The organism is Oligella urethralis DSM 7531, from assembly GCF_000372065.1.
Classification (GTDB): Bacteria; Pseudomonadota; Gammaproteobacteria; order Burkholderiales; family Burkholderiaceae_B; genus Oligella; species Oligella urethralis.
The window spans coordinates 1-47,118 of the sequence record NZ_AQVB01000016.1 but is presented as its reverse complement, the minus strand read 5'-3'; the positions used below and the strand labels follow the sequence as shown (position 1 = coordinate 47,118).

At 47.2% G+C, this 47,118-nt stretch carries 37 protein-coding genes; 14 read left to right on the top strand and 23 right to left on the bottom strand.

Annotated elements, in window-relative coordinates:
• Nucleotides 1-186 (top strand): integrase core domain-containing protein (locus tag A3GA_RS12480; protein ID WP_155966280.1); only part of this gene is annotated, 186 nt, incomplete at its 5' end.
• Nucleotides 187-333: 147 nt separating this feature from the next.
• Here the strand turns inward: A3GA_RS12480 and A3GA_RS0109155 are convergent.
• From A3GA_RS0109155 to A3GA_RS0109130, 6 genes are all read right to left on the bottom strand, one after another.
• Entirely contained in the window at nt 334-1,203 is an 870-nt protein-coding gene (locus A3GA_RS0109155) for an alpha/beta fold hydrolase (protein ID WP_018027104.1), read from the bottom strand.
• 23 nt (nt 1,204-1,226) lie between these two features.
• Entirely contained in the window at nt 1,227-2,444 is a 1,218-nt protein-coding gene (locus A3GA_RS0109150) for an acetate/propionate family kinase (protein WP_018027103.1), read from the bottom strand.
• A gap of 22 nt (nt 2,445-2,466) precedes the next feature.
• The gene (locus tag A3GA_RS0109145; protein ID WP_018027102.1) at nt 2,467-3,849 is read right to left on the bottom strand and encodes a bifunctional enoyl-CoA hydratase/phosphate acetyltransferase; all 1,383 of its coding nucleotides are present in this window, start codon (nt 3,847-3,849) and stop codon (nt 2,467-2,469) included.
• A 171-nt stretch (nt 3,850-4,020) separates the two neighbouring features.
• On the bottom strand, nt 4,021-4,809 hold the full coding sequence (locus A3GA_RS0109140; protein WP_018027101.1) for a MetQ/NlpA family ABC transporter substrate-binding protein: 789 nt from the start codon (nt 4,807-4,809) through the stop codon (nt 4,021-4,023).
• A 110-nt stretch (nt 4,810-4,919) separates the two neighbouring features.
• Nucleotides 4,920-5,579: a methionine ABC transporter permease gene (locus A3GA_RS0109135; RefSeq protein WP_018027100.1), complete on the bottom strand. Its 660-nt coding sequence runs from the start codon at nt 5,577-5,579 to the stop codon at nt 4,920-4,922.
• A complete protein-coding gene (locus A3GA_RS0109130; RefSeq protein WP_018027099.1) occupies nt 5,576-6,592 on the bottom strand; it encodes a methionine ABC transporter ATP-binding protein in 1,017 nt (338 codons plus the stop codon). The genes A3GA_RS0109135 and A3GA_RS0109130 overlap by 4 nt, the downstream gene beginning before the upstream one ends.
• Nucleotides 6,593-7,060: 468 nt before the next feature.
• Here A3GA_RS0109130 and A3GA_RS0109125 point away from each other — a divergent pair, with 468 nt between their 5' ends.
• The 3 genes from A3GA_RS0109125 to A3GA_RS0109115 all read left to right on the top strand — a co-directional run bounded on the left by A3GA_RS0109125 (nt 7,061) and on the right by A3GA_RS0109115 (nt 10,357).
• Nucleotides 7,061-8,068, top strand: a complete 1,008-nt coding sequence (locus tag A3GA_RS0109125; protein WP_018027098.1) for an ABC transporter substrate-binding protein — start codon at nt 7,061-7,063, stop codon at nt 8,066-8,068.
• 175 nt (nt 8,069-8,243) lie between these two features.
• Entirely contained in the window at nt 8,244-9,101 is an 858-nt protein-coding gene (locus A3GA_RS0109120; protein ID WP_018027097.1) for an ABC transporter permease, read from the top strand.
• Nucleotides 9,098-10,357, top strand: a complete 1,260-nt coding sequence (locus tag A3GA_RS0109115) for a quaternary amine ABC transporter ATP-binding protein (RefSeq protein WP_018027096.1) — start codon at nt 9,098-9,100, stop codon at nt 10,355-10,357. The genes A3GA_RS0109120 and A3GA_RS0109115 overlap by 4 nt, the downstream gene beginning before the upstream one ends.
• Before the next feature lie 90 nt (nt 10,358-10,447).
• On the opposite strand, the gene A3GA_RS0109110 is transcribed toward A3GA_RS0109115, so the two are convergent.
• Nucleotides 10,448-10,984, bottom strand: a complete 537-nt coding sequence (locus tag A3GA_RS0109110; RefSeq protein WP_018027095.1) for an SET domain-containing protein — start codon at nt 10,982-10,984, stop codon at nt 10,448-10,450.
• A complete protein-coding gene (gene panB / locus A3GA_RS0109105; RefSeq protein ID WP_018027094.1) occupies nt 10,984-11,805 on the bottom strand; it encodes a 3-methyl-2-oxobutanoate hydroxymethyltransferase in 822 nt (273 codons plus the stop codon). Before panB ends, A3GA_RS0109110 begins: the two co-directional genes overlap by 1 nt.
• 184 nt (nt 11,806-11,989) lie before the next feature.
• On the opposite strand from panB, the gene ilvB reads away from it, so the two are divergent.
• Nucleotides 11,990-13,744, top strand: a complete 1,755-nt coding sequence (gene ilvB / locus A3GA_RS0109100) for a biosynthetic-type acetolactate synthase large subunit (protein ID WP_018027093.1) — start codon at nt 11,990-11,992, stop codon at nt 13,742-13,744.
• Between the two features lie 94 nt (nt 13,745-13,838).
• Here ilvB and yiaY read toward each other — a convergent pair whose 3' ends face one another.
• The gene (yiaY, locus tag A3GA_RS0109095) at nt 13,839-14,975 is read right to left on the bottom strand and encodes an L-threonine dehydrogenase (protein WP_018027092.1); all 1,137 of its coding nucleotides are present in this window, start codon (nt 14,973-14,975) and stop codon (nt 13,839-13,841) included.
• A gap of 239 nt (nt 14,976-15,214) precedes the next feature.
• On the opposite strand from yiaY, the gene sstT reads away from it, so the two are divergent.
• On the top strand, nt 15,215-16,432 hold the full coding sequence (gene sstT / locus A3GA_RS0109090) for a serine/threonine transporter SstT (RefSeq protein ID WP_018027091.1): 1,218 nt from the start codon (nt 15,215-15,217) through the stop codon (nt 16,430-16,432).
• Between the two features lie 162 nt (nt 16,433-16,594).
• Here the strand turns inward: sstT and A3GA_RS11855 are convergent, their stop codons facing one another.
• From A3GA_RS11855 to nadA, 4 genes are all read right to left on the bottom strand, one after another.
• Nucleotides 16,595-19,831, bottom strand: a complete 3,237-nt coding sequence (locus tag A3GA_RS11855; RefSeq protein ID WP_162138013.1) for a YadA family autotransporter adhesin — start codon at nt 19,829-19,831, stop codon at nt 16,595-16,597.
• A gap of 1,054 nt (nt 19,832-20,885) precedes the next feature.
• Nucleotides 20,886-21,533, bottom strand: a complete 648-nt coding sequence (locus tag A3GA_RS0109080) for a hypothetical protein (protein ID WP_018027089.1) — start codon at nt 21,531-21,533, stop codon at nt 20,886-20,888.
• A gap of 236 nt (nt 21,534-21,769) precedes the next feature.
• On the bottom strand, nt 21,770-23,911 hold the full coding sequence (locus A3GA_RS0109075) for a PhoX family protein (RefSeq protein WP_018027088.1): 2,142 nt from the start codon (nt 23,909-23,911) through the stop codon (nt 21,770-21,772).
• A 117-nt stretch (nt 23,912-24,028) separates the two neighbouring features.
• Nucleotides 24,029-25,198 carry a quinolinate synthase NadA gene (gene nadA, locus A3GA_RS0109070; RefSeq protein ID WP_018027087.1) on the bottom strand — a complete coding sequence of 390 codons (1,170 nt, stop codon included), beginning with the start codon at nt 25,196-25,198 and terminating at the stop codon, nt 24,029-24,031.
• Nucleotides 25,199-25,350: 152 nt separating this feature from the next.
• Between nadA and A3GA_RS0109065 the strand changes: the two genes are divergently transcribed.
• Entirely contained in the window at nt 25,351-26,298 is a 948-nt protein-coding gene (locus tag A3GA_RS0109065) for an NUDIX hydrolase (protein WP_018027086.1), read from the top strand.
• Nucleotides 26,299-26,307: 9 nt separating this feature from the next.
• On the opposite strand, the gene A3GA_RS0109060 is transcribed toward A3GA_RS0109065, so the two are convergent.
• The 3 genes from A3GA_RS0109060 to A3GA_RS0109050 form a co-directional block, all read right to left on the bottom strand.
• Nucleotides 26,308-26,994: an ABC transporter ATP-binding protein gene (locus tag A3GA_RS0109060; protein WP_018027085.1), complete on the bottom strand. Its 687-nt coding sequence runs from the start codon at nt 26,992-26,994 to the stop codon at nt 26,308-26,310.
• A complete protein-coding gene (locus A3GA_RS0109055) occupies nt 26,995-29,709 on the bottom strand; it encodes a branched-chain amino acid ABC transporter permease/ATP-binding protein (protein ID WP_018027084.1) in 2,715 nt (904 codons plus the stop codon).
• A gap of 65 nt (nt 29,710-29,774) precedes the next feature.
• Nucleotides 29,775-30,986 carry an ABC transporter substrate-binding protein gene (locus A3GA_RS0109050; RefSeq protein WP_018027083.1) on the bottom strand — a complete coding sequence of 404 codons (1,212 nt, stop codon included), beginning with the start codon at nt 30,984-30,986 and terminating at the stop codon, nt 29,775-29,777.
• Between the two features lie 166 nt (nt 30,987-31,152).
• Here A3GA_RS0109050 and A3GA_RS0109045 point away from each other — a divergent pair, with 166 nt between their 5' ends.
• Together A3GA_RS0109045 and A3GA_RS0109040 are read left to right on the top strand one after the other, a co-directional pair.
• A complete protein-coding gene (locus tag A3GA_RS0109045) occupies nt 31,153-31,926 on the top strand; it encodes a ferredoxin--NADP reductase (protein WP_018027082.1) in 774 nt (257 codons plus the stop codon).
• 118 nt (nt 31,927-32,044) lie between these two features.
• Nucleotides 32,045-32,707 carry a hypothetical protein gene (locus A3GA_RS0109040; RefSeq protein WP_018027081.1) on the top strand — a complete coding sequence of 221 codons (663 nt, stop codon included), beginning with the start codon at nt 32,045-32,047 and terminating at the stop codon, nt 32,705-32,707.
• A gap of 24 nt (nt 32,708-32,731) precedes the next feature.
• Here the strand turns inward: A3GA_RS0109040 and A3GA_RS0109035 are convergent, their stop codons facing one another.
• From A3GA_RS0109035 to A3GA_RS11555, 4 genes are read right to left on the bottom strand one after another with little or no spacing between them, the layout of a single operon-like run.
• Entirely contained in the window at nt 32,732-34,591 is a 1,860-nt protein-coding gene (locus A3GA_RS0109035; protein WP_018027080.1) for a UvrD-helicase domain-containing protein, read from the bottom strand.
• Nucleotides 34,584-35,519, bottom strand: a complete 936-nt coding sequence (locus tag A3GA_RS0109030; protein ID WP_018027079.1) for a pseudouridine synthase — start codon at nt 35,517-35,519, stop codon at nt 34,584-34,586. The genes A3GA_RS0109035 and A3GA_RS0109030 overlap by 8 nt, the downstream gene beginning before the upstream one ends.
• Before the next feature lie 20 nt (nt 35,520-35,539).
• The gene (locus tag A3GA_RS0109025) at nt 35,540-35,746 is read right to left on the bottom strand and encodes a heavy-metal-associated domain-containing protein (protein ID WP_018027078.1); all 207 of its coding nucleotides are present in this window, start codon (nt 35,744-35,746) and stop codon (nt 35,540-35,542) included.
• A gap of 43 nt (nt 35,747-35,789) precedes the next feature.
• Nucleotides 35,790-36,521: a metallophosphoesterase family protein gene (locus tag A3GA_RS11555; RefSeq protein ID WP_018027077.1), complete on the bottom strand. Its 732-nt coding sequence runs from the start codon at nt 36,519-36,521 to the stop codon at nt 35,790-35,792.
• Nucleotides 36,522-36,705: 184 nt separating this feature from the next.
• On the opposite strand from A3GA_RS11555, the gene ggt reads away from it, so the two are divergent.
• Complete coding sequence (gene ggt / locus A3GA_RS0109015) at nt 36,706-38,505, top strand: gamma-glutamyltransferase (protein ID WP_018027076.1); 1,800 nt, start codon at nt 36,706-36,708, stop codon at nt 38,503-38,505.
• Between the two features lie 68 nt (nt 38,506-38,573).
• Here ggt and gyrB read toward each other — a convergent pair whose 3' ends face one another.
• The 3 genes from gyrB to dnaA are packed head-to-tail and all read right to left on the bottom strand — an operon-like array spanning nt 38,574 to nt 43,863.
• On the bottom strand, nt 38,574-41,024 hold the full coding sequence (gene gyrB, locus A3GA_RS0109010; RefSeq protein ID WP_018027075.1) for a DNA topoisomerase (ATP-hydrolyzing) subunit B: 2,451 nt from the start codon (nt 41,022-41,024) through the stop codon (nt 38,574-38,576).
• A gap of 15 nt (nt 41,025-41,039) precedes the next feature.
• Nucleotides 41,040-42,194 carry a DNA polymerase III subunit beta gene (gene dnaN, locus A3GA_RS0109005; RefSeq protein ID WP_018027074.1) on the bottom strand — a complete coding sequence of 385 codons (1,155 nt, stop codon included), beginning with the start codon at nt 42,192-42,194 and terminating at the stop codon, nt 41,040-41,042.
• Nucleotides 42,195-42,210: 16 nt separating this feature from the next.
• Complete coding sequence (dnaA, locus tag A3GA_RS0109000; protein WP_018027073.1) at nt 42,211-43,863, bottom strand: chromosomal replication initiator protein DnaA; 1,653 nt, start codon at nt 43,861-43,863, stop codon at nt 42,211-42,213.
• A 323-nt stretch (nt 43,864-44,186) separates the two neighbouring features.
• Here dnaA and rpmH point away from each other — a divergent pair, with 323 nt between their 5' ends.
• From rpmH to yidC, 4 genes are all read left to right on the top strand, one after another.
• Complete coding sequence (gene rpmH, locus A3GA_RS0108995; protein WP_018027072.1) at nt 44,187-44,321, top strand: 50S ribosomal protein L34; 135 nt, start codon at nt 44,187-44,189, stop codon at nt 44,319-44,321.
• A gap of 101 nt (nt 44,322-44,422) precedes the next feature.
• Complete coding sequence (gene rnpA / locus A3GA_RS0108990; protein ID WP_018027071.1) at nt 44,423-44,785, top strand: ribonuclease P protein component; 363 nt, start codon at nt 44,423-44,425, stop codon at nt 44,783-44,785.
• Nucleotides 44,786-44,797: 12 nt separating this feature from the next.
• A complete protein-coding gene (yidD, locus tag A3GA_RS0108985; protein WP_018027070.1) occupies nt 44,798-45,028 on the top strand; it encodes a membrane protein insertion efficiency factor YidD in 231 nt (76 codons plus the stop codon).
• Nucleotides 45,029-45,143: 115 nt separating this feature from the next.
• Nucleotides 45,144-46,805 (top strand): membrane protein insertase YidC, encoded by a 1,662-nt coding sequence (gene yidC / locus A3GA_RS0108980; RefSeq protein ID WP_026156916.1) that lies wholly within the window; start codon nt 45,144-45,146, stop codon nt 46,803-46,805.
• Nucleotides 46,806-47,118 lie beyond the last annotated feature (313 nt).

Genomic DNA, 47,118 nt, shown 5'->3' with positions numbered 1-47,118 from the left:
CGATTTAATCGAACCTATCGCGAAGAAGTGTTGAATATGCACCTCTTCAGTACACTAGAGCAGGTTCGTTGGTATACCGAAGAGTGGATAACCATTTATAATACCGAAAGACCTCATGAGTCGTTGGAACGCTTAAGTCCTGTTAACTACAGGTTAAGAGCACATTCTACTTTCGGGCTGTGTTAAGAATGGGGTAGGTTCAGAACGATTGCCGACACAGAAAGCGAAGGACATTACTGAGCTTCTGCCTCATCGTTGGCAAGCGCCAAACGACACCAAGAATTAACACAATGCCCCGACAAAATCGGGGCATTGAACGTTTAAAAACGGAAGTCAATCGGAGTTCACCGGACGCTTACGCTGACACTGCGCCAACCACGCTTCAATCGTCTGCAATGCCTCAGGCTCATCTAAAAAGGGCACATGCCCACGGTCCTTGAGCGTACACGCCAACATATCAGCTCGTCTTTGCTGCATCGCCAACACCGTCTCAGCACAGAGAATATCTGAGTTTTCACCACGAATCACAGCCACTGGTTTATCCGCGAGTAAATCAAAGAAGTCCCACAGCACTGGATTTTGCTCAATATTGCTTTCTACAAAGCTCTGACGCAAGGCTGGGTCATAAAAAAGCTTCACCCCGTCCTCAGCTTGTAAATACTGGTGTTGCGCCTCCTCTAACCAACGCGAATCAGGTACCTGATGAAAGCCGACACGCGCCGCTTTTAAGTGCGCCGCCATCTCTTCTAAAGTCCTAGCCGTGGGTGCAATGCCTAGATAATCGCCGATATTAAGCAAACCCGCCATTTCAATCACCGGACCAATATCATTAAAAAGCACACCCACAATACGCTCTGGTGCAGCATAAGCCAGCCCCATCGCAATCAAACCACCACGTGAGGTACCGATAAAGGCGGCACGCTCAATCCCTAACTGCTCCATCACCTCAAGCACATCCGCCGTTTCTTGAGGCACCGTGTAACTCGAGGCCTCACGCCAGTCAGAATAACCACGACCGCGGCTATCAATGCGCAATAAGCGTATCTTAGGATCGAAATGAGCAGCTAAATACTCAAAATCCAGGCTATTCCGCGTTAAGCCCGCCAAAGCAATCACCGTCAGCCCCTGATAGCCCTCGGGATGGCTATCACGATAAAAAATCTGGGTCCCGTCTTTTAGTGTAAGCTTCTTTCCACTGCGCATAGACACCTCCTTGATAGACTGACTTAACAGACTTCGGCAACAGCCTTTTCAGCAAGTAAGGCACGCGCTGCACGGACAATAATCACCTCCTCATCGGTCGGGATCACCATCACTTTAAACTTGGAATCTTTAGCACTAATGAGTCGTGTACCTTTACCCTGCGTATTACTGATGTCGTCTAAGCTCACACCCATCCAAGCCAAACCCTCGCAGACCTTACGTCGCACCAAGGATGAATGCTCACCAATACCGGCAGTAAAGACTAATAAATCAATGCCCTGCATAGCAGCAGCCATCGATGCCACGCCGGCACATACCTTGTGGGTAAAATAATCAATCGCCCGCTTCGCTGCCTCTGTGCCAGCCTCAGTCAAGACCCGCATATCATTGGATAAACCGCCAGACAAACCTAGTAAACCCGATTCCTTATAGAGGATACGGTTTAGGTCCTTGATACTCATCCCCTCGGTCTCTAAGAAGTGCAATATCACACCGGGGTCTAATTGACCGCAGCGAGTACCCATCGGCAAACCATCAATCGCAGTAAAGCCCATGGTGGATGCCTTGCTCCGGCCTGCCTCAATAGCACATAAGGAGGCGCCATTACCCAAGTGCGCTACCACCACCTTGCCCTGATGCAATTCCGGTGCGAGACGCGCTACCTCCGCATTAATATATTCATAACTTAAACCGTGGAAACCATAACGCAAAATCCCCTCTTCATAATAATGATAAGGAATGGCAAAGGCGTTATCCACAAAGCTCTGGCTACGATGAAATGCCGTATCAAAGCAAGCAATCTGCGGCACTCCAGGGAAAGCCTCCATGGCCGCATGAATACCCGCAATATTGTGTGGTTCATGTAGCGGCGCAAGTTTAACCAAACGCTCAAGATTTTCTAGCACCTCTGGGCTAATAAAAATGGGTCCATCGAAACTTCTGCCACCATGTACCACGCGATGACCAACCGCTTGCACCTCAATATCAGGAAAAAAGTAAGCCATCGCATCTAACACCACCTGCATGGCGGCCTCATGCGTGTCCAATGAATACGTCTTAGGTAGCACCAAAGGCTGCCCCTCAATATCCTTAATGCGAACATTACCACCCGTACCGATCTGTTCGCAACGACCTACCATACTCTCTTTTTCTTGTTCATCAAGGTAGAGGGCGAACTTTAAAGAAGATGAACCAGAATTCAGTGCTAAAAAACCTTTGGCTTTTACCTTCTTAACAGTCATGAACGCTCCTTTAAACAATCATTTATTTACTTTGTTGATTTGCATACTGTAAACACACCACGGCGCAAGAGGCTAAGCGCGACATCTCGCTATCCGCACGTGAGTTTAAAATCACCGGTACCTTGGAGCCCAGTACTAAACCAGCGCCTTCAGCATGCGCAACATAGGTCATTTGCTTAATAAACATATTACCGGCGTCTAAATCCGGCATCACTAGGATGTTTGCTCGACCGGCCACCTCACTGACAATGCCCTTGGTGCGAGCGGCATTTTCGTCAATGGCATTATCCATGGCCAAAGGTCCTTCCACCAAACCACCGGTAATCTGACCACGATCAGCCATTTTGGATAATAGGGCCGCATCCACCGACGACTGAATGGCTGGATTCACCATTTCCACTGCCGATAACACCGCCACCCGTGCCTCTGTTCCTAGTGAATTCGCAAGATCAATGGCATTTTGAGCAATATCGACCTTCGTGTTTAAATCTGGGTAAATATTAATCGCCGCATCACTGATATACAGTAACTCTGGGCGACTCGGCGCATCCATAATAAAGACGTGAGTAAAGCGACGACCCACCCGTAAGCCATGCTCCTTATTCAGCATGCCGCGCAATAAATCATCGGTATGTAAATGCCCCTTCATAATTGAGGCGGCACGACCCTCGTGCACTAATTTACACGCTTCAATCACGACCTCCTGATCGCTGCCGGGCACCGTAATAATCTCAAATTGGGAAATATCCTCGCCCATCTTTTGGGCAGTTTCGCGAATCTTATTTTCATCCCCTAACAGAATCGGGATAATAATGCCCTCTTTGGCTGCCAGTAGCGCACCGCCTAAGGAGTTTTTATTGTGGGGACACACCACCGCCACAGGAATCGGGTCGCATTGCTTAGCGCGCGCTAAGAGCTCCTCAAAATGACGATGACGCTGTACCAATAGACCCGGTACGTCCATATTGTCCCGTTCAAATTTAACCGTCGGTGCGATCACATCAGTGTGACCATCCAGAATTAATTGATTATCTGAAACACGAGTCACGGACAATTTGAGGGTCACCACATGATTGTCCTTTTTGTCCGTTACCTCGACCTTGATTAACATCTCATCACCAGGATGAGCACGCTCATGCGCTTCAAAACTGTAATTTTTAAAAGCCGCACCAGGGCCGGGTAGGATATTGCCAACTACCGCGGAGACGATGGAGGCCACAAACATGGTAGGTGCCATATTTTCCGGCTCGCCATCGCCGTCAACATCGTAATTAGGTAAACTACTCGGATTGTAATTACCCGAAGCTGAAGCAAATACATACAAATCATCGACTGTAATGAGGCGACGTAATTCAGCTTTTTCACCTACTTGCAACTCATCAAAGGTGCGGTTGACTAAACGCATAATGTAAATTCCTTTATTAATAAATGACAGTCTACTGACCATATATATAATTTTAACAGCTGCAAATGACTACACCATGACATCAAGCTAATATAAAAATAAAGCCTCACCTAGCTTGTTGGCTAAGTGAGGCTATCAGCTGAGCAGTGTCAACTAGAATAATGGCAGCGATTAGAAGGCTGGCACAACGGCACCTTTATACTTATCTGCGATGAATTTCTTCACATCCTCGCTCTGTAAGGCCTTCAGTAGCTTTTCTACGCGCCCATCCTTTTCATTACCCGCTTTCACTGCGACTAAATTCGCATAAGGTGACTCAGAACCCTCGATAATTAAGGCATCCTCTAAGGGGTTTAAACCAGCTTCAATGGCATAGTTAGTATTAATCAAGGCTAAATCCACATCATCTAACACACGCGCTAAGGTTGCTGCTTCTAATTCCGTAAACTTTAACTGCTTAGGATTTTCAGACACATCACGTGAAGTGGCTAATAAATTTTCTGGATCTTTTAACTTGATAAGACCGTTTTTTTCTAATAGCAATAAGCCACGAGCTCCATTGGATGGGTCATTAGGAATGGCCACGCGAGCACCCTCTTTCAGATTCTCGATGTTATCGATTTTCTTAGAATAGGCACCGAAAGGCTCAACGTGAACTAAGCCCACGCTCACTAAATCCGTACCGCGCTCCTTATTAAAGCTATCTAAGTAGGGCTTATGCTGGAAAAAATTCGCATCAATCTGACCATCCGCCACTTGCTGATTAGGCTGCACATAATCAGTAAATACCTTAATATCTAAGTCCACGCCCGCCTCCTTAAGGGCTGGCTTAATATGCTCTAGAATCTCGGCGTGCGGTACCGGCGTGGCCGCAATGCTTAATTTGTCCGCTGCTAGGGCTGGCTGTAAAGCCACAGCGGCAGTTAGGGCCAGCGCTGAAAAAATAGATGTTAACTTCATATAAAACTCCAATGTTTGAAAAATCCCTTTAATAATATACAAAGCCCAAGAAAAAAGCTATAAAAACAAGGCGCTATATAACCTGAAGCTATATAGATAGCTAGCTCTGATTATTTACGATTCATTTTAGCAACCAGCCGATCGCCAAACATCTGAATCACTTGCACCAGCACCACCAAAATGACCACGGTAATCAACATCACTTCAACCTGATAGCGTTGATAACCATAGCGGATGGCAATATCACCGAGACCGCCACCGCCGACCACCCCACTCATGGCAGTATAACCAATGAGGGTAATGGCGGTGACCACCACCGCACTGATAATACCGGTGGTTGCTTCAGGTAATAAGGCATAAAACACCGTTTGTCGAGGTGTCGCCCCCATGGCTTTACAGGCCTCTGAAATACCTGGATCTAGCTCCCGCAAGACATTTTCCACTAAACGCGCAAAAAACGGCGCAGCCCCCACCACCAACGGTGGAATTGAACCTGGCACGCCTAACGCCGTACCCATTACAAAGCGGGTAAATGGAATTAAAATAATTAATAAAATTAAAAAAGGTACTGAACGTAGGACATTCACCACCAAGGATAGCAATTGATAGACGGGCTTATTCGCCAATAACTGTCGCTCACTGCATAAAAACAAATAAATACCTAAAGGCAAGCCGATAATCACTGTAAATAGCAAGGACCAGCCGGTCATGATCAAGGTATCTAGGGTCGCCTCAAGAATCAGGCTCCAATCAACTCGTTGAAAATTCACGCCTCTAATACCTCATACGTCACATGATTTGCTGCTAAAAATTGCGTCACTTGTGCTTGTTGTGCAGCATCACCATCAATTGACACCACCAGCTGTCCATAGGCCGTGTCTTTTAACTGGCCAACCGTACCCTGCAGAATACTGACTTGCACCCCCAACTCCCGAGATAAATGACTGATAATGGGTTGTGAAGTACTTTCACCACGATAGCTGAGGCGTAATACCTGAACTCCACTGTCCTTAACCAGGCGCTTCCACGCTTGCGCATCCACCCCACTACTCTCCTGCAATAATGACTGCGTGGTTTGATGCTGCGGATGCAGAAAGACATCAATCACCTCACCCTCTTCGACTAAATGCCCCTGATCTAAGACTGCCACACGATCACACACACTGCGAATCACATCCATACTATGGGTAATCAACACAATGGTAATACCAAGGCGCTGATTAATATCCTTAAGTAGGGCAAGAATGGCCTGCGTGGTTTCGGGGTCCAAAGCGCTGGTCGCCTCATCACACAGTAACAGCTCTGGGTTATTAGCCAATGCGCGCGCAATCCCCACGCGCTGCTTTTGCCCACCGGATAGTTGGGCCGGGTACTTATGCCTATGCTCGGTTAAACCAACAATCTCCAACAGCTCCAGCGCGCGCGCCTCTCTGTCCTGTTTAGACACACCCAGTAAGCGTAAGGGTAAGCAGACATTATCTAAGACCGTACGTGAACTTAATAAATTAAAGTGCTGAAACACCATGCCGATACGATGACGCAACTGACGTAATTGGGCGCCCCTGAAGGCACTAATATCCTCATCGTTAAAGTAGACTTTGCCGCTACTCGGTCTTTCCAGTAGGTTTAAGAGACGAATTAAAGTAGATTTACCAGCACCCGAACGGCCGATAATGCCGTAAATAGCGCCACGCTCAATGCCTAAATTTACATCACTTAGCGCCGTATGTACCGGTCTACCCCGAGTCTCAAAACGTTTATAAATATGTTCTAGACGTATCAAGGTTATTCCAAAAAATAATAGCAATTATTAAATATTGTAAACAATTTATGCCATCAATTGAACCTTGTCAGCGCTTTAGACAAGAGCTCAAGCCTATAACTTACGCGACGTGAGACGAAAATGGCTGGGAGCCCTTGGGTGCTATCGCCCTCAACAGCGAATTTGCAATCTAACATGATCTGGGTTATGGTTATATATTATTTAAAATTTCTTCTGTGTACTTGTAGTTAGTTCAAATTTCTTTAAGAATAAACTTTTAAGTGGGTTTTTCATCGCTGTACATGCTACTTAGGTGAGTTAAAGGGATTTAAATTTTCTACTACGGTATCTGTCAATCTGGGGATCATCATCCCTACCTTGTATTGACGAGCAACTCGTTTTGTTCGTTTTCCGCAAAACTCTTGGCGTACGTAGTTGGCTACAAATATTTTTGTATGAACAATGTAATACTTAAGGAGCTTTTCACGCATGAAAATCAAGCATAAAAATCTATTATGCAGCGCACTCACCGCTGCAACGCTCAGCTTCGCTGCGTTTAATACAGCAGTCGCAGCGCCGACCTGCGAAGTTGATCGCACCATCAATTTCGGCGGCATGAGCTGGGAGTCCAATCTAGTACTAACGGATGTACAGCGCTTAATTCTAGAGCACGGCTACGGCTGCAAAACCGAGGTTTTACCAACGGAGACTTTACCGGCCTTAGCTGCCTTAGAACGCGGTGACTTGGATGTTAATACTGAAATCTGGTTAAACTCCATGGGCACCATTTGGGATGAGGCCTTAGCGCGTGGTCGCGTGGTTCGTTCCGGTGATTTATTTTTAGGTGGTGAGGCGTGGTTTATTCCTAAATACGTACAAGAGCGTTTCCCTGAACTAAAGTCAGCCGCTGATCTGGTGAAATTCAAAGAGGAGTTCAAAGATCCAGAGAATCCGAGCAAAGGTCGTTTCTATGGTTGTCCTGCTGGTTGGGCGTGTGAGGTCGTCAGCACCAACCTCTTTAATGCCTTGGAACTCGGCGATGATTTCACCTACTATCAACCCGGCACCGGGGCTGCCCAAAAAGCTGCCTTAATGTCCGACTATCGTCGCAAAAACAATATCGCCTTCTACTACTGGTATCCAACCCCGCTTGTGGGCTCATTAGACTTGGTCGAATTAGAATTACCAGAATATGATGAAGCCAAGCATAAGTGCTTAACCGATGTGGATTGTCAAAACCCCGAGCCGAATGCCTATCCTAGTAACCCGGTCTTTGTTGCTTTAAATAAAAAGTTTTCAGAAGAAGCGCCGCAATTAAAAGCCTTCTTCGATAAAAATGAAGTGCCTTTAGAGGTGATCAATGCCACCCTGGCTGAAATGGAGGAATCCGGTGATGAATCCATGGATGTCGCCAAATGGTTCCTCGCCGAATACCCTGAGGTATGGACTAAGTGGGTACCAGCAGAGGTAGCCGAACGTGTTCAAAAGTCACTCTAAGTCGCTGAGCTTAGTCGCTTAGGCTCTAATGAGCGCTGCCTTGCTAGTGAGCGCTAGCGAGGCAGCTAGTTTGATGCAAAAAGCAATCCTACACAGGATGAGTCATCGTTGTTTGCATTGATCGCCCCCCTGACAAATCGACACCTATACAATCTTATTAAAATAATTTCAATCTATGTTTCCAGAAATATTCTCCGCTCGTGAGGCAAGACGAGCAATTGACGGCTTTGTCGATGATTTAGTCGTCAATTATGCCGATACCCTCACCGCCATGTCACAACCTTTTCTAAAAATATTGGTTTGGATCGAACAGCTTCTTCGCGGCGCACCGTGGTGGAGCATCATCTTAGCGGTAGTGATACTCGCCTATTTAGCCAGTCGCCGCGTCTTCTTTTCACTCAGCATGGGCTTGTTGCTCTTTCTGATGGGCTCTATCGGCCTCTGGGATGCGGGTATGGAAACCCTGGCGCTGATGATTATGGCCACTGTGCTCTCCGTCTTGGTCGGCATCCCCTTGGGGATTATCACCGGCAAATCCAAAATCGTCCGCTCGGTGATGTTGCCCTTGTTAGACGTGATGCAGACGTTGCCAAGCTTTGTGTATTTAATTCCTGTCGTGATGCTATTTGGCTTGGGCAAAATCCCCGCCATTATTGCAACGGTTATTTATGCTGTACCGCCACTGATTCGTCTGACTGATTTAGGTATTCGACTAGTGGATAAAGAGGTACTCGAAGCATCACGCTCTTTTGGCGCTAATTCCTTACAGCAATTATTTGGCGTGCAATTACCCTTAGCTTTACCCAATATCATGGCCGGTCTTAATCAGACGACCATGATGGCACTCTCCATGGTCGTCATTTCATCCATGATTGGCGCCAGAGGTTTGGGCTATGAGGTACTTCTCGGCATTAACCGCCTAGAAGTCGGTCGCGGCTTATTAGCAGGTATTGGCATTGTGATTTTAGCCATACTCTTTGACCGCATCTCACAGTCTTATGGTAAACGCATTCAAAATCGAGAGTCCAAATGAGTAAAATCGAAGTAAAAAATATTTATAAAATTTTCGGTAAGGAACCGAAAAAATGGCTTGAGCCGGTTAAAAACGGCATGAGCAAGCAAGAACTTTTAGAAAAAAGCGGTCATACCTTGGGACTTAAAGACATTAGTTTAAGTATTGAGGAAGGGAGTATTTATGTGATTATGGGTTTATCAGGCTCTGGTAAATCCACCCTCATTCGCCATTTTAATCGACTGATTGATCCGACGGACGGTCAAATTTTGGTTGATGGCGTGGATGTGATGAGTCTAAATAAGCGAGAATTACAAGCATTCCGTCGCAAAACCATGAGCATGGTTTTTCAGCGCTTTGGGCTATTGCCACACAAAACCGTGTTAGACAATGCCGCTTACGGGCTCATCACCCAAAAAGTACCTAAAAAAGAGGCCCATGAAAAAGCTCGCTATTGGCTAGAGCAAGTGGGATTGCGAGGCTTTGAAGAGCAATACCCCAATCAATTATCTGGCGGCATGCAGCAGCGTGTAGGCTTAGCGCGTGCCCTAGCCACGGATACCGACATTATCCTGATGGACGAGGCCTTTTCAGCGCTTGATCCGCTGATTAAGCGAGAAATGCAAAATCAATTGATTGAACTGCAGGATCGTTTAAATAAAACCATTGTCTTTATTACCCATGACTTGGATGAAGCGCTACGTTTGGGTAACCGCATTGCGATTTTAAAGGATGGTGCCTTAGTGCAAGAGGGCACGCCGGAAGATATTTTATTATCACCGCAAAGTAGCTATATTGAGAACTTCCTCCAAGACGTGAATCGCGGTAAAGCGCTAAATACAGCGCATGCGATTAATACACCACCGCTAAAGCTCACCATGCGTGCTCGCCCAGCCCATGCCTATGAGCGCATGAAAGCCTTGCAGCTGAGCTTTGCCCCCGTCCTAGATGGCCAAATTTTTGCCGGCATTATCAAGCTCGCCGCCGCCGAAGAAGCCATGCAGCGTGGCCTCAGAGATATCTCCAGCGTAGTTGTTGAAGCCGCCACGGTGTCTGCTGATGTCAATTTGGAAGAGGTGCTACCACATATGATCCAAACCGATAGTGATGAACCCGTGGTCGTCACCACGGACAACGATGAGCTGGTCGGTGTGCTATCACGTAGTAAAGTCGCGGAGTTGGTAAGCAGCACCAATACTGATGAAACACTCAGTAGCGTGGCGACCAGTGAGAATGGCAATGCGGCAATAACTGAAGCAAGCACGCAAGTCGAGTAGCCTTAACCCACCGCCTCAAGGCAAATGCAAAAGCGACGTCTCTCAATCAACATGCGAGGAACGTCGCTTTGCTTAAGGCTAAGGCTAAACTTATTCTGCGTCCTCAGCACCCTCTTCAAATGAGGCAAGATTCAGCATAGTACCGCGGCATTGCTTACTACCACAACAACAACGATAATGACTTTTAAGCGTTTCCGTGAGCTCATCATCGATGATTAAACCGTAGTCAAAGGACAACTCCTCGCCCTGTTTAATATCACGTAAGCTATAGATATACACCCGATAACCGTTTTTACCCTCACGTGCTTCGCAGTTCGGCTCGCAGCTATGATTGATCCACTTAGCCGCATTACCTTTGGTACCCCCATCAATGGTTTCCCCACTACTTAAGGAAAAGAAAAAGGTATGATAGGGATCGTCTGGATCCACTGGCCACATGGCATCCGCCTCTTCGGCACTAATCCGACGACCGGTATACTCAATGATCAGGGTATCTTTAGGTATATCACGAATGGCAAACACCCCTCGCCCATGGACCTGCGACTGGCGCACCTCAACCCATGGCGCACCGGGTATTTTGCGAGCTTTTCGATAGCGCTTTTTAGGCTTGGTTGAGGTCTTGGACATTATTTTTTAACGCCAAAACAGTGATCCAAGCTCGGGAAACTACCCTCTCTAACACCCGTTGCGTAGGCTGTCACACCCTCACGAATCACAGCCGCCACATCACTAAATTGCTGCGCAAACTTAGGAATGCGCCCGTGGGTAAGATTAAAAATATCCTCCGCCACCAACACCTGACCATCACAGGCCGGGGAGGCACCAATACCGATGGTGGGAATGCTCACCGCCTCACTGATACGACGTGCTAAAGGCTCTGCCGTACCCTCAATCACAATACCCCAAGCGCCGGCCGCCTCTTGTGCCAAGGCGTCTTGATAAATACGCTCGGCTGCCTCATCGCTCAGACCCTGCGCTTTAAAACCACCCATGGTATGGAAGTATTGAGGCATCAAACCGATATGGGCTAACACAGGAATACCGCGCTCAACTAAAAATCGCGTAGTCTCCGCCAAATACTCCCCGCCCTCAATTTTGACCGAGTCAGCGCCACTCACACGCAGTAGCTTAGCAGCGTGGCGAAATGCCATTTCAGGGGACTCCTGAAAACTACCGAAAGGCATATCCACCACCACCGCACAACGTTGAGTCGCACTCACCACCGCTTTAGCGTGTTGTGCCATCATATCCACCGTAATGGATAAGGTGTCCGGCATATCATAGCCAACCATTGCGGTAGAATCACCAACCAGAATAAAATCCACCACCTCGTCCAAAATTCGTGCAAAGGGCGCCGTATAAGAAGTCAGTGAAACAATTTTTTGCTCGCCCTTCATGGCTTGCAATTGGGGGATGGTAAGACGCTTAATCTGCGTATGAACGCTCATAACAATCCTCAATTTGATAATAGCGTGCCAGTTTACCCGCTCTAGTCAATGGGAAACCGCTAAAGATTATATTAGTTTAAGCATAGCACTTGTGCATTGCAAGTTTCTTACTGACTTAGGGTTAAAATCAAGCTACTCATTTTTTAACTAATCAAACTAGAATAAAACAAGCGAGGGTTTTTATATGGATACACAGCAAAGCCTCCAACAAAAACTGTGTTTTAATGGCGCTCAAGCCTTACTGGAGACCTTAATTGAGCTGGGTGTTGATACCATTTTCGGCTATCCCGGCGGTGCGGTTTTACCGCTTTATGATGCCATTTATGCTGAACCGCGTATTCGCCATATTTTGGTACGCCACGAGCAGGGTGCGGTCCATGCCGCCGAAGGCTATGCGCGCAGCACGGGTAAACCAGGCGTGGTCTTAGTGACCTCTGGTCCCGGCATAGCTAATACCACCTCCGGTTTATTGGATGCGATGTGTGATTCGATACCTGTGCTCTGTATCAGCGGTCAAGTAGCCACGAGTGCCATTGGTACCGATGCCTTCCAAGAGTGTGATGCGATCGGTATTTCACGCCCCGTCACTAAGTGGAATGCGCAGATCAAGCGCTCCGAGGATGTGGTGCCGCTTGTTTCCAAAGCCTATCAAATGACCACCGAGGGGCGTCCAGGACCGGTGTTAATTGATTTCCCCAAAGACATTCAAATTCAAGCCATTGATAAATCGACCTTCACCATTGAAAAGCGGGCTGAAAGTACGCCGGAAGTGCCTGCACCTGCGATGTTAGCCAATATCAAACGTGCAGCCGATTTAATTGTCAATGCTCGTCGCCCGGTGTTTTACGGCGGTGGCGGTTTAATTAACTCCGGTAAAGCGGCGGCTGAGGTATTTAGCAACTTAGTACGTTATACCGGTGCGCCATGCACCCTGACTCTGATGGGTCTGGGCGCCTACCCCGCCAATGACGAGCAGTTTGTCGGCATGCTGGGCATGCACGGCACCCTCGAAGCCAATTTAGCGATGCACCATGCTGATCTGATTATCTGTATCGGCGCGCGCTTTGATGACCGCATCACGGGTCGTCTCTCTGATTTCTGTCCACACGCCCTTAAAATTCATCTAGACATTGACCCTGCCTCCATTGATAAGGTGGTGCGCGCTGACGTGCCCCTGGTAGGTGATTGCCACACTCTCTTAACGCGCCTCTTTAATGAGGTGAAGGCGCTCCCCATGGAACGCTCACGTCTGGATGATTGGTGGCAAACAATTGAAAAATGGCGTAGCAAGAATTGTTTAGGCTTTACGCCCTCAACCACGGAAATCCTACCGCAAGACTTACTGACTCGCATCAATCAAAAGATTGAGAACAAGGATGCCATTGTGAGTACTGACGTCGGTCAGCATCAAATGTGGGCTGCCCAATACTTAACATTTAATCAACCGAATCGTTGGTTAACTTCCGGCGGTGCTGGCACCATGGGTTATGGTATGCCCGCTGCAATTGGCGCACAAATCGGCAATCCCGACAAACTGGTGATTTGTGTTAGCGGGGATGCCTCGATTCTGATGAATATCCAAGAGCTGGCTACCGCAGTACAGCACCGTGCCCCAATTAAAGTGGTGCTCTGTAATAACCGCTATATGGGCATGGTACGTCAATGGCAAGAGCTCATTCACGAGGGTCGCTACAGTCACAGTTATAACGATTGCATGCCAGATTTTGTGAGCGTGGCCCAAGCCTTTGGCTGGCAAGCCGCTAGCGTCAGCGATCCTAGAGACTTAGATGCGGCACTTGAGGCATGCTTTAATTCGGAGGGACCTTATTTCTTGGATGTGCGTGTACAGGCACAGGAAAACTGCTTCCCTATGATGCCTGCAGGCTATGGTCATCAGCAAGTGATGCTATCCGAAGATACTTGGTATGTTGAGGACTAAAGATAGTGTAGTCGCTTGATAAGAAAACCCGCCACTTGAGCAATATCACGCTTCAGTGGCGGGTTTATTTAATTAAAACTTAAACGAGTTAAGCTTAATATGCTGCTTTAAAGATAGCAATTACTTCATCAAGTGTAGGCTGAACCGGGTTAGTTAAACCACACACGTCCTTCATCGCATTTTCAGCGAGGACCTTAAAGTCTTCTTCTTTGACACCTAGCTCACGTAGTGATTTTGGAATACCTACGATGCCTGCCAACTTTTTAATGGCATCAATCACGCCTAAACCCTCAAGCTCCTGGTTGTTAGCGGATAGAATCGCGCCCACTTCATCTAAACGCGCTTTAGCCGCACGCATATTGAACTCCTCAACATGAGGTAGTAATAGCGCATTACAAACGCCGTGTGGTAAATCGTAAAAACCACCTAACTGATGTGCCATCGCATGCACATAACCGAGCGAGGCGTTATTAAATGCCATACCGGCCAAGAACTGCGCATAAGCCATCTGCTCACGCGCCTCCGCATTTTTAGGCTCTTTAACGGCGGTTGGTAAATAGCTCGCAATTAACTCAATGGCCTTAACCGCACAGGCATCCGTGAGCGGATTGGCTGCCGTTGATACATAGGCCTCAACCGCATGGGTTAGCGCATCCATACCCGTCGCGGCCGTTAATGAAGCAGGCATATTTTCCATCAACTTCGGATCATTAACCGATAAGATTGGCGTCACGTGCTTATCGACAATCGCCATTTTCACATGACGGCTTTCATCGGTGATGATGGTAAAGCGCGTCATTTCAGACGCAGTACCAGCCGTGGTATTGATAGAAATTAGCGGTAATTGCGGCTTAGCGGATTTATCTAAACCCTCATAGTCCTCGATTTTGCCGCCATTACTGGCTACGAGGGCGATACCCTTAGCACAGTCATGCGGTGAACCACCACCCAGTGACACCACACAGTCTGCGCCAGCGGCCTTCAGCTTAGCCAAACCGTCGTTAACATTTTTTACCGTAGGATTAGGCTGAACCTCATCAAAAATATCGCTCTCAACGCCTTTAGCCTTTAAACGATCCGCTACCTGAGCCGCAAAACCCAAATCGCTTAAGGGCTTATCGGTAACGATTAAGGCCTTTTTGAAACCTAAAGAGGCGATAATATCCACCGCTGAATCAAGTGCACCCGCACCGATCACATTATTGCTAGGCATAAAAAATTGTGCTGCCATACTATCTTCCTTTGTATAAAACGTTGTGACAAATGAACTTACTTATTTATACACTATGTGTATTACTACCTTATTAAATTATAACTAACTCATGCATAAATTAATAAGGGCTTCTACTAACATTAAGTCGATTTGGATCAAAGCAATGCGATCAAATCGCCTAGTCCTCATTGGCTGCTAGACCTTAATTTTCATATACAGTTACAATACGAAGAATTTAATCAGAGAGGAAAAAAATAATGAAGGTAAATGCATTTGCCGCTGCATTTTTGCGCGGCAGCCTAGTTAAGCAAGTCGTTATCGGTTTGATATTAGGGGCGATTATCGGCGTGGCGCTACCGGCCTTGGCTTTAAAAATGTCGTTGCTCGGCACACTGTTTGTGGGCGCCTTAAAATCGGTAGCACCGATTTTGGTATTTATTTTGGTGATGTCTGCCCTAGCCTCACAAACGATTGATACTAGCTCCAATATGCGACCGATTGTTGTCTTATATCTTATCGGTACTTTAGCCGCCTCCCTTGTGGGCGTGGCTGCAAGCTTTTTATTCCCGACCACCTTAACGCTACCAAACCCCGAGAGTGGCGTCAGTGATGCACCGACCGGCATTACCGAGGTCTTACATACCCTGTTGTTAAAGGTGGTTGACAATCCGGTCAATGCCTTGTTGTCTGCTAACTATATCGGCATTTTAACTTGGGCTATTTTATTTGGCTTCGCCCTGCGGATGGTCGCACCTGGAACCAAAGCAGTGATATCGGATCTGGCGCTTGCGATGACCAAAATCGTGCAGTGGATTATTCGTTTAGCGCCTTTCGGCGTCTTCGGTATCGTTGCGTCCACAGTAGCTGCGACTGGTTTAAGTAGTTTATTAAGCTATGCCAAATTAGTGGTGGTGTTAGTTGGTGCGATGGCTTTTGTGGCCTTAGTTGTCAACCCACTCATCGTATGGTTCAAAATCCGCCAAAACCCCTATCCATTGGTGATGCAGTGTTTAGCTGAAAGTGGTTTAATGGCATTCTTCTCACGCAGCTCCGCAGCCAATATCCCGGTCAATATGGATTTAGCTAAAAAGCTCGGCTTACGTGAGGAAACCTATTCTGTATCCATCCCCTTAGGTGCCACCATTAATATGGCTGGTGCAGCAATTACCATCGCCGTCTTAACCTTAGCCGCTGTGCATACCCTAGGTATTGAGGTAGATATTGCGACCGCCTTTTTACTGAGTTTACTGGCTACGGTTGCTGCTTGTGGTGCCTCCGGCGTTCCTGGTGGCTCATTACTGCTGATTCCAATGGCGTGTAGCTTATTCGGTGTCAGTAATGAAATCGCAGCACAGGTGATTGCTATTGGTGTCACCATCAGTGTGATTCAAGACTCGGTTGAAACGGGCTTAAACTCTTCAACCGACGTACTTTTCACCGCTGCTGCCGATATTGCTGAGCGTCGCAAGGCTTAGACATTGTGCCTAGCTAATTGCTACGCTCGATATAAAGCGATTGCTTCTTGTAAGAATTAAGGCACCGACTCGTCGGTGCCTTACTATTTAAGCTTTGATACCACCGCATGGGCGGACGATTGAGCAGTTTGAAGTCAGCTTATTCAGGTCCTCAATGGCAAGTTACCACTGATAACCCACGCCGGCGCCGTAAGTTACATCACCACGTGTATTACCAGAGACAGAGCTCTTAATAATCCACTTACCGTTATCGGAGATGGTGGATAACCCTGCGGCGTAACCATGCTCACCACGATGACCAGCACCGGCAATCGCAAACATGCTCTTACCAGGTAGATAGGCTTGCGGTAAGTTAGCCATTGCTGCTGCAGAGGCGGTACCAGCGCGAGCTTCACGATCGACGCGGTGAATTTCATTACCTAGGTGGTTCACTACATTATTAAAACCACCGACAGCCGCTTTTAACTGGCTAACATTTACTGCGTCGGTATCTGCCTTTCCAGCCGCCACGTTCGTGATCTGCTTGCCACCCGCATTAATGCCTTCCGTGCTTAAGCTAACATCACCTACTGTAATGCCGGTATTCGTCACTTTTACATCACCAACACTGACGCTATCAAAACTAACATCCTTGGCTAAAGCAAAAGTAAACTGCGTGCCTTCTTGCTTCAAGGTCAAGTTATCACCTGCCTCGAAGGTCACGGTATTACCTGCTTTCACCAGCTGATTGCTAAACTCAGCACCTGAATCGGCTTTATTACCGGCACCAATCACGTTAAAGCCTGCGTTATTAATCGCTGACTGAACGGTATCCGCCGTCACTAAGGCACCGGGCGTAACCGGTGTACCCACGGTACCATCTGTCGTGGTATTAAAGGTCGTGGTGTTCGCTGCGATGGCACCGTTATCATTGATCTGGATGGTTGTGCCATCCGTCTTGGCTGATATGGTGTACTGGCTGCTACCATCTCCTTGCTTGCCACCGTCTACAGTCACACCATCACCAGCAACTAGCTTGGTGGACGATGCCTTCACTTGAGCCTCAATTTCTTTTAGCTGAGCATAATTCACCGCATCGGTATCTGCCTTTCCAGCCGCAACATTCGTGATCTGCTTGCCGCCCGCATTAATGCCTTCGGTGGTTAGACTAACATCACCGGCGGTAATGCCTGTGTTGCTCACTTTTACCTTATCACCGACGCTTAGACCATCGTTATTTAGTAACGTCTCACCGGCTTTGACACTATCAATGTCAAGATCTTTCGCTAAGGCAATACTAATATTAGTGTTACCCTCAGCATCCTGACTAATCTCCGTCTGAATATTCTGATCTTTACCTTTAATCGCCACGGTAGAACCTAGCTTAGAGGTTTTAGAACCACCCTTATCGGCATTAAAGTTAAGACCTTTGTCTACATTTGCCTCAACAGTTTTAAGCTGACCAACATTCACCGCATCGGTATCTGCCTCGCCAGCCGCCACGTTCGTGATCTTCGTATTACCCGCATTAATGCCAGTGCTATCCACGGTTACACCACCAACCTTCACGCGATTAAAGCTTACGTCTTTTTTCGTCGCAAAGGTAAACTGCGTGCCATCTTGCTTCAAGGTTAAGTTATCACCCGCCTCGAAGGTCACGGTATTACCTGCTTTCACCAGCTGTTTACCAAAGTCACCACTTTGATCCGCTGCTTTATTACCGGCACCAATCACGTTAAAGCCTGCGCTATTAATCGCTGACTGAACGGTATCCGCCGTCACTAAAGCACCNGAAGCAANCGGTGNNCCCACGGTACCATCTGTCGTNGTGTTAAAGGTCGTGGTNTTCGCTGCGATGGCACCACCAACTGTCGTCATGGTTGTACCATCCGTCTTGGCTGAAACCGTATACTCCGTGCTTTTATCCGCTAACTGTTTAGACTCAACAGTCACACCATCACCAGCAACCAGCTTCGTAGCCGCCGCCTTGGCTTGATCCGCAACCGCTGTTAACTGACCAACATTCACCGCATCGGTATCTGCCTCGCCAGCCGCCACGTTCGTGATCTTCGTATTACCCGCATTAATGCCCTTGCTATCCACGGTTACATCACCAACCGTCACGCGATCAAAGCTTACGTCTTTTTTCGTCGCAAAGGTAAATTGTGCGCCATCTTGCTTCAAGGTTAAGTTATCACCCGCCTCGAAGGTCACGGTATTACCTGCTTTCACCAACTGTTTACCAAAGTCACCACTTTGATCCGCTGCTTTATTACCGGCACCAATCACGTTAAAGCCTGCGCTATTAATCGCTGACTGAACGGTATCCGCCGTCACTAAAGCACCCGAAGCAACCGGTGTACCCACGGTACCATCTGTCGTCGTGTTAAAGGTCGTGGTCTTCGCTGCGATGGCACCACCAACTGTCGAAATGGTTGTACCGTCCGTCTTGGCTGAAGCCGTGTACTCCGTGCTTTTATCCGCTAACTGTTTAGACTCAACAGTCACACCATCACCAGCAACCAGCTTCGTCGCCGCCGCCTTGGCTTGATCCGCAACCGCTGTTAGCTGACCAAAATTCACCGCATCGGATTTATCCTCGCCAGCCGCCACGTTCGTGATCTTCGTATTACCCGCATTAATGCCTTCGGTGGTTAGACTAACAGCACCGGCGGTAATGCCTGTGTTGCTCACTTTTACCTTATCACCGACGCTTAGACCATTGTTATTCAGTAACGTCTCACCGGCTTTGACACTATCAATGTCAAGATCTTTCGCTAAGGCAATGCGAACGACACTATCCTCACCCTGCTTCTCAATAGAAGTCATGAGGTTCTGACCCGCATCGAACTTAGACGCATCTGTATTCGCATCAGCACCTTTAATCGTCACGGTAGAACCTAACTTAGACGTCTGAACACCACCCGTGTTGGCATCAAAGTTAAGACCTTTGTAGACTTCACTTGCAACTGCAAATAATTGGCTGCCGTTAATAGCGTCTGTGGAAGTAGCCGAAATCTCACCGGCAGCTAGGTTTTGGAGTCGACGCTCACCGCCACTATAACCAACACTCACTGCCCCAGAAGCTTTCGCTCCAGCAAAAGTGAATGGTTGCTCTTTCTCTTCACCATTTACTGTAAATATAGCTTTGTCTACTTTGCCTTCGTTACCGGCTGTTGTGGTATCTCCCTCTACACCATCTGCTGTCCAATTCGGTGCTCCTATTGCATCGCCATCCCCAACTACGGACTGATGACCCAAATAAACGGAGTTCTCAACGTCAGCTACAACCTCACTACCAAGCACAAAGGTGTTAGTAACACCTTGAAGAACTTTGTTTTCATTACCAATAGACGCCGAATTATTGCCCCTCACTTCTGAGTCATTACCGATAGCAATAGCTCCTTCGATTTTTTGCATACCACGTGGTCTTTTGTCGAAAGAATTAGTGTTATTACCAATGACAATATTTTTAGTGCCTGGAACATTATATCCAGCTTTATTTCCTAGAGAAATATTATCGCTGCCTTCTGACCGTGACCCTGATAGCCTACCAAGGGAAATATTATTGCTACCTTTTAATTTTTGTGCTGAACCTTCTCCGCTCGAAATATTACCGTCACCATCTAATTCATTGCCCGAGCTGTATCCGAAGGAAATATTATTATTACCTTTTAGGTCACGTGCTGCGTTTGTACCACTTGAGATATTATGGTCTCCCTTCAGACCTAGTCCAGAAGCCACCCCGCTCGACACATTAGCCTCACCCTTTAACTTGTTCCCTGAGGCATAGCCGACGGATACGTTATAGTTTTTTTCTAACTCCACTCCTGAGGCGTATCCTAGCGAAATATTGTAATCACCTTTTGAGTTTTGCCCCGCGATTGTACCGCTAGAAAGGTTATGACTACCAACTAGAGCTTTCCCCGAGAAATGCCCAAGGGAAATATTATTATTACCTTCTAATTCTCTCCCTGATTCTGTACCGCTAGAAAGGTTATGACTACCAACTAAAGCTTTCCCCGAGAAAGGTCCTAGGGAAATATTATTATTTCCTTTTAATTCTCTCCCCGATTCTGTACCGCCCGATAGATTATAATCACCAGTCAATTCTTGCCCCGACTGACGCCCAAGGACAATATTCTCATTACCTTTTAATTGCCAGGCTGCATGCTTACCAACACCTGTATTATTGTCACCTACCAGATTAGTAGCGCTAAATGCACCTAACATGGTATTTGAATAACCAAAAAGCTTTGTACCCGAGCCTGCCCCAACTAATACACTCTCTGTGCCGAACGCATTTATCCCCGCCTCTTTACCTAAAAAGACATTACCTTCGAGAGCGGCACGAGCAACAGCATAATTACCTTCTTTGGTTTTGAGCCATTCTTTCCTTTTCTTTTCATCAAATGGGTCGTCTTTTTTTTCCTTCCCAACTTTTTTATACTCTTCGGCCCGTTCGTTGAACTTGCTAAAGGTTATCTTCGATTCGTCCAGCCTTTTCCCCTATCACCACAGACCCCCCAGCACTGGGCAGTTCACTGCCATCAGCTAGGGTCAGTTTCATATCCTGGGCTCTGTGCCCAATGACCACATTATCCGGTTTATTTGTTCTAGCGTCAGAACCGATGGCTATTGCCCCAGACCCGGCCTGACCTTCTTTATAGACGGAATCTGCATAAGCACCCACACCGATAGCAATATCCCCAGCACCTTTGGCGCCTTTATTATCATCATTACCATCGCCAGCGCCCGCCGAAGGACTCTTGATACTAATATAATGCTGCTCATTAGTTGCAAGCACTTGATTTTCAGGCACGGAGCGATCAGGGTCGTTCATAAAAACATAAGTACCGTCTGCTTTTTTTATCACTTCACGCAGTTGATACGTAGATTGGCCCATCTTATATAAAGCATAGTACCTAACAACAGGATTTGTACCATCTGGTACGTTATTAGCCTGCGCACTTAGTGTCAACCCTCCCCCGATTAGCAGGGCAGTACCCACTACAACGCCTTGCAAATTCTTCTTATTCTTATCTAAAGAGTGACGCTCATGGTTAGCACCCTTTTTTGCAATTAGCACCCTTTTTTGCAAGCTTTTCATATTGTCTTTCATTGAACTGTACCTAGTGATGATAAATCCAAACTTGATTTTACCACTAAAACCAGCACTACCTAAAGGGGGGGGGGTAAAACGTAGGTAATTAGCAACAGCCGGAGCTAATAGGAATAAGCATCACAGCGATCCAGCCATCGATACTTACAGACGATTGATGGCAAGTAGCACCAAACAAAATGACTGATAGCGCATCAGCAACTATCAGTCATTTTTTTAGCTTACCCTTTAAAAACTTAGGCTGGGAAACTACCTACAACATTACCGTCTTCGCGCCAAATCACGACCGTGGCAGGACGAGGGCGGGTTGCTTGGTCGCCATCAGGCCAAGTAGAGGAACCGGTTGGGTTATTCTGCGCTTCTTCAACCGTTGGTGCCTTGGTGCTATTTTGCGCCTCTTTAAGCATCGGCCCTTCACCTGGGTGCTGGATATTAACAAAGATATACTTCATATCAGGCGTCCAAGTAATGCCGGTGACCTCACAGCCGCGTGGACCCACCATAAAGCGACGTAGCACTTTACTTTCGGGATCCGCTACCAACATGCTGTTATTACCCTGACCTTCATACTCTCCCTGATTAGAGTAATTACCATCGGTCAAAATCCATAATAAACCACGCGGATCCACCGCTAAGCCGTCCGGACTATTAAAGGTATTGCGCTTATCGATATTGCTCGAACCCGCTTTATCATCCTGATGAATATTTGGGTTACCGGCTAGGACAAACACATCCCACTCAAAGCTATCAGCCGTGGCATCATTCGCTGCTTCACGCCAGCGTACAATCTGACCATAGCTATTTTTATTGCGTGGATTAGGACCATACACACCAGGGTGCTTAGGACCACCTGGATAACGTGCTTTATCACTACCACGGTTTGAGTTATTCGTTAAGGTCACAAATACCTCTTTGCTATGTGGATGCACGGCCACCCACTCCGGGCGATCCATCGGTGTGGCGCCGACCGCATCGGCCGCTTGACGTGTATGCACCAATAACTCACCCATATCCGCAAATAAATCAGCCAAACGACCACCGTCAACGGTCGCCGTCTCCAATACTAACGGCACCCATTTACCGGTACCCATATAGCCCTCACTGGCTTCATTATCACTAAATACGGCGACGTACAGCGTACCCTCATGCAATAGCTCACGGTTAGCTTTGTCGTTATTCGGATCAAACTTGCCGCTAGAGATAAATTTATAAATATACTCACTACGCTGGTCATCACCCATGTAAACAACCACACGATTATCCGGTGCTAGCGTAATGGCAGCATTTTCATGCTTAAAGCGACCTAAGGCAGTCAGCTTTTTAGGCTTTGACTCTGGATCAAAGGGATCAATTTCTACCACCCAACCAAAGCGATTCACTTCGTTCGGCTCGACTGTCCAGTCAAAACGCTCGTCATGGGTATCCCAACGATAACCTTCATCAGAGCTTTTGCTTGAACCCTTATAGCGCTGTAATAAAGCGGTTTGTTTATCATTTAAAAAGGCACTGTACTCAACCTCGTCGGCGTTTTTATTACCCACACCGAAATAATCGGTGAAGTTTTCCTCACAGGTTAAGTAAGTATTCCAGAAGGTATAGCCATTACCACAATTACCGAAGGTACCGTACACCTCACGACCACTGCTGTCCTTATTGGTACGCACTAAATCGGTACCAGCTGCCGCACCCACTAATTGCATTAAGGTGTTGGCATTAATATTGCGGTTGTATTTAGAGTCTAGTACTGGTTCCCATAAGCCCTTATCATTTAAACGTACATGAACCACTGAAGCACCTTGAGCGTGCTGTGATTTACGCACCCAATCCGCATTCCAACCCTCACCGCCAGGAACCACGCCCTTAGGATAGAAATAGTGCGGGGTCACATACTCGTGGTTGGTCACTAATAAGCCTTCCACGCTACTACCGCTGACACTGTCTTTTGAATCGATCGGGAAAAAGTGCAAGCCGTCGTGGTTAAAGCCGATTTGCTTTAACTGATCATCGCCGCTATCAGAGGCATCACCGCGGAATTCTGGTGAGTCACTATGTAATTTATCACCCCAACGATTAATTACCGCATACTTATAGCCCTCAGGTAAGGTGATCGTATCCAACCCATTCGCTTCCAAACCTGCAAAGGCTTTCAGCTCCTCAGGATTAAATTTGGCTAATGCGGCACCCTGAGAGGCACTCACACCCTCTGCTGCCTGTGCATTAGTAAAGGGATTTAAACCCAAACCAAAAAATCCGATGGCGCCAAGACCTAAACCGGCTTTTAAAAAATTACGACGTGATTGTGCGGCAACCACTAAGTCGTGAAATGGCGTTGTTTCTACCGGGTTAGCGGCGATATCATCTAAGTCAAAATCCTTCATGGCAATACCTGTCTAAAGAATGAACAAATAGCGGTATTCTCACACAAGATTATTGCTGTTTTATGACTCAATGCTAGGCTAAGCCCGAGTGTTAGACAAACGCCACTCAGGAGCCCCTTATGCTGGACCCAGCTTAGCAAACAAATGCATATCCTGACTCAAATCACCACTGGCACGAATCTGTTTTTTATGAGCCGCTGCAAAATCCAGCATGCGATCAATGGGTTTAGCGGCCGCCGCAGCTAAGTGAGGATCTAAATGAATTTCGCCGCTCCCTGCTTCTAAACAATGACGTATGCCCACTAAATCATTCATCGCCATCCATGGACAAAAAGCACAGCTCTTACAAGTAGCACTCGTGCCAGCGGTCGGCGCAGCAATAAAGCTTTTATCTGGCGCTTGTTGGCGCATCGCATGCAGAATACCCTGATCCGTTGCCACAATATACGTCGGCGCATCCAATGCCGTCACCGCCTGAATTAAACGACTGGTTGAACCCACCACATCAGCGAGTGCAATTACCTCAGCATTAGACTCTGGGTGTACCAATACCTTTGCCTCAGGATATTGCTGTTTAAGCGCCAATAATTCCTGTGCTTTAAATTCATTATGCACAGTACAAGAGCCCTGCCACATCAGCATATCCGCACCGGTCTCTTGTTGAATATAGCGCCCAAGGTGACGATCTGGTCCCCAGAGAATTTTTTTGCCTTGCTGATGTAAATGCGTCACGATTTCAAGCGCAATTGAGGAGGTCACGACCCAATCGGCCTGCGCCTTTACCTTAGCGCTAGTATTAGCGTATACCACCACCGTACGCTCAGGATGTGCATCACAAAAGGCATTGAATTCATCCGGCGGACAGCCTAAATCCAAAGAGCAGTTAGCCTCCAAATCTGGCATCAAGACACGCTTATCCGGACTCAAAATTTTGGCGGTTTCCCCCATAAATCTCACCCCCGCCACAATTAAGGTGCTGGCCGGATGCTCACGCCCGATACGAGCCATTTCCAACGAATCACCCACACAGCCACCGGTCTCCAGCGCCAAGTCCTGTAGCTCCGGAGCCACGTAGTAATGTGCGACTAAGGCGGCGTTTTGCGCTCTTAATTGCTTAATAATGGCTTGCTTATGCGCCTCCATTAGCTCCTTAGATAATGGCTCCGGTACCCGTGCCCAAGCCTCCTTCACGGTATAACCAGCACTGGCCTCGGTCGCCGTCGCTGGCACATCAATCGGGATGGCAATTTCCGCGCCACCAGCGCTACAAGTCGATAATACGCTCACAGATACTCCTTTTATTCAATATCATCACTAGCCACATATTATGCTCAATTTGAGCATAATATGCAAAGCCTTATTTATTTTTGTGTATTTTTCCAAGCATTTGCCCTAAAGCCCTTCTGTTAAACTAATCAACATCTCTAAAGGAAGGACTGATGGAATCCGGAACTGATTTTTCTACGGCAAATGCCCCTGAAGGGGTAGCGGAAGTGGTGGCGGTCTTGGTGGCAGTCACTGAGTTAAGTGCGAGGGTACTTACCGTCGATAGTGGTTGCGCCTTGCCCTATGGTCCCTTTACGCCAGTACATCGCTCCTTGCAAAGTGGTGTTAGAGCGTGGGTGCAGGAGCAGACACGACAACCCATGGGCTACGTGGAGCAGCTTTACACCTTTGTCGATACCACGCGTAGCCGTGCTTCTGGTCATCCGGTAATTTATATCAGCTATTTAGGACTGGTACGTGAAGCAGCGGAGTCCTTGCTACAAAGCCAAGCCAAGTGGCTTGATTGGTATCTTTACTTCCCATGGGAGGACCATCGCCAAGGCCGACCTACCATGATTGATGAGCTGTTTATCCCTCGCTTTCAGACATGGATTGAGGCTGCAACAGATGAGCAGAACAGACAGCAACGTCAAGCTCGGGTCGCCATGTGTTGGGGCTTAAATGGCAATGCGTGGTTAGATGAGCAGGTGTTATCTCGCTACGAGTTAATGTATGAAGTGGGCCTAATACCGGAGTCCCCCTACCGAGAGCAGTCGCTGGCTGCCGCATCGGTCGGCCGATTTATGAAGCATGACCACCGGCGCGTCTTGGCCACCGCCATTTCCCGGCTGCGCGCTAAAATCAAGTATCGACCGGTGATTTTTGAATTAATGCCACGGGAGTTTACCCTGTTGCAACTGCAAGAATGCATCGAGACGCTAGCAGGTATGGAGCTGCATAAGCAAAACTTCCGCCGCCTAATACAGCATCAGGAGCTACTAGAAGCCACCGGCCAAAGCATTGTGCTGGGTCGCGGTCGCCCCGCTCAACGCTATCGCTTCAAAGATACCGTGCTCTTAGAAAGCATTTTATCCGGCAACAAGCTCCCTCTCAGCCGCTAGCGATTTGTACTACATCCGCCCTGCATCAACAATCTCACCCATGCTCAGGGTGTAATAACGATCGGCGACCTGCTTAGCCAGATGGTGGTTTTGTTCAGAAATCAACATGCTGATGCCCTTTTGCTTTAGCTGCATAATCATCTCAATCATTTGATCAACGATCACCGGTGCTACCCCCTCAGAGGGCTCATCCAATAGCAACATCAAGGGATTACCCATCAAACTGCGGGCCACACTCAACATTTGTTGTTCGCCCCCACTCATCTTACCGCCCGGGCGGTCAATCATCTTGCCAAGATTTGGAAAAAACTGATATATAGCCTCTTCGTTCCAATAATACACTGGCTCACCGTCAGGCCAATAACGCGCAGGCTGACGCCCAGTCTGTAGATTTTCCTTAACCGTCAATTCAGTAAATATACGCCGATCCTCTGGTACAAAACCTAAGCCAGCACGGGCGATTTTATAGACTGGCAATTTGCTAATATCCTGACCATTAAACAGCACCTGACCCGCTTTATGATCCAGTAGATTCATAATGGCTTTGAGCGTGGTAGATTTACCCGCCCCATTGACGCCCATCAATGCCACCACCTCACCTTTTTTTAGCTCTAAATTCAGATCAAACAGCGCTCTAGCACGACCATACCAAGCAGAAAGCTGCTTAACGCTCAATAAGCTAGCTGAACTTTGCATTTAAACCCCCGCCTCTGTTGACAGCACACGCTGACCTAAATACACGGCACGAACTTGCTCATTTTCAGCAATGTCAGCTGCTGTACCCTCGGCAATTAAACGCCCTTCAGCCAAGACTAAGATGCGATCGGCATAGTTAAAAACCACATCCACACTGTGCTCGGTAAATAAGACCGCCATGTGTCGCTGCAAGGAGAGGGATTTGACTAAGCGCATCAGCAAATGACGCTCGCCCGGCGCCATTCCCGCCGTCGGCTCATCCATCAACAACAGTGCCGGTTGATGCGCTAATGCCATGCCCAATTCCAGACGCTTCACATCACCATAAGCTAACTCACTGGCTAAACGATGGGCGACATGCTCCAGCCCCACCTGAGCGAGCATGTCTTCAGCCTCAGGACTGCTAACACCCTGACGGCGCGCTTGATTTAAGGCAACCTGCATATTTTCCAAGACGCTCATCGAATGAAACACGGTCGCAATTTGAAAGGTCCGACCAATGCCTTTAGACCAGATAGCGGCTGCATCTAAGCCCTTGAGTGACTGCCCTTTAAAATAAATCTCACCACTACTCGGCACTAACTGACCACCCACCATATTAAAAATCGTCGATTTACCAGCGCCATTAGGACCTATTAAAGCGAGCATTTCACCGCGCTTAATATCAAATGAGGTATCGTTTACCGCCCAAAACGCACCATAACGCTTGGCAATATCCTTGACCTGCAGAATCACCTCTCCAGCCACAGCGTGCTCGCTACTTGGAGCCGACGCCTCTAGTACCTCAGTGGCACTTGACCCCACTGACTGCAAGGGCTGAGATCCAGGTGGCGCCGTGCGCTTAGGCGCAAAGCTGAAGCGATGTTTAATACTCACCAAACCGCCGGGTAATAGCAACATCAAAAATAAGATAATGACCCCTAATAAGGCCTTCCAGTACTCGCTAAATAAACTGACCCAGTCATGCAACACCACATAGCTCACAGCACCGACGACCGGACCACTAATGGCCTGAATCCCACCTAATAAGACCATCACCAAGCCATCAACCGAGCGCCCCACACTCAGCTCATCCGGCGAGATACTCCCTTTGGCATAAACAAATAACACCCCACTGATACCAGCAAAAAAGCCCGCCACAATAAAAGCCTGCCATTGCACTCGCTTAATCGGAATACCGATCGCCTGCGCCCGTAGCGGCGCATCTCTACTAGCGCGCATGGCATAGCCAAAGGGCGTAAAAATCAAGCGCCGAATCAGCAGTAAGGAAATCGCCACCACCACCAAGCTAAAGTAGTAGTAATAACGTGGCTCAGCCAATACTCCTTCTGGCCAAATTCCGATCAGCCCATTGGAGCCGCCGGTAAAACCATCCCATTGGAAAATCACCGACCAAATAAACTGTGCAAAGGCCAAGGTCAGCATGGCCATATAAATACCTGTTAAGCGTACACTAAACCAACCGAAAATCATCGCCGCCACCAGTCCGCCCAAGGGTGCGAGCAACATCACTAACCACATTGGCCAAGCGAGTTGCGTCACTAACAGCGCCGCCGTATACGCCCCCACACCAAAGTAGGCCGCATGTCCGAACGACACCATACCTGCTGGCCCAGCAATTAAATATAAACTACTGGCAAACAGCATCATAATTAAGCCGTCTTGCATAATCAGCATTAAATACGGCCATTGCTGAGCCAAGGAAGGGAAAGTAGCCAACAGCACAAACATTGCTAAAGCGCCAAGCCGATATAGGGTAGAACCTGGATTCAGCGGTGGCTCACTATGTAAGGCACGCGGCAGACTTTGTTGTGGCTTACCGAGCAGCCCCCAAGGTCGGAAAATCAGCACCAAGGCCATCAACACAAACTGCATCACTAAGGTCAGTTGACTAAACTCTACCGTCACACCAAAGAGCGTCTGTGAACCTAAGAAGATACAAAGAGCCTTAATCTCAGATATCAATAAGGCGGCTAAAAAGGCGCCCGGTATTGAACCCATGCCACCAATCACCACCACCGCAAACACATCGCCGATTAAATTTAAATCAATGCTTAAACTCGCCGGCTCACGCGGTAATTCCAATCCCGCGGCCAAGGCAGCAATAAAACTACCCAAGGCAAATACCGCTGTAAAGAGCCACGCTTGATTAACCCCCAGCGCAGCTAACATTTCCCGATCATGGGTAGCGGCCCGCACATATAAACCAAAACGTGTAAAGCGCAATAAGGCCCACACTGCCAACAAAATCGCTGGCCCCAACAAAATTAACAATACATCGTATTCGGGAAAGGAACGATTTAATATGCTTATCGCCCCCTCTAGCCCGGGTGCTTTAGGACCAAGTAAATCCTCTGGCCCCCATTGCCACAGTACAACATCACTGATAATCAATAAAATGGCAAAGGTCGCTAATAATTGAAACAGCTCCGGCGCCTTATAAATACGACGCAATACCAACATCTCAATGAGTGCAGCCAAGACCGCCACAATCACAGCTGCGACAACAATACTGCCCCAAAAACCCAATACCGACTCGGTGCCCCAACGCATGCTAAAACTGTATGCAAGATACAGCCCCAACATATAAAAAGAGCCGTGGGCAAAGTTCACCACACGGCAAACACCGAAAATAATGGTCAGACCTAAGGCTGCTAAAAAGAGGCTGGAGGTACTCGCTAAACCGTTAAGCAGCTGAATTAATAACGCTTCCATGGTGCACTTCTAAATTAAAATCGGCCTCTGTTGCTAATTGCCTGAGGCCGACTTAGTCACATTAACTAATCGCGTGTGGGACGTAATGTGGCGACCTCTTCATCCGTAGGTTGCACATCCTTGCCGTCTACATACTGAATATTCGTCATCACGCCTACACCGTCCTTGACATCCAAGGTACCCACATAAGCGCCCATGGTCGATTGATGATCCTGCGGTCGATAATAAATTGGCCCGAGCGGTGACATATGCTCAAGCCCTTTGAAAGCAGCAATTAAGTCCTCGGTCTCGGTGGAGCCAGCCTTTTCAATACCGGCAGCAAGCGATTGCACCATCATATAACCAACGATAGAACCCAAACGAGGATAGTCATTAAATCGCGCCTGATACGCTTTTAAAAAGGCATCATGCTCGGGGGTATCAATGGCATACCACGGGTAACCTGTGACAAACCAACCCACTGGCGTATCCTTGCCCAAGGTATCTAAATACTCGGGCTCCCCACTCAACATACTGACAGTAGGTAGATTATCAAATACCTTGCGCGTTTGACCGGCACGCACAAACTTCGTCAAATCCGTACTAAAAAGCACGTTAAAGAGCGCCTCGGCACCGGAATCCGCTAGGGCTTGAACCACACTACCGGCATCAATTTTATTTAAAGGCACGGCCTGTTCTAAGACAAACTCAATATCGGGCTGATGCTTACGCATCTCGGCCTTAAAGGTCTCGATCGCTGACTGACCATATTCGTAGTTAGGATAAATCAGAGCCCAACGCTTTTTCTTAAATTCCAAGGCTGTGGGTACTAACATGCGCGTTTTCATGTAGGTGGAATCACGTAAGCGGAAGGTATAACGATTGCCATTACCCCAGGTCATTTTATCGCTTAAGGGCTCACCTGCCAGAAAGAAAACCTGACGCTGCCGTGCAAAATCAGCTAAAGCTAAGGCGATATGTGATAAAAAGCTGCCTGACAACAGATCGACCCGATCACGACTTAAGAGATTTTGTGCTTCGCGCACGGCGGCACCAGGACTACCACCATCATCACGGATAATCACTTCCAACTGCTTACCGCCAAGCAAACCACCCGCTGCATTCACCTCATGCACGGCCAACTCAATGCCCTTTTTATAGGGCTCTAAAAAGGAGGGAATGGTTTTATAACTATTAATCTCACCAACCCGAATAACCTCCTTAGCAACAGCCATCGGTGCATTGAACAAAAAAAGACTGAGTACGGCGCCTTTAAATAAATTTGAGAGACGGGCCATCGTTTACTACCTCTAATAAATGATTTAAAATCTAAACGTTTAAAACCAAGATTGTATTATAAAGAACTAATCTATAGATTACTGTATTTATTTTAAACACTGGCAGCTATCAATTAAGTCCATTGTTTTTAATAAAGCATAATCTTCACAATACGGAATTCACAATATGTCAGCTTTTTTAGAAGGTAAGGTACTTAGCGTTCACCATTGGACCGATACCTTATTCAGCTTTACCACCACCCGTGATGAGGCGCTACGTTTTAAAAATGGTCATTTTATTATGATTGGTTTACCGGTTGATGGCAAACCGCTTTTACGTGCCTATAGTGTGGCTAGTGCGAATTACGAGGATCACTTAGAGTTTTTAAGTATTAAAGTGCCTAATGGTCCATTAACCTCTCGCTTACAGCATATCAAGGTCGGCGATAGTATTATCATCGGCCGTAAGCCTACCGGCACCCTAGTGCTCGATTATTTACTACCTGGTAAGCGCCTATATCTACTGTCTACTGGTACTGGTTTAGCGCCGTTCTTGAGTATTACGCGTGACCCTGAGACCTATGAAAAATACGATGAGGTGATCTTAGTACACGGCGTACGTACTGTGGCTGAATTAGCCTATTACGATTTATTCACTAAGGATCTCAAAAATCATGAGTATTTAGGTGAAATGGTCACTAATCAGCTTAAATACTACCCGACAGTGACGCGCGAGGATTTTGTTAACCGCGGTCGCATCACCCAGCATATTGAAACGGGCAAGTTATTTGAGGATTTAGGCGTACCACCGCTTAACCCAGCAGAAGACCGCGTGATGATTTGCGGTAGCCCGGATATGTTACGTGATCTTAAAGCCATGGTTGAAGCACGTGGCTTTGTTGAGGGTAATACCTCAACACCCGGCGATTTCGTGATTGAGCGAGCATTTGCTGAACAGTAATTTATAAGACATGGCAAGGTAGCATTAAATACCTTGCCATTTTTTTATGCGCTAAAAATAGCTTTCCAAGAGTCTACTAGGCTACTTATAGAAAGAACACATTCTACGGCTAATTACGATGAAGACGAAGCGTATTGTTATTTTCTTGCTGTTTGTGCTATTACTTACTGCGGCTTTCTTTGCTTATCGTTATTTTCCACTTCAAACACAAGCGGATCGTTGGGATGAATCACTATATCAGCCCTATGAAGCACTTTGTGAGATTGAAATTCCTATTTTAGTTAATGAGACCGGTGACAATAACTCCAAAGTTAACTACCTCACTTGGCAAAGCATCTTATTTTTCCCACTCCCTAGCGAGGCGATAGGTGGCTCGCGCAAGGGCATCTACGACCATGCAGTGAGCTTCGGATTTGAGAAAAAATGTCCTACCGTCTTTAATTATTTTTTGTTATATGAGCTATATCCCGACCATGTGAGGGAGCCATTTTTTAAGCATAATCAAGCCTTCGAGACGCAAAGCACAGTAACAGAATCATCGCCTCAACATTGTGAACTCAGCCTGAGTCTTCCTAATATTTATGAAGATTTTGCAGAGCGGCTAAGACAACATTTAAAGCTACGCCTGAGCTCCTTTGAGAGCGTCACCGCTGTCGATCCTTTAGATGGTCATACCGTACTTGCGCAATTAGCCTTTAATAGCGGCTGCGATCAGGTATTAGCGGACTACATTATGCAGGATATGATGCCGGCGGATTATTTCAAACAGCAAAGTCATTAAATGACCTTGCCATTTTTTTATGCGCTAAAAATAGCTTTGCCAAAACTGTAAATGCTTTTTCACCCGAGTTAAACCCACATAGAACTCATTTTGTGCACTCTCTACGCCGGCTTTTCTAGGTAAAAAGCTATGTTCATCCGCACTATACAGCACCACATGTTCAAACTCTTTACCCTTGGCTTGCGCCACGGTCAAGCATTGCAAACCAGAACGATCATTCCAAGCGCGGTATAGGGATTGACTGATCTGCGGCCACGTCTCAAAACTCGTGCCTAAGGAATGAAGGATGCGCAATAAGATTTGCCACGAACTAAAATGATATTCCGACGAGAGGCCTGCCGATTCAATCATTCTAAATAATCCCGCTTGCTCAGCAAAGTCATTTAATAATGGCGCTAGCGGCTGCTGCATACTACTTTTTAAAATGCCTCTTAGGGCCATGATCATGGCCTCACTAAAAACCGGATCCCCGTCGCTACGTGATAAATGCATGAATGTATAACTTTGAAAACTCTTCGGATCCGCAGCCTTAATAACTTCAGCCTTGGCCTCCGCACTAAGCAAACAGTACGCGCCTTGATAAAAACGCTTCACATCATAGGAAAATGCTTTTTTTGCAGCACTCATTGCAATCTGTGGTGCTGCTGCTAGATTAAACCCTGGCTCAAACGCACTCTCTGCTTGCTCACTAAGCACTGCGCGCAAAGGAGACTTCGCAGTCTTTAAGGCATACAGCACATTTACCAAACTCACCACATGCAGTTGCGACAAACGATAACTGAAGCGATAAGCACCACGCGTATGCATCCAAATTTGCCAAGCTGCTTTCATCAATTGCAATTGATTTTGTGCAATTAATGCAACCCGGTTACGTGGCTTACTTAACAACTCCGGAAAAACATGCTTCGCCCGATAGTCTATCTGAACTGCTGGCTTAGCGGCTGCCTCAATACGCTTGCCGCTCGCTTTGGACGCCAAATCAGCAATGCCCTGATCAAAACGATAACTAAAATATTGTGTCACCACCCCGGCTTGATACGTCTCGACAAACTGATTAAAGACCAGCTCCGTATCTGCACCACGCCAAGCAAAGACGTTTTGAGCGCGATCACCAACCGCCATCACAAAGCTATCACTGCCAATCATGCTTTGAATAAACGCTAGCTGTAAGGGCGAGACATCATGAAACTCATCGATAAAAATAAAGTGATAAGCACGCAAAGTCTTACTCTGCTCAAAGTAATCATGATGATATAAATCACTGACCGCTTCAGACGCTCGCCTAAAGCCTTCCCGCTCTCTATAACCGCTTAAGTTCGTCTCACTTCGACGATACCAAGTCCAACGCAATTCCTCATAACGCTCAAAGCAAGCGGCAACCAAACGCAAATCAAAATTCAGTCGATCCCCGCAAATCTCCTGCTGCTCTTCGAAGGTACTCGCTTTATACGCCAGACTAGCCCGAAAATAATCCAAGTCCTCTAACAGCAACCACATATCTTGCTCACTTAATTGAGGCGCATAAAAGTCCATCACCTCAAACTCATCGCAGACCGCTTCGACCAAATCCGGCAAAATCCGCTCCACAACCTCATACGAACTGAGTAAGCTACGCTCATCGCCCAGTTCATGCAAAGCCTCCATGGCTAAGGCATCAATCGTGCTAATCTTATTCTCATCGTTTAGCACTAAACCCATCTGAGCGGTATACTCTCTCAGCACCTCAGCCCCAGCGCGACTAAAGCTCAGCATCAAACGCTTACCGACTTCATCTCGATGCAACAGCATCTGCTTAGCCAGTAAGGTGGATTTACCACTACCAGCCACACCTTCAATTAGGATTGCGCGCTTATTTTGCTGTACGAAAAAGGATACATCACTCATGGTTCACATCTTGCCTTTCATGGATAAGCGCAAGTAAATCTAAGTTTCGCTGACTTTCAAAAAAATGCGCTGCACCCGTGATCGGGTCCCTAAACCCAATCGCTCGCGCCAAAAGCTGTAGCGGATTGCTAAAATCATCTGCCGCCCGCTCCGGTGCCAGTACGGGATAAAAATTATCATGACAAATTGGCATGCCCAGGGCATTCATATGCACTCGCAGTTGATGCTTTTTACCACTTAGTGGCTTCAAACCATAATGCGAGAAGCGCTCGCCACGCTGTAGCAACTCAATTACGGTCTCACTATTAGGCGCTTTGTCCACCTCAATCATGGTGAAGTATTGCGGACTTTTGGTGATATGACTTTGATGTACTACAGGAAAATTCAAAGTCGCTACGGTTGGAGCAATGGCTTCATAGTACTTCTCCACATGCCGACCTTGAAAGAGACTTTGATAGGCACCACGATCCTCTGCTCTTAAACTAAACACAAGCACCCCCGCCGTTTCTCTATCTAAGCGGTGAATGGGAGAAATCTCCGGTCGATTCAATTGCTTACGTAAACGCGACAAGGCCGTTTCATGCAAATAACGACCACTGGGAATACTGGCTAGAAAATGCGGCTTATCCACCACCAGTAAGTGCCTATCCTGATATAGAATATCCAGCTCAAACGGCACCTCAACCTCATCCGGTACCTCACGGTAATACCAGAGCCAGCTATCGGGTACAAAGGCACTATGACGATGATAAGGCTCACCGGCTGCATTAACAATCTCACCTGCGGCAAGACGTGCCTCTATGATCTCAGCCGGCATATAGGGAAAGCGCTCGAGCAAAAAGCTCAGCAAATCCGGCCATTGACCCTCACGCGGTAGGTATAAACGACTGGGATTCACGCCACCCCGCATAGCCAATGGTGCTTTCATAAAATTAAAATAATAAGCGCTTAGTCCACTAAGTCGAAGCCAGCCTCATCCAGCGCCGTACGGACCACCTCTAAGTCCAGCGCAGCCGTGGACTGAACAGTGGCACCTGCCTTTTCCAGACTCACCGCCACATGCTCCACGCCGGGAAGCGCAGCTAACAACTCACTTACATGCTTAACGCAGTGATTGCAGCTCATCCCATCAATCCGAATAAATTGCTCTTGCATCCTCAACTCCTAAAAACGATTATCACCAATCCAGCGTGTGATTTTACCCGATCCGAGCGACCCTCGACTCATTAACACCATCCTCCTCACCGGGGCGGATCACCGAGCCGTCTAAAGCCGTCACACCACGCAAACCCACCGAATAGACCTCAAAACCTAAACGCTCAAAATGTGGGCTATAGTCATAATTATCATGGTGATGCCCATGAAAAACCGCACAGGCCCCCATCTGTCTAGCTAAGCGATCAATGACCGCAAAACCAAAGCGATTACAGGACGGCGCCTCATGCGTTACTAAAATATCTGCCTTTTGCGCACGTAGCGCCATAAAGGTCTCGGGGAAAATTGAACTGCGATTACGTAAAGACACGCCACCTCGCCAAAGCTGACGTGGATGACAGTCCCTCACATAATCCTCGGGCGAAAAGTAGTTCCAACACTCAGCGGCAGGATGCCAGATCTTACCCCTAAAAACACCGCCTAGACCTGCAATACGAATACCGGCCAACTCCACCACACGACCATCAAGATTAAAGTCGGCCATCTCAGAGTGATACAAATGATCAAAATACTGCTCTTCGTCCGTGTCATGATTACCAGGAATCCACCAGACCTGGGTCAATTGCCGCACCTCACGAAATACTTCCTGCATCGGTGCCGCCAACTCTAAATCACCAAGCAACACGATAGCCTGCGGTCGATATTGCTCCACAATCGGCAAGCAATGATCGAAACCACCATGGAGGTCACCGAAAAACAAGACTTGATGCTTCATAGATTTAAATCACAGGCAATTCTATTCCTTAAGTATAACGTATCTCATCGATAGCGCTTGAGGAGGAGCGCTTCCAACACACTAGGACTAAGGATAAATACGCTTTTTCCCTCATTGAACGAGTCTCTAAAACTCATTAAAATCGGACCATTAATAATAACTTACTCAAATCAAAGGAGACAGCATGAGCAATTTCTGGCCCTCAGCACCTTATACAAAGCGCCCCGGCAAAGCCCTACTGCTAAGTGTATTAGCTACAAGCTTAGCATTATCTTCGGCGGCCTTTGCCCGTGAAGCAAATATTAAAATCACCGCTCCCACCAGTGCCGTCGCCACCCATCATTATGATTATGAGATGAATGTCTTTCATCCGATTGAAGCGACGAATGGTATGGTGGCAACCGAGCAAAATCTAGCCAGCCAAGTCGGTTTAGAGATACTCAAAAAAGGGGGTAATGCGGTAGATGCCGCGGTAGCGATCGGTTTTTCTTTAGCCGTTAGCCTACCTAATGCCGGTAATATTGGCGGTGGCGGTTTTATGTTAGTGCACGATGCTAAAAGCGGCAAAACCATCGCCTTGGATTTCCGCGAAAAGGCCCCGGCAGCCGCTTCAGAAACCATGTATCAGGATGAGCATGGTGAAATTATCCCGCGTAAATCATGGTACACCCACCAAGCCATTGGCGTACCCGGCACCGTGGCCGGGCTCACAAAAGCACTTGAGCAATGGGGCTCACTGCCATTAGCCGAGGTTATGCAGCCAGCCATCGAACTGGCGGAAAAAGGCTATGAAGTCAGTCCAACCATGGCTAAACTATTGCAAGTAGAAAAAGACAACCTAGGCAAATGGCCTACGACCAAAGCGATCTTTTTTAATGGTGAGGAGCCTTTGACTACCGGTGACACCCTAGTACAAAAGAACCTCGCTAACAGCCTAAAATTAATAGCCAACGAAGGCGCTGATGCCTTTTACAAGGGCGCCATTGCCGATGAAATCGTGCGTGATCAGCAAGCCCATGACGGTTTAATCACCAAAGAGGATTTAGCAAATTACGAGGCAGTTGAGCGTGAGGTGGTACGCGGTGATTATCGCGGTTATGAAATTGTTTCCATGCCCCTACCCAGCTCTGGCGGTATTCATATCGTACAAATGCTAAATGCCTTAGAGCATATTCCCATTAAGGAATCCGGTGTTAACAGCGCTAAAACCATCAGCTTAATTGCTGAAACCATGAAGCGTGCCTATGCCGATCGTTCCGAATACCTCGGTGACAGTGATTTTGTCAAGGTACCGACCAAGCAATTAACTAGCAAAGACTATGCCAAAAGCATTGCTGAGACCGTCCTCGAAGGCAATATCACCCCAGCTCAAGAAATCAAACCAGGCGACTTAACACCTTATGAAAGCGATCAAACCACTCATTACTCAGTGGTTGATAAAGAGGGTAATGCGGTTGCGGTGACTTATACTTTAAACCTAAACTTCGGTAGTGGGATCGTGGCAGGCAACACCGGTATTCTGATGAATAACGAGATGGATGACTTCTCCTCCAAACCGGGTGTACCAAATGCCTTTGGCCTTATTGGCGGTAAAGCCAATGCGATTGAGCCAAATAAACGTCCACTGTCTTCAATGTCACCAACCATGGTGTTAAAAGATGGCAAGCCTTGGTTAGTTACTGGCAGCCCCGGTGGTGCGCGTATTATCACCACCGTATTGCAGCAAATTATCAATGCCGTCGATTTCGGCATGAATCCTGCCGCAGCCACCAACACGCCGCGCTTCCATCACCAATGGTTACCGGATGAGTTACGCCTTGAACTAGGCTTTAGCCCGGATACCGTTCAACTACTCGAAGATGCAGGCTATAAGGTCAGTATTAAACCAAGCATGGGTCGCACCCAGACCATTCAAATCATTGACGGTACCATGTACGGTTATTCTGATCCACGCAATCCGGACGGTGCCGCTTTAGGTTATTAATTATTTGAAAAATGGCTGAGTTCCGCTTAAGAAACTCAGCCATTTGCCTGGAGAAACCTACACCTAAACTACACGTCTAAGTTTGCCGCCAATAGCGCATTTTCCTCAATAAAGGCACGTCGAGGCTCCACCTGATCGCCCATCAAAGTGCTAAAGACGATATCCGCCGTGATGGCGTCTTCGATCTGCACACGTAGTAAGCGACGTACCTCAGGGTTCATCGTCGTCTCCCACAATTGCTCGGGATTCATCTCACCCAGACCCTTATAACGCTGCTTAGTGACCTGACGCTCGGCCTCGGCAGTGAGCCATCTGACCGCATCGCGGAAGTCATTAATACGCTCCTGACGACGACGTTCACCCTCACCCCGATAAACCACCGCACGCTCGCCGATCAAACCAGCGAAAGTCTCGGCAGCACGCTTTAACAAAGCATAGTCCTTACTCTGCACGAACTCACTGTCCAACACAGTCACGCGGATATTGCCGTGATGATTACGATTCACCAAAATACGATGCTTATTCAACTCCTGATCGTAATCCAAGCTAAAGCTCAGCAAATGTGGATGCGCCGGATCGACCAGTGCCTCAGCCAAATCATCCATACTCCGTTGAGCCGCCGCTTCACTACTTAAATCAATCGCTACCCCCTCGGCGATCACCGATAAGGTATCCATATCGTAGTTACGCGACAAACGCTCGGTGACCGTCGCCACTTCATTGTAAAGCTCGAACATGTTCTTTAGCGTCTCACCCTCAATCGGCTCTGCCCCCTCATAAGGAATAATTGCCGCATCCCGCAGCGCCACTTCCTCCATAAAGGCTAGCTCTTCCACCTCATCCTTGAGATAACGCTCCTCGCGGCCAAGCTTCACCTTATACAGTGGTGGCTGCGCAATATACACATAACCGCGCTCAATTAACTCTGGCATTTGACGATAAAATAAGGTCAATAACAAAGTTCGAATATGCGCACCATCCACGTCCGCATCCGTCATGATAATAATGCGATGATAGCGTAACTTGGAAATATCAAACTCTGGACCAATACTGGTGCCCAAGGCAGTAATCAAGGTCGTAATTTGATCACTTGTGATTAAGCGATCAAAGCGTGCCTTTTCCACATTTAAGACCTTACCGCGGAGAGGTAAAATCGCTTGGAACTTACGATCGCGGCCCTGCTTAGCCGAGCCACCCGCCGAGTCACCCTCCACGATATAAAGCTCGGACTTAGCCGGATCCCGTTCCTGACAATCCGCTAATTTACCCGGTAAACCGGCACCCTCTAATAAGCCCTTGCGACGGGTACCTTCACGCGCACGGCGAGCGGCTTCACGCGCCGTTGCCGCCTGCACCACCTTTTCACAAATAGCACGTGCATCCTGCGGGTTTTCTAGTAACCAGGTCTCTAGACTTTTGCTGAGCGCCTCCTCAACCGCTGGTCTCACCTCACTAGATACTAAGCGGTCTTTGGTCTGACTACTAAACTTTGGCTCAGGTACTTTGACTGATAAGACACACGCTAAACCCTCGCGAATATCCTCACCCTGAGTGGCTACCTTGGCGCGCTTAGCTAAGTCATTATCAGCGATGTATTTATTAATCACGCGGGTCATTGCAGCGCGCAAGCCGGTCAGGTGTGAACCACCATCACGCTGTGGAATATTATTGGTAAAACAAAGCACCTGCTCGTTATAACCGTCATTCCACTGCATCGCCACATCCACGCCGACATTAACCCCACCAGCGTCAGACTCCGATGAGCTATAAAAAATCGTATCGTGAATGATGCTACGGCTTTTGTTAATAAACTCCACAAAACCCTGCACCCCACCGGCGTAGGCGAAATTCTCCTCGCGACCGTTAATCTCGTCAACTAGACGAATACTGACCCCGTTATTTAAAAAAGACAGCTCACGTAAACGCTTGGAGAGGATATCCCAGTGATACTCAATCGATGAGAAAATACCCACATCCGCTAAATACTGCACCTTGGTGCCTGTTTTGTCCGTGGTACCCACCACCTCTAAAGGACCCTGTGGTACCCCCTTAGCAAATTCAATTTGATGCACCTTGCCGTCACGTCGAATGGTTAAACGCAACCACTCGGATAACGCGTTAACACACGCCACACCCACGCCATGTAAGCCACCAGACACCTTATAACTGTTTTGGTCAAACTTACCACCGGCGTGCAGCTCGGTCATCACAATTTCAGCGGCACTACGTTGATGCTCATCACTTGGCATCACATCCGTCGGAATACCGCGACCATTATCCACAACAGAAATTGAACCGTCCGTATGAATGGTGACAACAATATCATCACAAAAACCAGCTAAGGCCTCGTCAATTGAGTTATCGACGACCTCAAAGACCATATGATGTAGACCCGTACCGTCGGAGGTATCACCGATATACATCCCCGGACGTTTACGCACCGCCTCCAGTCCTTTGAGGACCTGAATACTACCGGCACCATAGCCTTGGGATTGAATATTTTCTGTGTTTTCGCTCATAATTTTACTGATTGATTAAATGCGCAATGGCATCACGACATATTTGAAGTTATCGTCGCTTTTTAAGTTGATGATGACTGATGAACCCGAGATAGGCTTGAGCGATACGATAATATCCTCATCCTTGATCACGGACAGTGCATCGAGTAAATAATTCACATTGAAGCCAATTTCCAACGGCTCGTAGCTGTAATCAATGGCTAAACTATTAATCGCTTCCTCTTGCTCCTGATTGGTAGCGAAAATCTTGAGTTGATTGTCATTAAAGCTTAGCTTAATCCCGTGCAGACGGTCATTTGCCACCAAAATACGGCTACGCTGAAGATTCGATTGTAGCTCCTCGCGATTAATGGTCAAATGACGCTCGTAATCGGTCGGAATAACGCGTTTATAATCAGGGAAACGACCCTCGATAAGCTTAGACACCAACACCACATCGCCAAAGGCAAAGCGAATTTGTGAATGCTTAGCGCCCTTATTGAGACTAATAGATACCGGCTCATCAGACTCATCTAATAAACGCTGCAATTCAATCACCGTCTTGGCCGGTAAAATCAATTGTCGCTCCTCTGTAAGTGGGGTCTCAATGGCCTCAGCTAGATGGGCCAAACGGTGACCATCGGTGGCCACGGCACGCACGCTATCTGGCTCCACCACTAACAGGATACCATTTAAATAGTAGCGAATGTCCTGCTTAGCCATGGCAAAGGACACCATATTAAATAAGCGTTTAAGCGTTTTTTGAGGTAATACAAAGGTATCTGGAATCGCCTCAGCGCTGTCTGGCTGTTGCCAGCTCTCGGGCTGATCCACCTGCGGAAAGTCCTCGCCTGGCATCGTATGCAAGCTAAAGCGGCTGCGACCACACACGATTTGTAGCTTCGCATCCTCTAGTGTAATATCCACCATGCCACCGCTCGGTAAGGTGCGTAGAACCTCCAAAAACTTACGTGCCGACACCGTCACTAAAGCGGATTCCTCACCCACACCAATATCGGCGGTGGTGGTAATTTCTACCTCTAAGTCAGTGGTGGTAAACTCCACGCGATTGCCAGTTTTTTTAATTAAAATATTGGCTAAAATCGGCATCGTGCTACGACGCTCAACAATACCTATCACCGTGTTGAGCGGCTTGATTAAAACTTCACTACTCGCCTTTAGTAATTGCATGACTTTCCCTTTGTAATTATCCCTTTAGTGATTGCTCTAAAACGCGTAAATGATGGTTAAGCTCTTGATCACTCATTCTTTCCTTGCTGATTTTATTGACCGCACTAAGCACTGTACTATGATCCCTGCCACCAAAATAATCAGCGATTTCGTTAAGACTCTTTTGTGTCAATTCCTTGGCTAAATACATAGCAATATGACGTGGTACAACGATATTGCGCTGACGACGCTTTGATTGCATATCGGATACTTTGATTTTATAGTATTCTGCAACGGTTTTCTGAATATTCTCAATTGTAATCTGTCCAATGGATGCACTTAATAAATCTTTAAGGGCGCCGCGACAAATTTCTACGGTTAAGTCCTTATTACCGTAAAACCCTGCATAAGCAATGACCTTGGTCAAGGCCCCTTCCAACTCTCGTACATTACTACGCACATGCTTAGCAATAAAAAATGCCGACTCATCCAGTAATCTAAAATCGCGATGGTCCTCTGCCTTTTTATGTAAAATCGCCACCCGCAACTCTAGCTCCGGCGGCTCCACACTAACCGATAGACCGGAATCAAAGCGCGTGGTTAAGCGCGGATTCATATCCTGCAACTGCCGCGGATACGTATCCGAGGTAATCACAATCTGCTTATTATCCCGCACCATTCTTTCAAAAATATGGAAGAACTCTAATTGCGTGCGCTCTTTACCACTAAAGAATTGGATATCATCAATTAATAACACATCCAAATTTAAATAATCACGCTGCCAAGCATCATTGGTCTTGCGCTTAATCGAATCCACCATACTCGTGAAATACTCATTGGCGTGAATATAACGAATCCGTAAACCGGGCTTCTTTTTTAAAATGGCATTGCCCATCGCATGCATCACGTGCGTCTTACCTAAACCCGTGGCGCCATAAATATAAAAAGGGTTATAACTCAACTCATTACCCGAATAATCATCCACAATCTTTTTAGCGGCGGTCACCACAAGTGCATTAGAACGGCCCTCAACCAAGGTATCAAAGCTTAATTCCTTTAATAAATTGGTTTTTTCATAGGCGTCTTGGTAATTTAATTCGGCAACTAAGGCATCCTCATCCAAGCTCTCAATACGCACTGCGGGCATCGTGATGTCTTCATCCGTTGCGCTATCGCTCTCTGCCTCAGGATACAACTCCTTGAGTGCTCCAATCACCTCCGATAAATCAGGCGCAGACTCGCTAGCACGATCGGCAGAAGCGGCCGCTTGCTGCTTTTTAGCTTGTGCTAAGGCGGCGGCTTGACGTGCTAACTCAACCGCTTCAAGTAATTTTGTCGATTTACCAGTAGACTCGGCAACCGCCTCAGTGGCAGACTCCACCGCAATCGTCGCCGCGGATGGGGTAGGCGCCGGCGCTCTAGTTGCTGGACGTGCAGCACGCGCACCAGCTAATAAAATATCCACCTGAATATCTGAACGCTCATACCACGCCTCAGCAATCGCCTTAATACGTGCCGCATAAGAGTCTCTGGCCCACTTTTGCTTAATCGGATTAGGTGCCGACAGCGTCAACACACCCGAAGCCTCATCAAAAGACTCGAAGTCTAACGGTTCAATCCACGCATTGACTTGCTCAACAGGGTACTCCTGAGCAAGCACAGAAAAGCAATGCGACCAAAAATCACTCATACAACAAATCACCGTAGGCATGATTAAAAAGAGTAGACTATTTTACTCTGCCGAGATAAAGTTATCCACAATGTGGATAGATTGTGGATAAATCAAAAAACAAGACGGTATTCGCCACCTATTTGCTGCTTTTAAGTCATAATTATGACGTAGTCGATTGACTTTATTAGTTTTTTTAGCGATAATTTATAGTTTTCACTAATTTAGCTTTTAGGTCATTAGTTTATTGCTCTAATATCAAGCATACAAATAAAGCAAAAAAGTAGCGACCAATAAATTAATTGCCTCACCTAATTAATTATTAAAAATTAAGGAATTTTGACATGAAACGTACTTATCAACCATCAGTTACTCGTCGCAAACGCACTCACGGTTTCCGTGTTCGCATGAAAACCAAAGGCGGTCGTGCTGTGATTAATGCACGTCGCGCTAAAGGTCGTAAGCGCTTAGCTGTTTAATCATAGCTCAAGCTCAGATTAAGCAGTTTTCCTGTCGCACCCTTGGTGAGATAGCTATTCCGGTACTTCCAAGATCTCTGCAATAACAGGTCCTAAAAGCGATGAGTGGCGCCAAATTTCCTAAATCTGCGCGCCTACTGCGCCCCAACGAATTCACTCAAGCCCTACGGGGTAAGCGAATTGGTCGAGGGGCGTTTTTTATGCTCAATCGATATATCCACTACGCTGCGCCCGACAGCAGCGCCAGACTAGGTTTAGTTATTGCCAAACGTCATGCGCCAAAGGCGGCCAGTCGCAATGCCATCAAACGCGTCATTCGAGAATCCTTTCGAGTGCGTCGCCACGAGCTTGCGCCCGGAGACTATGTGGTTCGACTGCATTGCAAAATTCCCGCTTGTTCTTTGACTGAATTAAAAAAAATCACGCGCCAAGAGCTTGATAGCTTATTTGATTCAGCTAAATAGAAGGAGACGGTGATGCGCTTAAAACAACTGTTTATCTTGCCGATTCGCTGCTACCAATATTTTCTGAGCCCTTGGATCGGCCAATCATGTCGCTTTACACCGAGCTGCTCAAACTATATGATTGAGGCAATTGAAACGCATGGCGTGTGCAAGGGATTATGGTTAGGGACTAAACGCATTGCGCGCTGCAATGGTTTTTTTAAAGGCGGACACGATCCGGTACCCCCTAAAAAAAGTAGCTAAAGGCTATGGCTTTTCCATCAACCACGCTTTTTATAAATAGCAAAGGACTAATGTGGGTTAAACTGTTATGTTGTTTGACAGCACATTTTCCCATCGATTTAGCAAGAAATAACTAATGGATACTAGACGCTCCATCCTCTGGATGATTTTTGTATTTTCTTTGTTCATGATTTGGAATAACTGGATGAGCTATCGCAATCCACCCCTTCCACAACCGACTGAACAACAATTGCAGGACGCTCGTCAACCCGATCTTGCAACGCCTACCCCCATTCCTTCCGCCAGTGGTACCAATGGTACTCAACAGCTGACACCCATGGCTGACAGCGCAGCAACGGCTGGACAGGAAATTATTAATGTTCGTACCGATTTATTTAATCTCTCCTTTGATACCAAGGGAGCGCAAATTGTCGGTGCTGAACTGTATCTGAGCCGCCCCGAAGATCCTGATGCCGTACATAATTTTGTACTATTGGAAAACGGTGAAAATACGTACACCGTGCAGAGCGGCCTGATCGGTGATGCAGGTAAAAACTACCCTAATCAAAACACCATTTTCCGTATGGTCTCCAACGAGACCGAAATGAGCGGTGATACCCTAGCGGTTGTGTTTGAAGCTGAAAGCGACGGTTTAAAACTGACCCGTACCTACACTTTCCATCGCGGTTCTTTTAAAATCGATGTGAATGACAGCGTAAGTAATATCAGCGCTGAACCACAAACACCTTCGCTCTACTTACAAATCACCCGTGATAATCATGACGCACCCGGCGGTACCTATTTCTATAAGACCTTCTCCGGTTTTGCCATGTACACGGATCAAAATCGCTTCGAAAAAATCTCTTTTTCCGATATTGATAAAAACAATCTGTCCCATGCTAGTCACACTAATGACGGCTGGATTAGCTTTATTCAGCACTTCTTTGTGACTGCTTGGGTGCCTGAAGAAGGGAAAGAGCGTCATTACAATATACGTAAAATTGCTAGTAATCTCTACGCCATCAGTGCAATTGAGCCTTTAGGCACCATTCAGCCTGAGGCCACAGTAAGCAGCAATTCTGTCCTTTGGGTCGGTCCACAAGCGCAAGAACAGCTGTCTGCAATTAGTACAGGCTTAGATTTAGTGGTTGACTACGGTTGGCTAACCATCATCGCCAAACCCATGTTTAAGTTCATGACCTGGTTATATTCTTTTATCGGTAACTGGGGTTGGACCATTGTGGTCTTGACTATTATCATCAAGATTATTCTGTACCCACTGTCAGCCGCAAGCTATCGCTCCATGGCCCGCATGAAAAATGTCGGTCCACGCATGCAAGCCATTAAGGAACAATACGGTGACGATCGTCAAAAAGTCAATCAGGCCATGATGGAGCTATACCGTACGGAAAAAATTAATCCCCTCGGCGGCTGCTTACCCATACTATTGCAGATCCCGATTTTCCTAACCCTCTATCGCGTGATTTTAGCCAGTGTGGAGCTACGTGGTGCACCATGGATTCTATGGATTCAGGACTTAGCCGTGGCCGATCCGTACTTTATCCTACCGGCCATCATGACAGCAACCATGTTCTTGCAGTTTAAATTGAATCCTACCCCACCGGATCCAATGCAAGCGCGTATCATGATGATTATGCCGTTAGTCTTCGGTGCCATGATGTTTATGTTCCCAGCCGGTTTAGTACTTTACTGGGTTGTGAATAACATCCTCTCCATCATGCAGCAGCAGTATATTACCCGCCGCTTAGCACGGGCATCTAACGATAGTAAGATGTAATTACGCTTAGCGCTGTGACTTAAAAGCCGAGAATGGATTTCTCGGCTTTTTTGTATGTTTGCCCAGCGAGGTTGGCAAACCCGACAGGTTGCAAGAGACCTGTATCACCCTGACTAAGGGGAAGATAATCCGAATGGCAAGGGCGTTGCCGGCTAACGGCAGGGTCTGAAGGAAGCCATAGGAAGTAAGATGTCCATAGCGTTAGTGAACCTGATTCGGCAGGTTAGGGGGGTAAGCGTGCACAATCTCGCAAAGCCCAATACTTAGTCAGCCCTAACATGTGATTGAGGATGGCATATCTTACAGGGAGTCA

Coding starts and splice junctions, on each gene's coding strand:
- ilvB (WP_018027093.1), top strand. CDS start 11,990: ATGGATACACAGCAAAGCCTCCAACAAAAACTGTGTTTTAATGGCGCT.
- sstT (WP_018027091.1), top strand. CDS start 15,215: ATGAAGGTAAATGCATTTGCCGCTGCATTTTTGCGCGGCAGCCTAGTT.
- yidC (WP_026156916.1), top strand. CDS start 45,144: ATGGATACTAGACGCTCCATCCTCTGGATGATTTTTGTATTTTCTTTG.
- A3GA_RS0109025 (WP_018027078.1), bottom strand. CDS start 35,746: ATGCAAGAGCAATTTATTCGGATTGATGGGATGAGCTGCAATCACTGC.
- A3GA_RS0109035 (WP_018027080.1), bottom strand. CDS start 34,591: ATGAGTGATGTATCCTTTTTCGTACAGCAAAATAAGCGCGCAATCCTA.
- rnpA (WP_018027071.1), top strand. CDS start 44,423: ATGAGTGGCGCCAAATTTCCTAAATCTGCGCGCCTACTGCGCCCCAAC.
- A3GA_RS0109140 (WP_018027101.1), bottom strand. CDS start 4,809: ATGAAGTTAACATCTATTTTTTCAGCGCTGGCCCTAACTGCCGCTGTG.
- yiaY (WP_018027092.1), bottom strand. CDS start 14,975: ATGGCAGCACAATTTTTTATGCCTAGCAATAATGTGATCGGTGCGGGT.
- A3GA_RS0109065 (WP_018027086.1), top strand. CDS start 25,351: ATGGAATCCGGAACTGATTTTTCTACGGCAAATGCCCCTGAAGGGGTA.
- A3GA_RS0109055 (WP_018027084.1), bottom strand. CDS start 29,709: ATGGAAGCGTTATTAATTCAGCTGCTTAACGGTTTAGCGAGTACCTCC.
- A3GA_RS0109050 (WP_018027083.1), bottom strand. CDS start 30,986: ATGGCCCGTCTCTCAAATTTATTTAAAGGCGCCGTACTCAGTCTTTTT.
- A3GA_RS0109045 (WP_018027082.1), top strand. CDS start 31,153: ATGTCAGCTTTTTTAGAAGGTAAGGTACTTAGCGTTCACCATTGGACC.
- rpmH (WP_018027072.1), top strand. CDS start 44,187: ATGAAACGTACTTATCAACCATCAGTTACTCGTCGCAAACGCACTCAC.
- A3GA_RS0109115 (WP_018027096.1), top strand. CDS start 9,098: ATGAGTAAAATCGAAGTAAAAAATATTTATAAAATTTTCGGTAAGGAA.
- A3GA_RS0109155 (WP_018027104.1), bottom strand. CDS start 1,203: ATGCGCAGTGGAAAGAAGCTTACACTAAAAGACGGGACCCAGATTTTT.
- A3GA_RS0109075 (WP_018027088.1), bottom strand. CDS start 23,911: ATGAAGGATTTTGACTTAGATGATATCGCCGCTAACCCGGTAGAAACA.
- A3GA_RS0109080 (WP_018027089.1), bottom strand. CDS start 21,533: ATGAAAGACAATATGAAAAGCTTGCAAAAAAGGGTGCTAATTGCAAAA.
- A3GA_RS0109110 (WP_018027095.1), bottom strand. CDS start 10,984: ATGTCCAAGACCTCAACCAAGCCTAAAAAGCGCTATCGAAAAGCTCGC.
- A3GA_RS0109145 (WP_018027102.1), bottom strand. CDS start 3,849: ATGCGTTTAGTCAACCGCACCTTTGATGAGTTGCAAGTAGGTGAAAAA.
- ggt (WP_018027076.1), top strand. CDS start 36,706: ATGAGCAATTTCTGGCCCTCAGCACCTTATACAAAGCGCCCCGGCAAA.
- A3GA_RS11555 (WP_018027077.1), bottom strand. CDS start 36,521: ATGAAGCATCAAGTCTTGTTTTTCGGTGACCTCCATGGTGGTTTCGAT.
- panB (WP_018027094.1), bottom strand. CDS start 11,805: ATGAGCGTTCATACGCAGATTAAGCGTCTTACCATCCCCCAATTGCAA.
- A3GA_RS0109125 (WP_018027098.1), top strand. CDS start 7,061: ATGAAAATCAAGCATAAAAATCTATTATGCAGCGCACTCACCGCTGCA.
- dnaN (WP_018027074.1), bottom strand. CDS start 42,194: ATGCAATTACTAAAGGCGAGTAGTGAAGTTTTAATCAAGCCGCTCAAC.
- A3GA_RS0109120 (WP_018027097.1), top strand. CDS start 8,244: ATGTTTCCAGAAATATTCTCCGCTCGTGAGGCAAGACGAGCAATTGAC.
- A3GA_RS0109030 (WP_018027079.1), bottom strand. CDS start 35,519: ATGAAAGCACCATTGGCTATGCGGGGTGGCGTGAATCCCAGTCGTTTA.
- dnaA (WP_018027073.1), bottom strand. CDS start 43,863: ATGAGTGATTTTTGGTCGCATTGCTTTTCTGTGCTTGCTCAGGAGTAC.
- A3GA_RS0109060 (WP_018027085.1), bottom strand. CDS start 26,994: ATGCAAAGTTCAGCTAGCTTATTGAGCGTTAAGCAGCTTTCTGCTTGG.
- yidD (WP_018027070.1), top strand. CDS start 44,798: ATGCGCTTAAAACAACTGTTTATCTTGCCGATTCGCTGCTACCAATAT.
- A3GA_RS0109040 (WP_018027081.1), top strand. CDS start 32,045: ATGAAGACGAAGCGTATTGTTATTTTCTTGCTGTTTGTGCTATTACTT.
- A3GA_RS0109150 (WP_018027103.1), bottom strand. CDS start 2,444: ATGACTGTTAAGAAGGTAAAAGCCAAAGGTTTTTTAGCACTGAATTCT.
- gyrB (WP_018027075.1), bottom strand. CDS start 41,024: ATGAGCGAAAACACAGAAAATATTCAATCCCAAGGCTATGGTGCCGGT.